Source organism: Pseudomonas sp. TH39(2020) (assembly GCF_016650715.1).
Classification (GTDB): domain Bacteria; phylum Pseudomonadota; class Gammaproteobacteria; order Pseudomonadales; family Pseudomonadaceae; genus Aquipseudomonas; species Aquipseudomonas mandelii_C.
This window is the reverse complement of the sequence record NZ_JAEKFF010000003.1, coordinates 1-55,983: the sequence shown is the minus strand read 5'-3', so window position 1 is coordinate 55,983 and position 55,983 is coordinate 1. Positions and strand designations below refer to the sequence as shown.

The window sequence follows — 55,983 nt, the reverse complement described above, 5'->3', positions numbered from 1 at the left end:
ACCAAGGCTCAAGCGGTGAAGATTACGGCTGAGGATGAGGCGTTTATTGATTCGCTGGTTGTGCCTGGGCATGCGTCGACGCCGGGGTTTAATGATGTGAGCCATTTTGTGTCGGGACGCAAACCGCGTCTGGCTTGAGATCTCCCCCTCACCCTAACCCTCTCCCGAAGGGAGAGGGGACTGAATGGGGGTGTTCGGCATATCCTTCGACCTGAAAGTTCCATAATCGAACAGGTCTTTCAGGTCGCAAAATTTCTTGAATCCACTTGGTCAGTCCCCTCTCCCTCCGGGAGAGGGCTAGGGTGAGGGGACGACGGATTGAAATTCTGCAGGGATGTTGGAAATATTGATCACTCGGCCAATATTCAGCACAGAAACCACGTATTCTGCGCGGCCCGTTTGACCTTCAACCCGCGAGGACAGTTTGTCTAAAGGTATCGCTCTATCGGTTTCAGCCTCGGTGCTGTTTGCCGTCATGTATTACTACACTTCGTTGCTCACGCCTTTGAGCGGCGTGGAAATCTTCGGCTGGCGCATGCTGCTGACCCTGCCGTGCATGACCGTGTTCATGGTGGTCTCCGGTGAATGGAAACTCGTGGTCGCCCTTTTTCGGCGGCTGGTGGGCCAACCAAAACTGCTCGCCGGCCTGATCGTTTCCGCGACGCTGCTTGGCCTGCAACTCTGGCTGTTCATGTGGGCACCGCTCAACGGCTATAGCCTCGACGTGTCCCTGGGCTACTTCCTGTTGCCACTGTCCATGGTCCTGACCGGGCGGTTCGCCTATGGCGAGCGACTGTCTTACCTGCAAAAGGTGGCCGTGTTTTTTGCTTCCCTCGGTGTGCTCAACGAGCTGTATCAGATCGGCGGCTTTTCCTGGGCGACGTTGCTGGTCGTCATCGGTTATCCGCTCTACTTCATCCTGCGCAAACGACTGGCGACCGACAACCTCGGCGGTTTGTGGATGGACATGGCCTTGATGTTGCCCGTGGCGTTCTGGTTTGTTCAAGGCGGTGATCAGGGTTTCGCCGTGTTCGATCAATATCCGTGGCTGTCGCTGCTGATCCCGTTGCTCGGTGTCATCAGCGCTTCGGCGCTGGTGGTCTACATCATCGCCAGCCGGCTGTTGCCGTTCAGCCTGTTCGGGTTGTTGAGTTACGTCGAGCCGGTGCTGTTGCTCGGCGTCGCGTTGCTGCTGGGGGAAAGCATCAAGGCCGGTGAGTGGCTGACCTACATTCCGATCTGGCTGGCGGTGGTTGTGCTGGTGTTTGAAGGGTTCAAACACCTGGTCCGGCACCGACGGAAATCGATGTAGGACCGGCACGAAAAAGCCCGGCCAGCATTGCTGCTGACCGGGCTTTTTTACAACCGAAACGGCTTAGTCGGTGGAGAGCACACCACGACGAACCTGGTCGCGTTCGATGGATTCGAACAGCGCCTTGAAGTTGCCTTCGCCGAAACCATCGTCGCCTTTACGCTGGATGAATTCGAAGAACACCGGCCCCATCAGGGTTTCCGAGAAGATCTGCAGCAGCAGACGCTTGTCGCCTGACTCGGACGAACCGTCCAGCAGAATGCCGCGCGATTGCAGTTGGTCAACCGGCTCACCGTGGTTCGGCAAACGACCTTCGAGCATTTCGTAGTAGGTTTCCGGCGGCGCGGTCATGAAGCGCATGCCGATGCTTTTCAGGTGATCCCAGGTCTTGATCAGGTCATCGGACAGGAAGGCAACGTGCTGGATGCCCTCGCCGTTGAACTGCATCAGGAACTCTTCGATCTGCCCGGCGCCCTTGGACGATTCTTCGTTCAACGGGATGCGGATCATGCCGTCCGGCGCGGTCATGGCCTTGGAGGTCAGGCCGGTGTATTCGCCCTTGATGTCGAAGTAACGGATCTCGCGGAAGTTGAACAGCTTCTCGTAGAAGTTGGCCCAGTAGGCCATGCGACCGCGGTACACGTTGTGGGTCAGGTGATCGATGATCTTCAGGCCGGCCCCGACCGGGTTGCGGTCAACGCCTTCGATGAACACGAAGTCGATGTCGTAGATCGAACTGCCTTCGCCGAAACGGTCGATCAGGTACAGCGGCGCGCCGCCGATGCCCTTGATCGCGGGCAGGTTCAGCTCCATCGGGCCGGTTTCGATGTGAATCGGCTGGGCGCCCAGTTCCTGAGCCCGGGCAAACGCCTGCTGGGCATTTTTGACGCGGAACGCCATACCGCACACCGACGGACCGTGCTCGGCCGCGAAGTACGAAGCAACGCTGTGAGGTTCGTTATTGAGGATCAGGTTGATCTGGCCCTGACGATACAGGTGCACGTCTTTGGAACGGTGGGTCGCGACCTTGGTGAAGCCCATGATCTCGAAGATCGGCTCCAGGGTGTTCGGGGTTGGCGATGCGAATTCGATGAATTCAAAGCCCATCAGGCCCATTGGGTTTTCGTATAAATCTGCCATGGTTGGCGCCTCATCATTTTCTTGTCAATTAACGGTTCGTTAGTTGCTAGCAATGCTGAGACCGGCGGGTGGCGCGCAGGAGATGCCCCGCACGCTGCGGGCGAGGAAGTCACCGTAGATCAATTGAAACCCAAAACTCTTCATTGTCGACCCAAGGCTCTTGCGGGCGAGGCTTCTGCTGCCAGAAGACGATTATTCTTATATGCGTAAACCGATTCTACACAGCGTAACCAGGTTTGTCCGCCTTATGTATCAAATCCCCTTTTTCCCTGCTCGCGCAAGGGGTTTGTTGCACAGGAAAATCCCCGCGAGGATCAGCCCTCCTCCCAGGCACATCGCCAGGGTCAACTGCTCGCCTAACAACAGCGCACCGAGGATCACCGCAGTCAGCGGGTTCAGGGCAATGAACACGCCTGAACGCGTCGCGCCGATTTTGCGAATGCCGTCGTAATAGCCGATATAGGCCAGCGCCGAACCCAATACGCCCAGGTACATCAGGCTCATCCATTGCGTTGCTCCGAGGCTGGCAAGTGCAGCAACACTCAACTCACCGCGAACAGCACTGGCCACCCACAGCATCAGCGTGCCCAACAGAATCGAGTACGTCACCGTTTGCACTGGGCCCAGGGTTTGATTCAGGTCTTTGGAGAACAGCGAATAAACGCCCCAGCCAAGCACACAGCCAAAGATCAACAGATCGCCAATCCAGGCATCGGGATTGCCGGCCAACAATTGTGGGTTACGGCTGACGATCACCAGGCTCGCCCCGGCAATGCAGATCACGATTCCGAATACTTTTGCTCGACTCAAGTGCTCCTTGAACAACAGCCATGACGCCAGCCCGATCACGGCAGGGTTCAACGCCACGATCAATGACGCCCGTGAGGCATTGATGTAGTGCAGCCCATAAAAGAAGCACAGGTTGTAGAAAAAGATCCCGAAAAAACCCAGCAGCGCCAATTGCAGCCATTGCCGGGGGCTGGGCCTTGCGAGAGGCACGCGGGCCAGTAGTAGAAACACCAGCAACGCCACGCTGGCCAGCAAGAATCGCAGGCTGGCGGCAAACAAGGGGCTGAGGCTGTCGGCCAGAAACCGCCCGGCGACAAAGGTGCCGCCCCAGATCATGGTGACGGCAGCCAGTTTCAGATAGACCGGGACATCCGAAGGGTTGGACAGGCTTTGCTCACAGGTCGTCATAGGTTTCCAGAACGAGAAATCGGGGGGAGATGACGTATCATTCGACTAATGCCTTCTCATCGTAAAATGAGTAAACACTCATGACCCTTACCCAACTGGAGATATTTTCTCTGGTCGCCGAGCTTCAAGGTTTTACCGCGGCAGCCAATCGCTTGGTGATTTCCCAATCCGCGGTCTCTCATGCCCTCAAGTCGCTGGAACAGGAATTGGGCGTCGAGCTGCTGCGCCGACATCAGTCCCGGGTCGAACTCAGCGACATCGGCCAACAGCTTTTGCTGCGCGCCCGAGCGATGCTGGGTCTGGCCAACACCTTGCGCCAGGAAGCAGCGGATGCGCGCGGGATGAAGCGCGGCACGTTGCGCATCGGCTCGTTTGGCCCCACCTCGTCGATCAAACTGCTGCCGCGGATCCTGCAGCACTACCGCGCGGCTCACCCGGGCATCGAGGTCCACATTGACGAAGGCCCGGACCGGCAGGTGATCCAGTGGCTGGAGGAGCGGCGTATCGACATAGGCTTCGTAGTGTTGCCCGAGGAGCGGTTCGACACCTTTGCGCTGATCGAAGACCAGATGGTCGCGCTGCTGCCCGTCGATCATCCGCTGGCCCGTCGCGACAGCCTGAGCTTGAGCGATTTGTGTCACGACCCCTTTGTCTTGACCGAGGCCGGTTCGTCAGAACTGGTATCGCGGCTATTCAGTGCCGCACGGCTGACACCGAACATCCGTTATCGCTGCTCACAACTACTGAGCACGCTGGATACCGTTGGCCGAGGCGACGCGCTGACGGTCGTCGCCGAAAGCTCATTGCCCGACGACCGCGACAGTCGCTACGTGAAAAAACCGCTGTCGCCACCGGTCGCCCGTCAGGTCGGTCTGGCAGTGCTCGACCAGCGCCAGTCATCCCCTGCGGCGCTGGCTTTTATCAAATTGGCCGAGGGTCTGAACTACCGCTGAGCGGCACACTTACTGAGGGCCAACTATCATGGCCTCTACCTCAACTCTTTTTGGAAGGCGTCCGGTCCTGCCAGCATTTGAGAGCCCAACTTCATCGTGACAGGTTTCGCAAATGCCACTGAACGTCAAAACCCGCCGCAAACGCGGCATCAGGATGGCGCTGACGCTACTAAGCGGATTACTTCCGGTGTTGCTGGGGTTCGCCATTCTTTATATGCAAGCTGAGCGTGCGCTCAGGCAAAGCACTGAACAGACGGCCGAAGAAGCCATTCGCCAATTCGAATTGATGCTCGACAACACCGCCCAGGCCGCCCGCGAATTGCTGCCGCTGGCCGGTCAAAACTGCAACGACGTCAAACTGGCCTTACGCGAACAGGTCACCCGCCGGCCGTTCGTGCGCTCGACCAATCTGGTGTGGGACAACACCATTTACTGCAGCTCTTTGTTCGGTGACGTTCAGGAAGCGAGCGTTTCCGGCGACTACAGCAAAGGCGCGTTGTTGCTGATGAAAGGCAACCCGGTTACGCCCGACACCGCATTGCTTGTGTATCGGCTCAGCAAAGAAAAACAGGGCGCGATGAGCACCCTGGACGGGTATCACCTGAGCAACGTACTGCGGCTGATCGGTCGCAAGACAGTGCTGCTACTGCAAGTCGGCCCCCATTGGTTGTCCGCCGATGGCAAATTTCATGACGGTGCCCTGCCCGCCTTTGCGGTGGCGCAAACCAGACTGGCGTCCACGCGTTACGCCTTTTCTGTGGCGGCCGGATTTTCTGAAGGTGAAACATGGCGCTACATGAGCAGTGAGTATCCGCCGCTGTTCAGCTTGCTGATCTTCTTCGGCGTGATGTCTGGCTTGATCGGGCACTTTGTGCAAAAACGCTCGTCATCGCCAAGTAATGAAATGCGGCGCGCCCTGGAAGCAGCAGAGTTCATTCCGTACTTTCAGCCTGTGGTGCATGGCGACAACAAGAAGTGGTCCGGCGCCGAGGTGCTGATGCGCTGGAATCATCCAAAGGATGGTCTGGTGCGCCCGGAGCTGTTCATTCCGTTTGCCGAACACTCCGGGCTGATCGTGCCGATGACCCGCTCATTGATGCAGCAGACTGCCGAATTGTTGGCGCCTGTTTCATCTTCCTTCGAGGGCGCTTTTCACATCGGCATCAACATTACCGCCAGCCACTGCAAGGACCTGGAACTGGTCGAGGATTGCCGTCAATTCCTCGCGGCCTTCGAACCGGGTGCCGTCAGCCTGGTACTGGAACTCACCGAGCGCGAACTCATCGAACCCACGGCCATCACCCACCAACTGTTCGAGCAGCTTCACGCGTTGGGCGTGATGATCGCGATCGATGACTTCGGCACCGGTCACTCAAGCCTCGGTTACCTGCGTCAGTTCAATGTGGACTTCCTGAAAATCGACCAGAGTTTTGTCGCCATGATCGGCGTTGACGCCCTCTCACGGCATATCCTGGACACCATCATCGAACTCTCGGCCAAGCTCGACCTGGGTATCGTCGCCGAAGGCGTGGAAACCACGGAGCAAAGTGATTATCTGACCGCCCACGGCGTGAACTTCTTGCAAGGTTATCTGTTCGGCCGCCCAATGCCCGGCGCGGACTTCATTAACGCATTAAGTCACCATTAACTAGCGGCGGTTAGCGACGAGACAAGGAAATCGCGCACCAATTTGAATCAAAAGACTACTGTTGTTACATGAAGAAAAAGACAGGATTTACTCTTGGCCAATTAACTACTACAATTTTTCATGCCTGCGCTAGATTGGCAGGTGAGCCATTATCACCGAGTCGCTTCAAGGCTCTTGGCTTATAGCTTTGTTTGCGGTTGGTATCAGCCAAACACACTATTGGAGTAAAGATATTGTCCAGACTCGCTGAATTTCGTGCAGCTGAAAAGGCCCTTCAAGAGCAGCTCAAGCAGCTGGAAAACCTGAAGAATGATGCCGGGCTCAAGAAAGAAATCGAATTCGAAGAAAAGCTCCAGGGGCTGATGAAAACCTACGGCAAGAGCCTGCGCGACATCATCGCCATTCTCGATCCGAACCCGGCAAAATCCGGTCTGCAACAGGCAACGCCTAAAACCCGCCGCGCTCGCGTGGTCAAGGTTTATCAGAATCCGCACACCGGTGAACTGATTGAAACCAAGGGTGGTAACCACCGCGGCCTGAAAGCCTGGAAGGAACAATACGGTGCAGCTACCGTTGATTCCTGGCTGCGTGGCTAAGCACTCGCGGTGACAAAAAAGCCCTGCCAATGCAGGGCTTTTTCATGGACGCCTTCTAAATGCAACGATTGGCGTCGATCAACTCGCTACTTGTTGAATAACTTTGTGCTTAATCCCTTTGGTATCTAAAAATTTCCGAATGGGCTGAAACCGGCAGCCATTGAAATCTTTAACTAAAGTTTCAAGCTGTTACGGGCGGCCTCTATTTCATCCTGACTTGCCTTATAAACCTCTGCCTGCCCCGCGTAGGAAAGAACATAGGCCTTATCGCCATCCACGGCGGCAACCAATGTTTGAGAGAGCACATGCCTTCCGTTCTGCGTGATCGTGCAGGTAGTTTCCAGCGCAGATAAGCGGCTCAAGGTCGTCGGGTGAATCTTGTTGCAGACACTTTGATAACCGCCTTGAAAGAAGTCCTTCTGCACCGACTTGCGCATTTCCAGCAACACGCCTTGCAGATTCACCTGATGACCGCTTTCCACCTGAGTCATGGTCAACTCCATCACCATCACCGGCGTGCCACCCTGATCGTTTTTCACCGCGCGCTGGCGGGACACCTGGGTATTGGCATCATCTTGCGGGACGGCTTCGACCTCCCAGCCGCTGGGCCAGGTCATGATTGGCTCATCTGCGTGAGCGCTGTTAACACCTGAAAGCACGCAGATCAGGACGAACATCGATTTACAGAAACGAATCATTGCAATGAACACTCACGGATTGAACCGTAAAGTCTGAGCCTCGCCCGTCTGTCAGGCAATAGCCGACTGTTTGGGTTTGGTGATGTCAGAGCCCTTGCGTATCATTGTCGCCATTCGTTAGCCCCACTTATTTTCCGGAGGGCCCATGAGCCTGCACGAATTGAACACCTTCCCAGGCGTGACAGCCCAACCTGACACCGCCACCCAGAAGTTCGTCTTCAACCACACCATGCTGCGGGTCAAGGACATCACCAAGTCCCTGGATTTCTACACGCGCATTTTGGGTTTCTCGCTGGTGGAAAAACGCGACTTCCCGGAAGCCGAGTTCAGCCTGTACTTCCTGGCACTGGTTGATAAAAACCAGATCCCGGCCGACGCTGCTGGCCGCACTGAATGGATGAAGTCGATCCCCGGCATTCTCGAGCTGACCCACAACCACGGCACCGAGAACGACGCGGATTTCGCTTACCACAACGGCAACACCGACCCGCGCGGCTTCGGTCACATCTGCATCTCGGTGCCGGATATCGTCGCTGCGTGCGAGCGCTTCGAAGCGCTGGGCTGCGATTTCCAGAAACGACTGAATGACGGCCGCATGAAGAGCCTGGCGTTCATCAAGGATCCGGATGCCTACTGGGTCGAAATCATTCAGCCAGCACCGCTGTAAAAAGATCGCAGCCTACGGCAGCTCCTACAGAATCGAGCCTGACCTGGCTTTTGTAGGAGCTGGCGAAGCCTGCGATCTTTTGATCCACCTACAAAAAACCCCATGATCACTCATGGGGTTTTTGTGTTTTCAGCGTCAGTTTTTATGCCGGAGCCGAGCTGCGGATCAAGTGATCGAATGCGCTCAAGGAAGCCTTGGCGCCCTCGCCCACCGCAATCACGATCTGCTTGTACGGCACGGTGGTCACGTCACCGGCAGCGAACACGCCCGGCATCGACGTTTCACCACGGGCATCGACGATGATCTCACCGCGAGGCGACAACTCGATGGTGCCTTTGAGCCAGTCGGTGTTGGGTAGCAAACCGATCTGCACGAAGATCCCTTCCAGCTCGACGGTACGCAACTCGTCCGACTGACGATCCTTGTAACGCAGGCCGTTGACCTTCTGGCCGTCGCCCAACACTTCAGTGGTTTGCGCACTGGTGATCACGGTGACGTTCGGCAAGCTGTGCAATTTGCGCTGCAAGACCGCATCGGCGCGCAGCTGTACGTCGAACTCCAGCAGCGTTACGTGGGACACGATACCCGCCAGGTCGATGGCTGCTTCGACGCCGGAGTTACCGCCGCCTATCACCGCCACGCGCTTGCCTTTGAACAGCGGACCGTCGCAATGCGGGCAGTACGCCACGCCTTTGTTGCGGTATTGCTGCTCACCCGGGACGTTCATTTCACGCCACCGCGCACCGGTCGCCAGGATCACCGTCTTGGCTTTCAGGGTCGCGCCGCTGGCGAAGTGGACTTCGTGCAGCTCACCGCTTTTGCCCGGCACCAGTTTGTCGGCGCGCTGCAGGTTCATGATGTCGACGTCGTACTGCTTGACGTGCTCTTCCAGCGCCACAGCCAGTTTCGGCCCTTCGGTTTCCTGCACGGAGATGAAGTTCTCGATGGCCATGGTGTCCAGCACCTGCCCACCAAAACGTTCAGCCGCCACACCGGTACGAATGCCTTTACGGGCGGCGTAGATCGCGGCCGAAGCACCGGCCGGGCCACCGCCGACGACCAGCACGTCAAAGGCTTCTTTGGCACTGATTTTCTCGGCCTGACGCTCGATGCCGCTGGTGTCGATCTTGGCGAGGATTTCTTCCAGGCCCATACGGCCCTGGCCGAAGTTCACACCGTTCAGGTAAACGCTTGGCACTGCCATGATCTGACGGTCATCGACTTCGGCCTGGAACAGCGCGCCGTCAATGGCGACGTGGCGGATGTTCGGGTTAAGCACGGCCATCAGGTTCAATGCCTGGACCACGTCCGGGCAGTTCTGGCAGGACAGCGAGAAGTAAGTCTCGAAGTTGAACTCGCCTTTGAGCGAACGAATCTGTTCGATCACTTCAACGCTGGCCTTCGAAGGGTGGCCGCCGACTTGCAGCAAGGCCAGCACCAGGGATGTGAATTCGTGGCCCATCGGGATGCCGGCGAAACGCAGGCTGATATCGGCACCCGGGCGGTTGATCGAGAACGATGGTTTACGGGCATCGTCACCGTTGTCGAGCAAGGTAATTTGGGTAGAAAGACTGGCAACGTCTTTCAGAAGTGCGAGCATTTCCTGGGATTTCGCACCGTCGTCGAGGGAAGCAATGATCTCGATCGGCTGGGTGACCCGTTCCAGGTATGACTTCAACTGGGCTTTAAGATTGGCGTCCAACATACGGGCGATTTCCTTTATTCGTTTCGAAAAAAAACGCCCGAGCGAATCTCGCCCGGGCGTTTTTATTGGGCGGTTGCAGCTTACTTAGGTGCGGAAACCCGCCCTGATGATGCGATCCACAGACTTAGATCTTGCCGACCAGGTCCAGGGACGGAGCTAGAGTGGCCTCGCCTTCTTTCCACTTGGCTGGGCAAACCTGGCCTGGGTGAGCAGCGACGTACTGAGCAGCCTTGATTTTGCGCAGCAGCTCGGAAGCGTCACGGCCAACGCCGCCATCGTTCAATTCAACGATTTTGATCTGGCCTTCAGGGTTGATCACAAAGGTGCCACGGTCAGCCAGGCCAGCGTCTTCGATCAGCACGTCGAAGTTGCGGGAGATGGCGTGGGTCGGGTCGCCGATCATGGTGTACTGGATCTTGCCGATGGCTGGCGAAGTGTTGTGCCAGGCAGCGTGAGCAAAGTGGGTATCGGTGGAAACGCTGTAGATCTCGACGCCCAGCTTCTGGAACGCGTCGTAGTTGTCAGCCAGGTCTTCCAGTTCGGTCGGGCAAACGAAGGTGAAGTCGGCTGGGTAGAAGAACACGACAGACCATTTACCTTTCAGGTCAGCGTCCGACACTTTTACGAAGTCGCCATTTTTGAAGGCGTCAGCTTTGAACGGTTTAACTTGGCTGTTGATGATAGGCATCGATGACTCTCCGTCAGGGTTGAAAAGTTTGGTTGAGAAGTTGATGGAGTGAATCCTACCGACTCGATTGCCGGATGGCTCATTGGCAAAGCTCATGCTGCTCATTGGTTTTCGCTATTAGCCGAACGTATTAATAGAAGAAAACTTACTTAGCAGCGCCAATGGTTTTTTCCGCGAGCGGTGTCATCCCGAGAAACGGGCTGGCTTCAACATAGCGCATGGCGGACTTCATATCCTTCCAGCCCACGTAACTCATCAACGACTTCAGGTCCCACCCGCTCTGGTGGGCCCAAGTCGCAAAGCCGCGCCGCAAGGAGTGACTGGTGTAGTGCTCGGCCGGGATGCCGGCGCGCTCCAGCGCTTGGCGCAGTAACGGGATCACGCTGTTGGCGTGCAGGCCCTCCTCGCTCAGGTGGCCCCAGCGGTCGATGCCCCGGAATACCGGCCCACGGACCAGCGCGGCTTCGGTGATCCAGTCGATGTACGCCTGCACAGGGCACAGGCGCTGCAACGCTGGCGTCTGGTAAGTCTTGCCGAGGTTTTCGCGGTCACTCTTGGTTCGCGGCAAATAGAGCGTGATGCCTGAGCCGGCAGCCGCTTGCACGTGCTCGATCTGTAACCGGCACAACTCATCGCTACGAAACCCGCGCCAGAAGCCCAACAGGATCAGCGCCCTGTCGCGCCTGGCCCGCAACAGAGCCGGTTGATCGCGTTCAGATTTTGCGGTTTGAGCTTCTTGCTCCAACCAGGCAACCACTTGCTCCAGATGTTGAAGCTGTAAAGGCTCGGCCTGTTTTTCTTGAGCCGGGTGTAGCGCGCGAATGCCCTTGAAGACCTTGCGCACCACCGGCGCCTTGGTGGGGTCGGGAAAACCCTGACTGTTGTGCCATTGCGCCAGTGCAGACAAACGCAACTTCAAAGTATTGATCGACAGCACACCCGCATGAGCGACGAGGTAGCGCGCCACGCTGTCGCTGGTCGCCGGCAGGAAGCCGCCCCAACTGACTTCGAAATGCTCGATAGCCGCCCGGTAGCTGCGACGGGTGTTGTCGCGGGTGGCGGCTTGCAGGTAACGATCCAGCTCAGTCATGCGCTCAACTCTCTAAAACGTACCGCTTTGGCGGGTGAAAACGCGCCACAGGGCTCATCACACGGGGTAATACCAGTATATCCCGCATGAATACCTAACGTATTTTAAGTTTTACGTTAGCGTGGTACATTGTGTAATTAAGTGGCATGTACCACAGTACGAAATCGTAGGAGAACTCATGGCTCGTGGCGGTGTAAATAAAGCAGTGGTCCAGGCAGCACGCTTGGCAATTCTGGCGCGCGGTGAAAACCCAAGCATCGATGCGGTACGGATCGAAATGGGCAACACGGGCTCGAAAACCACGATTCATCGCTATCTGAAGGAGCTGGATGACGGCACCGAGCGCGCCGAAGTGCCGCCAGAACCCATTGATGATGAGCTGGCAGGTTTGGTCTCACGCCTGGCACAACGCCTCAAGGAACAGGCGCAAGAACCCATCGACCAGGCACGCACGCAGTTCGATCAGCAGCGAAAAGAGTTGGAAATACAGCTGAAGGAAGCTCAACAAGCCAATGGCGAATTGCATCAGCAGTACGAGATACAAAGCCTGGCACTGACTCAAGAGTCCGAGAGCCTGCAAGAAACCGGCGCCATGCTGCAGACCGAACAAACCCGCAACGCCGGACTGAACCAGGCGCTGGCCGATTTCGAATTACGCTTGCAAGACAAGGATGAGCAGATTCGCTCACTGGAAGAAAAGCACCTGCACGCTCGCGATGCCCTGGAACATTATCGCAACGCTGTCAAAGAACAACGCGAGCAGGAACAACGCCGCCACGAAAGCCAGGTGCAGCAGATTCAGATGGAATTGCGCCAGGCCCAGCAAAGCGCATTGGTACGCCAGGATGAGATCACGCAACTGCACCGCGACAACGAGCGCTTGTTGACAGAGAACCGTGGCACCCTGAGAGAGCTGAGCCTGCTGCAGGATCAACTCAAGCAAACCAACGCTCGACAGGATCAACTGCTGGAACAGGTCAACCGTATCGACAGCGAACGCACCCTCCTCCAGGAACGTTTGCGCGCAGCCCTGCTAGAAAGTCAGTCGTTGAAACAGAGTGTCGACGAGCAGACGCAGATAAACAAAGCGCTGGAAATTGAGTTGCTCAAGACTCAGGCGAGCCTCGATGAGAGCGTGCGCCTGGCGGCCGTCATTGCGACAGCGCCAGACGCATCAGAGCCCCAAAAGGACGATTAACCTGCGACCGGCGTGCGCATGGTGACGAACTCTTCGGCGGCAGTCGGGTGCACGCCGATGGTTTCATCGAAATCGCGCTTGGTAGCACCCGCCTTCAAGGCGATCGCCAGGCCCTGCACAATTTCCCCAGCCTCCGGACCGACCATGTGACAGCCCAGAACCTTGTCGGTCTTGGCGTCCACCACCAGTTTCATCAGGGTGCGCTCCTGGCATTCGGTCAGGGTCAGTTTCATTGGACGGAAGCGGCTTTCGAAGATCACCACATCGTGACCGGCCTCCCGGGCTTCTTCCTCGGTGAAACCGACCGTACCGATGTTCGGCAAGCTGAAGACCGCGGTCGGGATCATCTTGTAATCGACCGGGCGATACTGCTCAGGCTTGAACAAGCGCCGCGCCACGGCCATGCCTTCCGCCAACGCCACCGGCGTCAGCTGAACCCGACCGATCACATCGCCCAGCGCCAGGATCGACGGTTCAGCAGTCTGATACTGCTCGTCGACCTCGACGAAACCTTTCTTGTCGAGTTTGACCCCGGTGTTTTCCAGCCCAAGATTATCGAGCATCGGACGTCGACCGGTGGCGTAGAACACACAATCCGCTTCCAGCTCACGGCCGTCCTTGAGGGTCACCTTCAGGCTGCCATCGGACTGCTTGTCGATACGCTCGATGTCGGCGTTGAATTGCAGGTCCATGCCGCGCTTCGTCAGCTCTTCCTGCAGGTGTTTGCGCACTGCACCGTCGAAGCCGCGCAGGAACAGCTCACCGCGATAAAGCAACGTGGTGTCGGCACCCAGACCGTGGAAGATCCCGGCGAATTCAACGGCGATGTAACCACCGCCTACGACCAGAACGCGCTTGGGCAGCTCTTTGAGGAAGAACGCCTGGTTAGAACTGATTGCATGCTCATGCCCCGGAATCTCCGGAATCTGTGGCCATCCGCCGGTAGCAATCAGGATGTTTTTGGCGGTGTAACGCTTGCCATTGATCTCGACCTGGTGCGGATCAACGATTTTGGCGTGGCCTTCATGCAAGGTCACACCACTGTTAACCAGCAGATTGCGATAGATACCGTTCAGGCGATTGATCTCGCGATCCTTGTTGGCGATCAGCGTCGCCCAATCGAACTTCGCTTCGCCCGGCGTCCAGCCAAAACCTTGCGACTGCTCGAAGTCTTCGGCGAAGTGTGCGCCGTAGACCAGCAGCTTCTTCGGCACACAGCCGACATTCACACAAGTGCCACCCAGGTAGCGGCTCTCGGCCACAGCCACTTTCGCGCCAAAACCGGCAGCAAAACGCGCAGCCCGCACACCGCCGGAACCGGCGCCAATCACATAAAGGTCAAAATCGTAGGCCATTTTCAATCTCCTCGGCAGTCCACAAGCATACCCGCAGACATCCGTTGGGCAAGCGCTGCAATCGATATGGGGACGGAAAATGAAAAAGCCACCCGAAGGTGGCTTTTCAATACAAGTGGGTCAGGCGCTATCAGTAGGCCTTGCCAGTCTTGTAGAAGTTCTCGAAGCAGAAGTTGGTGGCCTCGATGTAGCCTTCAGCGCCACCGCAGTCAAAACGCTGGCCCTTGAACTTGTAGGCAATCACGCAACCGTTTTTCGCCTGCTTCATCAGGGCGTCGGTGATTTGAATCTCGCCGCCTTTGCCTGGCTCGGTTTGTTTGATCAGCTCGAAAATATCCGGCGTCAGGATGTAACGACCGATGATCGCCAGGTTCGACGGTGCGTCTTCCGGGGCTGGTTTTTCGACCATGTTGCGAACGCGGTACAAATCATCAGCGATCAGCTCGCCGGCGATCACGCCGTACTTGTTGGTTTCCATCGGATCCACTTCCTGGATCGCAACGATGGTGCAGCGATACTGCTCGTACAGCTTGACCATCTGGGTCAGGACGCCGTCGCCTTCAAGGTTGACGCACAAGTCGTCCGCCAGCACTACCGCGAACGGTTCGTCACCGATCAGTGGGCGGCCAGTCAGGATCGCGTGGCCCAAGCCTTTCATTTCGGTCTGACGAGTGTAGGAGAACGAGCACTCGTCCAACAGTTTGCGGATACCGACCAGGTATTTTTCCTTGTCGGTGCCCTTGATCTGGTTTTCCAGCTCGTAGCTGATGTCGAAGTGGTCTTCCAGAGCGCGTTTGCCGCGACCGGTCACGATGGAGATTTCGGTCAACCCAGCGTCCAGTGCTTCTTCGACGCCGTACTGGATCAGTGGCTTGTTTACCACCGGCAGCATTTCTTTGGGCATGGCTTTAGTCGCTGGCAGGAAGCGAGTACCGTAACCGGCTGCTGGGAACAAGCATTTCTTGATCATATAAGTCCTTGATAGGGCTGTGTGTACGAGTTTCGGCGCAGTCTAATCAGGCGGTGTGCACCTTACAATGCCCCGCGCTGGCTAACCGATGCCATCATAGAGAAATATTTTCGCGGATAGTTCCCGAGATAGCTCCGCAGCCTTTATAGATAGCACAGACCATCAGATCTGCACGACCACGAATCCTACACCATCAGCACCCGTTGGGTGCATTTGGCGCTATCATTGCGCGATTGAACCAGCCAACGAGGCAGATAGATGTCGGAAGCAAAAAGTGTCAACGGGTTCCTGATCAATCAGGCGAAAGACGGCCAGTGGTGGGTAGACAGTGCAGGTGGCGAAAATATCGCTGGGCCTTTCCCTACCGAAGCGTCGGCGATTGAAGTGGCATCTGTTTTGGAGCTCGAACACCCAGCCCCGAAGCGTCGCGGCAAGGACAAGTCCTGAGAAGCACCGGACTCGACCCAAGCCCTGCCTCGCGCAGGGCTTTTTTGTGATTTCCTGCCACGAAGTGGCCATTCGCTATAACCTTTTGATGCCAGCGCTGTCACAGGCTCAGCCCCTTCATCCTGACGACGACATCGACATGAATAAATTTTTGCCACTGATCGCGGCACTGGCCCTGAGCGGCTGCGCCACTTCCGAAACGACCTACCTGAACAACGGCGAGCAAGGCCTGGCCATAGACTGCTCCGGGGAAGCTAATTCCTGGGCCACCTGCTACGAAAAAGCCGATGCCTCTTGCGCCGGCACCGGCTATCGGATCGTCGGTACCGACGGTACACCTTCGACCAAGGAAAGCGACAAGACCCTGGGTGTCGACGTCGGCAACTACAAGAACCGCAATGTCGTGGTGGTCTGCAAGTAAGGCGCCCTGCCCTACATGTGAATTTCGGCGAACTTGATCCCGAGGCCGCGCACCGTCTCGATCAAATCATCGAGGCTACTGAAAGATTCGACTTCATCGTTTTCATCCACCAGAAAATAACTGCGCCCAGCGCTTTTCTTGAAAAACACGATCCATTCTCCCGAATTCGCCGGATTCTGAATCACGTGGGTGGCAGAGATGTGACCCTCTGCATGGCGCTCCCGTACCTGCTCTCGCTTCATGCTCGACTCCAGAAATGACAATGCCGCCAAAGCGCTGCTTTGGCGGCATCGGTGCTGACGGGCGACAGTCTATCAGCCGGAAATGCACGCCGTAGCGGCATTGCGTACATCCATGGGGCGCAACGGCACATTGGAGATACGCTCATGCAACTTGATGCTGCTGCCAGTGGAGCGGTCTTCGATATCAAATACCGCGGCCGGCCCCGAGGAGAACTTCTGCGGCACGATGACTCGCATACCGTCCTTGTGCGGCTCGACTTGCAGGGCTCCCCGGCTGCTGGCCAGCTTCTCGGTGAGGCATTGCGCGTACTCCTGAGGCTTCTTGCCTGAAATCACGCTCATGGTCGGTAGCGTCTCATTGATCTCCGAGACACTCGCACAACCACTCATCGCTATCGCCATAGGCAGGAACAGCACACCCCACTTCATACAACACCTCCGATAAAGAGACTCCGACAGTACAAATGCTGTTTTTCTCCGAGGCTCGCTGCGTTTATCGCTCATAAAATTCCGTATAACAGTTTTTAATTGTCAAAGCAGACCTCGACGACCGGATAATAACCCGTTCGGGCTGATAAACTGCGCCAATCGCACATGCTATCGTTTTGATTTTGTAGAAAAAGCCCTTCTGGAGGCGCCTCATGAAATTTATCCACCAGCGCGAGCACCTCAACGAAGACGACATCGTCGTCATTCAATGCTCCCAAACATGCAATATCCGCTTGATGAACGACGCCAATTTCCGCAGCTTCAAGAATGGCGGCCGCCACACTTACCATGGCGGAGCATTTGACACTTTCCCTGCCCGGATTACTGCACCGAGCACCGGTTTCTGGAACATCACCATCGACACGGTCAACCGCCGGCCGATCAGCGTAACTCGCAAACCGACCCTGACTCACACCATCAAGATCATCCGCCGCTCCAGCACGAAACTGAGCTGAGTGACACCCAAACACGAAGACAAGCAGGTATGACCGTGGCCCAAACGACCAAGTACGTCATCAAATACAAACTCAATGGTGAGCGTCGCTTCGAATTTGCCCAGCTTGAAAAAGGCACCGAAGAAGAAGCCAAGGCCGCGCTGGATGCGCTTCATGGTTCGAGCGAAGACGTCATCAGCGACATAAGCGTCAGCAAAGCGCTGTAACGGGATCCGGAGCGACAACATGGACGTCTGCTCCTGCCCTCTGGAATTCAACCGCAAGCGCCGGAGTGTTAACCAAGTCGCCCCTCCCTAGACTGGCCACCTCAACCTTTGGTTAAGGAGTCAGAACATGCCTACTTCCTCGATTCGCTTCATCAGTAGCCCTTCCAGTCTTGGCGTCTTGCTGCTGGCGTTCAGCGCCGAGGGTTTGTGTGCGCTGCTGATCGGTGATGATCTGGCAACGCTGGAGCGAGATCTTTCGCGACGCTTCCCCGGCCAACAAGCACCGCAGCGCGATGAAGGCTTTATGCCTGCGCTGGAGCAAACCCTGCGCCACCTCGAAGACCCGCGCAGCACCCTGGATTTACCGCTGGATCTGACGGGCAGCGTGTTTCAACGGCGAGTCTGGAATGCCCTGCGGCAAATACCGCTGGGTGAAACCGCCAGCTATCTGGACATCGCTCGACAACTGGGGCAACCCACGGCTTTTCGGGCGGTGGCCAATGCCTGCGGAGCGAACCCGCTGGCGGTGATCGTGCCGTGCCATCGAGTGCTGCGTCAGGATGGCAGCCTCGGCGGCTACCGTTGGGGGCTGGAGCGCAAACGGCAACTGCTGGATCGTGAGGCACAGCGATGAGTGAGCAATCCCTCGCTGGACTGGACTGGGTCATGCTCGAGCAGCAGCTCGATCAGGATGGCTGCGCAATTATCAGGTCGCTTTTAAGCCACGCCACGTGCGATGAAGTCAGCGCTCTGTATGCCAGTGCCGAACCGTTTCGCTCGCAAGTAATCATGGCCCGTCACGGCTTTGGCCGTGGCGAGTACAAGTACTTCAAATACCCGTTGCCAGATGTCGTCGCCCGTTTGCGCAGTGCGCTCTATCCTCGATTGGTGCCCATTGCCAATCGCTGGTACGAGCATATGGACCTGCCGACCCGTTTCCCGGAAACCCATGAAGCGTTCCTCGACCGCTGCCATGCCGCCGGTCAGGAACGCCCGACGCCGCTGTTGCTGCAATATGGACCGCAGGACTACAACTGCTTGCATCAGGACCTGTACGGCGAACACGTCTTCCCGCTGCAAGTGGCGATTCTTCTGTCAGAGCCGGGCGAAGACTTCACCGGCGGCGAGTTCGTGCTGACGGAGCAGCGCCCACGGATGCAGTCGCGCCCTCAGGTCATCGGCCTGAAGAAAGGTGACGCACTGATCTTTGCCGTCAACCAACGACCGGTCAAAGGCGTTCGTGGCTATTACCGGGTCACCCTGCGCCACGGCGTGAGTCGCCTGCACAGCGGAAAACGGCATACCCTTGGAATCATCTTTCACGACGCGTTATGACCCCATGAACCCGATCACCTTCGACTTGTTTGCCGACGCGGAACCCGAGCAGCAACCCAGGCTAGATCGTATCGGCGAACAGTCCTGCGTCCTCAGAGGCTTTGCCCTTCCCTGGCTGGATCAGTTGCTGCCCGCACTGGACGCAGTTCTGGCGGCGGCACCGTTTCGTCAGATGATCACGCCCGGGGGCTTTACCATGTCGGTCGCCTTGAGCAGTTGCGGCGCGCTGGGCTGGACCACCGACCGCAGCGGTTATCGTTATACCCGCGATGATCCGCTGACCGGAAAACCCTGGCCGAAAATGCCCGAGGTGTTTTTCGAACTGGCACAAGCGGCGGCGCGGGAAGCGGGGTTTGCGGATTTCGTGCCTGATTCCTGCTTGATTAACCGTTACGTTCCCGGGGCCAAGATGTCGTTGCACCAGGACAAAGACGAAGTTTCCTACGCAGCGCCCATTGTTTCAGTGTCCCTGGGATTGCCGGCGATGTTCCTGTTCGGCGGCTTCGAACGCAGCGATAAAAGCCAACGAGTGCCGCTGTTCCATGGCGACATCGTGGTGTGGGGTGGCGTGGATCGTTTGCGTTATCACGGGGTCTTGCCGATCAAGGACGGCCAACACCCGCGACTGGGCGAACAACGGATCAACTTCACCTTTCGTACCGCGGGATGAAGCCTTCGAATTCGACCGCAAGACCCGGGGTGCAGCGACCCCGTCGGCTGGTTAATCTGCATGAAACAGGTCAGGACATGAAGCCATGACAAGCCATTCGACAAAGATTGCCACCGAGAACGATCCGCGCTGGGCCGCCGTCGTCGCGCGTGATCCCCGGGCAGACGGACAGTTTGTGTATGCGGTGAAAACCACCGGCATTTACTGCCGCCCCAGCAGCCTGGCGCGTTTGCCGAAACCGCAGAACGTCGAGTTCTTCGACACGGCCGAGCAGGCCCAGGCGGCGGGTTATCGCCCAAGCAAACGCGCCGCGAAGGATCAAAGCGACATCGCCGCGCAACATGCTGCGACTGTGGCGGCCGCTTGCCGCCAGATCGAAACCGCGGAGAATCTGCCTGTCCTGAGCGAACTGGCTGTTGCTGCGGGCCTCAGTAGCTTTCACTTCCATCGTGTGTTCAAAGCGGTTACCGGTCTGACGCCCAAGGGTTACGCCGCGGCCCATCGTTCACGCAGGGTCCGTGAGCGCCTCGCGGACGGAGACTCGGTGACCGACGCGCTGTATGACGCAGGCTTCAACTCCAACAGCCGTTTCTATGAATCCGCCGATCAACTATTGGGCATGAAACCCGGTGATTACCGCGCCGCCGGTCAGAACAACGACATTCGTTTTGCCGTCGGCCAGTGTTCTCTGGGAGCGATTCTGGTGGCGCAGAGTGAACGGGGTGTTTGCGCGATCCTGCTGGGCGATGACCCGCACCAATTGGTCTGCGATCTGCAGGACAAGTTTCGACGTGCGAATCTGATTGGCGCCGACCAAGGGTTCGAGCAACTGATCGCCAAGGTGGTTGGTTTTATCGAAGCGCCGGCCCTGGGCCTGGACTTGCCACTGGATGTGCGTGGCACCGCTTTTCAAGAACGGGTCTGGCAAGCCCTGCGGGAGATTCCCGCTGGCTGCACTGCCAGCTACGCCGATATCGCTCAACGAATCGGCGCGCCAAAAGCGATGCGCGCCGTGGCTCAAGCCTGCGGCGCGAACAACCTGGCGGTGGCGATTCCGTGCCACCGCGTGGTGCGCAGCGACGGCAACCTGTCGGGCTACCGCTGGGGTGTGGAGCGCAAGCGTCAGTTGCTTGAGCGCGAAAACCCGTCTGAGTCCTGAATGCCGATATAGACCGACACTGAATCCGGGCTGGTATAGACCTCGAAGTCTGTGGCGAACGAGCGGCAAATCTGCGGGTTGTCCTTGAAATAGGCCCAGATCAGGCCCCAAGCCTGAATGACGCTGTCCGGCATCGCCCCTTTGGCGCTGAACACCAGATAATCGCCTCCTTCCACCTGAACCTGCGCAAAGTCCTCGGAGGGCGCGGTGACCGCCACCCCCGCGGTCACATCGAAGTGGCCCGAAGCGTCGGACTCGTAGTTGGAATAGACGCCGTACATGAAGGAATCCGGCTGTTTGTGGGGGATCTTGTCGAAGATGTCCTCAACGAAAAATTGTTCCCACATCGGGCCGATGCGCGCAGTGTCTGGTTGCTGCTCTGCGGCATTGCAGGTGCGCACTTGCAGGCCCGAGACGCTAAAGGGCCGCACTTCACGCTGCTTTACATCCATGGTCGATAGTCCTTGTCTCTGTAATTTGTCTGTTTGATTGAGGGTGAAACAGTCAACGATTGACGTCGACCACCACCCGCCCACGCAATTGACCGGCGAGCAGGCGCGGCGCGGCCTCGATCACTTCGCTCAAGCCGATTTCATGGCTGATCAGCGGCAGCAGAGCGAAATCCAGATCCTTCGCCAGACGATTCCAGGCCAGTATCCGCCTGGCTTTGGGCTGAGTCACGCTGTTGATCCCGGCCAGGGTCACGCCGCGCAAAATGAACGGTGCGACTGAAGCCGGGAAGTCCATACCTTGCGCCAGGCCACACGCGGCGACAGTGCCATTGGCCTTGGTGCTGGCACAGGCATTGGCCAACGTGTGGCTGCCGACCGAGTCGATGACCGCCGCCCAGCGCTCCTTGGCCAAGGGTTTGCCCGGCTCGGACAGCGTGGCGCGGTCGATGATTTCGCTTGCGCCCAGTTGCTTGAGGTAATCGTGCTCGGAGGTTCGACCGGTGGACGCGACCACCCGATAGCCGAGCTTGTTCAGCAGGGCGATGGCGAAACTGCCTACACCGCCATTGGCGCCGGTGACCAATACCTCGCCCTGATCGGGCGTCACGCCATTATGTTCCAGCGCCAGGATACTCAGCATCGCCGTGTAACCCGCCGTGCCGATGGCCATCGCTTGTGCCGCAGTGAACTCCTTGGGTAGCGGAATCAACCAGTCGCCATTCAAGCGAGCCTTCTGCGCCAGTCCGCCCCAATGTCCTTCGCCTACACCCCAACCATTGAGTACGACTTGATCGCCGACCTTGTAGTCCGGATGCCCACTGACTTCGACAGTGCCTGCCAGATCAATACCCGGCACCATCGGGAATTTTCGCACCACCGGGCTGCTGCCGGTGATCGCGAGGCCATCCTTGAAGTTCAGCGTGCTGTACGCCACACGCACAGTCACATCGCCCTCGGGCAGTTGATCGTCATTGATCTCTTGCAGTGTGGCCCGGTAACCGCTGTCGTCTTTGTCGATCAAAATGCCTTGAAACATCGCTGTCTCCTATTGGAATCACTCAGTTGTGGTGCAATTGAAATAACACATCGCAACCTTTCACCGTACTCGACTTTAAGCCAAGAATGGCACACGACAGGAAAACTCGACTGGCCTTGTATCAGTTATTGCTGATACAAAAACGGTCCTACCGTCCCTGCCCTGTTATGACGTCGGAGAACCTTTCAAATGAGCAAATGGCCAGACACCCGCATTCTTGACCTGCTGGGCATTGAGCTGCCGATTATCCAGGCTCCCATGGCCGGCGCGACCGGTTCAACCATGGTTATCGCAGCCAGTAACGCCGGCGGCCTGGGCTCCATGCCTGCCGCCATGTTGAGCATCGATCAGTTGCGCGAGGAGCTGAAAACGATTCGTCAGAACACTCAGCGCCCGATCAACGTCAACTACTTCTGCCATCAGACTCCCGCCGCGGATGAGCAACGCGCTCGAGACTGGAAGAATCTGCTGGAACCCTACTACCGAGAACTTGGCGTGGACTTCGACGCGCCGACGCCGGTGTCCAATCGAGCACCGTTCGATAACGCGGCCTGCGAAGTGATCGAAGAGTTTCGCCCCGAAGTCGTGAGTTTCCACTTCGGTCTACCGGAAAAGTCCCTGCTGGACCGCGTGAAAGCCACTGGCGCCAAAGTGCTCTCCTCGGCCACCACGGTCGATGAGGCCATTTGGCTCGAGCAGCACGGTTGTGACGCAATCATTGCCATGGGGTATGAAGCCGGCGGCCATCGGGGCATGTTTCTCAGTGATGATCTGAGCAGCCAGGTGGGGATCTTTGCGCTGGTGCCCCAGATCGTCGATGCGGTGAAGGTGCCGGTGATTGCTGCCGGCGGGATTGCCGATGCACGAGGCGTCGCGGCAGCGTTCCTGTTGGGGGCTTCGGCGGTGCAAGTGGGCACGGCGTACTTGTTCACGCCAGAGGCCAAGGTCAGTGCATCTCATCACAAGGCGTTGCGCACGGCCAAGGAAAGTGAGACAGCCGTCACTAACATTTTCACCGGACGTCCGGCGCGCGGCATTCTCAATCGGGTGATGCGCGAACTCGGGCCCATGAGCGCCAAAGCACCAGCCTTCCCGCTGGCAGGTGGTGCGCTGATGCCGTTGCGGGCCAAGGGAGAAGCTGATTTCAGCAACCTCTGGGCGGGTCAGGCATTCACGCTGGGCGTTGAAATGACCACGGCGGAGTTGACCCGGAAGCTGGCTGAGGAAGGATTGGCGAAGTTGGTGAGTCGCTAAGACACTCACCTGTAGCAGCAGCCTTCGGCAGCTGCTACAGGGTCATGCGTGGTCGCAATAACGTGCATTCAGCACATTCCGTTTGCAGGCATTTCGCTATATATTCCGCTATATAGCGTTTACCCCCCTCTCTGCACTTGCCTGCCACGGAGCCGTTTCATGACCATTCGTGCCTCACGTTTTGCCCCCACCTGCCTGGCAACCCTGCTCGCAGTGTTCGCTTTCGGGTCCGCCCAGGCGGACGAAGTCCAGGTTGCTGTCGCCGCCAACTTCACTGCACCCATTCAGGCGATCGCCGCTGATTTCGAAAAAGACACCGGGCATAAACTGGTCACTTCCTTTGGTGCAACCGGCCAGTTCTACACCCAGATCAAAAATGGCGCGCCGTTCGAAGTGTTCCTCTCGGCGGACGACACCACCCCGCAAAAACTCGAAACCGAAGGCGACACGGTCAAGGGCTCGCGCTTCACCTACGCCATCGGCACCCTGGCGCTGTGGTCGGCCAAGGAAGGTTATGTCGATGCCAAAGGCAAAGTGCTGAGCGACAACCAGTATCAGCATTTGTCCATCGCCAACCCGAAAGCCGCACCTTACGGTCTGGCCGCTACTCAGGTGCTGGCCAAGCTGGACCTGACCGACAAGGTCAAAGCCAAGATCGTTGAAGGCCAGAACATCACCCAGGCCTATCAATTCGTCTCCACCGGCAACGCCGAACTCGGTTTTGTGGCCTTGTCGCAGATCTACAAAGACGGCAAAGTCACCAGCGGTTCGGCCTGGATCGTTCCGGCCAGCATGCACGAGCCGATCAAACAAGACGCGGTGATCCTCAACAAAGGCAAGGACAACCCGGCTGCCAAGGCGCTGGTTGACTACCTCAAAGGTCCAAAAGCCGCCGCTGTCATCAAATCCTACGGTTACCAACTCTAAATGACGCTATCAAATGCCGACTTTTCCGCCATCTGGCTGACCCTGAAACTGGCGTCCCTGACGACAGTTATCCTGCTGGTCATCGGCACTCCGATTGCGTTATGGCTATCGCGCACTCGCTCGTGGTTGCGCGGCCCGGTCGGGGCGATCGTCGCCCTGCCCCTGGTGCTGCCGCCGACGGTGATTGGCTTTTATCTGTTGCTGGCGCTCGGTCCTAACGGGTTTATCGGCCACTTCACCCAATCACTGGGGCTCGGCACCCTCACCTTCAGTTTTGCAGGGCTAGTGATCGGCTCGGTGCTCTACTCGATGCCATTCGTGGTCCAGCCACTGCAAAATGCTTTTTCCGCCATTGGCACTCGCCCCCTGGAAGTGGCCGCGACCTTACGTGCCAATCCCTGGGATACGTTTTTCAGCGTGATCCTGCCGCTGGCCCGCCCCGGTTTCATCACCGCGGCCATTCTCGGTTTTGCCCACACCGTCGGTGAGTTCGGCGTGGTGCTGATGATCGGCGGCAACATTCCCGATAAAACCCGCGTGGTCTCGGTGCAGATCTACGATCACGTCGAAGCCATGGAATACGCCCAGGCCCATTGGCTGGCCGGAGCGATGCTGGTGTTCTCCTTTATTGTGTTGCTGGCGCTCTACTCCAGCCGTAAAACCAAAGCGGGCTGGAGCTGATCGATGATTCATACGCGTCTGAAACTGAAGTATTCAGGGTTCGCCCTGGAGGTGGATCTGCAATTGCCCGGCCGCGGCGTCACTGCACTTTACGGTCATTCCGGTTCGGGCAAGACCACCTGCCTGCGCTGCATTGCTGGCCTGGAGAAGGCCGAGCAGGGCTTCATCCAGGTCAACGATGAAGTCTGGCAGGACAGCGACAAGAAGATTTTCGTGCCACCACACAAACGTGCGCTGGGTTACGTCTTCCAGGAAGCCAGCCTGTTTCCGCATCTGTCGGTGCTGGCCAATCTGGAGTTCGGCCTCAAGCGCATCCCTCGCCAACAGCGACGGGTCGACATGGCTCACGCGACTGAACTGCTCGGGATCGGCCATCTGCTGGATCGCCATCCGCAGCACCTTTCCGGCGGAGAACGGCAGCGCGTCGGCATCGCCCGCGCCCTGCTCACCAGCCCGAAACTGTTGCTGATGGATGAGCCGCTGGCAGCATTGGATAGCCAGCGCAAAAACGAAATCCTGCCGTACCTGCAGAGACTGCACGATGAACTGGACATCCCGGTGCTGTACGTCAGCCACTCGCAGGATGAAGTCGCGCGGCTGGCCGACCACCTCGTCTTGCTCAGTAACGGCAAGGCGCTGGCCAGCGGCGCTATTGGCGAAACGCTGGCCCGTCTCGACCTGCCCCTGGCGCTGGGCGACGACGCCGGCGTGGTCATCGAGGGGCACGTCAGTGCCTATGACCCCGACTATCAGTTGCTGACCCTGCAACTGCCGAACACGACCCTGAACATTCGCGTGGCTCACTCGCCGATGACACTGGGTCAGGCGCTGCGCTGCAAGGTTCAGGCGCGGGATGTCAGCCTGAGCCTGCAAAGTGTCGAGCAAAGCAGCATCCTCAATCGCCTGCCGGTCACCGTGATCAGTGAAATGGGCGCCGACAACGTCGCCCACGTGCTGGTCCGTCTGGACGCTGGCGGCACGCCGCTGCTGGCGCGGATCACCCGCTATTCACGGGACCAATTGGGCGTGCATCCCGGCCAGCAACTCTGGGCACAGATCAAGGCGGTGGCGGTGCTGGCGTAAATCCGCTGGCACGACTGCAACGGCGTGCGGTCAATGGCTGTAACGGCCCCTGATCCATTGCCAAGGACTACCGCCATGCCCGATATCGCGCTGTCCGATGTGCTGCCATCCGACCTGCATTACGTCGATGACACCCAGCCCGGCATCACCCGCAAGAAACTGCGCGGCAAGTTCTGCTATTACGACCCTGCGGGTCAGCGCATCACCGATCAAGATGAGATCAAACGCATCAACGCCCTCGCCGTGCCCCCGGCCTACACCGATGTGTGGATCTGCGCAGACCCGCGCGGCCATCTGCAAGCTACCGGTCGTGATGCCCGAGGTCGCAAGCAATACCGTTATCACCCACGCTGGCGAGAAGTGCGCGATGCCGACAAGTACTCACGCCTGCGGGACTTCGGCCTGGCCCTGCCGAAACTTCGCAAACAGCTTGAAGCACTGTTGGCGGCTCCCGGTTTCAGCCGCGACAAGGTCATGGCCACGGTCATCACCTTGCTCGATGCGACGCTGATCCGGGTCGGCAACACCCAGTACGCTCGGGACAACCGGTCCTACGGCTTGACCACCCTGCGCAACCGTCACGTCGAGGTCAACGGCAATGCGATCCTGTTCCAGTTCCGCGGCAAGAGCGGTATCGAGCACCAGATCACCGTGAAAGACCGACGCCTGGCGCGGATCATCAAACGCTGCCTGGAAATTCCCGGGCAAAACCTGTTTCAGTACCTGGATGAAAACGGTGAGCGGCACACCATCAGTTCCTCCGACGTCAACGCCTACCTGCAAACCCTCACAGGTGCCGACTTCACTGCCAAGGATTACCGAACCTGGGCCGGCAGCGCCTTGGCGTTGGCGGTTTTGCGTGAACTGCAGTGGGAGCCTGAGTCGGATGCCAAGCGGCATGTGGTGGAGATGGTCAAGAACGTTGCCAAACAACTGGGCAACACCCCGGCTGTCTGCCGCAAGTGCTACATCCACCCGGCGGTGCTCGATGGTTTTCTTTTGGGTGCTTTGGCTAAGCTGCCCAGGCCACGCGCGCGCAAAGGGCTCCGGGCAGAGGAAGTCGGCCTGTCGATGTTTTTGGAGCTGAGGGTCGCAATGGCTGAGGCGACGAACTGACCTGTCTATTTTTTGCACGATTGCAAATGGCTTCTATAGTTGTTGTGAACCTGAATTAGCTGCGGTGACGCCATGGAAGACATTTTCGTTGTGAAACGATGCAACAAGATCATCATCCATGGTCGCCGGGCCGGAGAAACCGATCATCCACCACCCGACGCCGCCGTCTGGTATCGCATCGCCGATACACGGACCCGCGGCTTCATCGGTGACGGTTTCGATCGTGAAGAAGACGCCCGGCGTGAATGCTGGCAGCTCAATGCCAGGTCGCAAGTGACAGCCCGACAAGGCTAAGGTCACCTGCCTTTTAGGGGGCTATACTGAAAAAGCTGAAGGAACAGCGACCCCATCGGCAGACAGCTCGCTCCCCGCGGGCTTTTTGCTGCCAACTACAGGTTTCTTGAACGGAGGTGTTTGCCATGTCCGAAAAAGAGTCCATCACCACGCTGCTCACCCTGCTCGACTCCCGTCAGGCTCGCCTGGCAGCGGCATGCAAGGAAATCGCCGACTGGGTCGATCATCAAGGCGGGCACCCGACGGCCCTCAGAATCCGTGATCGGCTGAACGACATCGAGAAGGACGCGCCACTGATTCGCAATACGCTGTCGTCGCTCAAACCTGTCGACCCGCCCCTGCCTCGGTTCAGATGATTCGATCCGGACATCCTCAAGGACACGGCCTGATTCAGGACGCATGAACGGCGACCTTATCGTCACCGGGTGCGTCCTTGCCTGAGCGCTTCCCGCTACATCCCCAACCCAGCCTGGCGCTGGGCTTTTTTATGGCTAAGCAATCCATTTCACACGGCATTCACATCTCAGGCTCTAGATTGACCGGACTCCTTTGAAGAATCCCCCTGGCCCGCCCGCATGCGGGCCTTTTTTTGTCCATCAATAGTCAACGAACAATCAGTCAACGAACGTCGCCGTACGCTAGAGGTCAAACCATTACACGCAACGAAGGAGACGTCTGATGGTTACTCACTTCAAAGTCGGCGGGCATCTGGCCTGCGGTCACAAAGGCAGCAAGCTCGTTTCAACCAGCGAACTGACCCGGGTGAAATGCAGAAGCTGCCGAAACACCGACGCGTTCAAGGATGCGCGCAAAGATCAGCGCAACGCTGCACGCCGCGCCGCACGCAAAGCCAAAGTTACGCATACAGCCAATGACTGGCGTGCGGCCTGGGTCGAACGGCTCACCGCCATGAAAGGACTGCAACGATTGCCTCGTGGTTTCACCGGTCAGCCTTTCGTTTAGCTGACAGCATCGGCGGCTGAATCGAGTTCACTCGATCCGGCCGCTGGCGCCATGATTTCCAGCAACGACATGCGTTTGGGTGCTGTATCTCTTCACCACCGTGCTTGATGGCCGCCTCCTATTAAGATAACGGGCGTGCGTTAGTTCGATGATACTTAATTAATGCACACTGAATTTATTGTTAGTTTTCTTTGTATTTTGGTCTACAAGCCAAATTGAAGCGCCATCACTGTGCACGGTATTGCATTCCTTTCCATATTCTTTATAGGTGACGCAAATCACGTCACCCGCCACAGTCCAATTACCTTTAACCTCTGGATAATTAGCGATTTTAATTAACGCTGCTCCGCCAGGACTCAATGTTTCCGAGAACGGCTCGCCTTTGGCGGTTTTGCTTTTGAGCTCACGACCAATCAACACCTGGTGAATTTCATCCCCGCTTAACTGCTTCGCCCCAGCAGGTGCGGGGGTATGGGCATCGTTTGGAGTCTGAGGTGCAGAAGAACATCCAGAGAGTAAGAACGCTACAGCAATGGCAGTCAATAACTTACTCATCACTTCCACCCCTTACAATTTTTTATATTCAGAAAACGTAACATCTAAAACTGGATAACCCCAAACCGATCTATATATCTTTTGACGATAAGATCAATAGCGGCGTCAGCGAGATGTGCACCATTGCCATGCATTTTTTTGGCAGTAAACAGATTCTTCAACTAGGGTTCTATCGAACCAAATTGCGCCGACGGTGTTGGCGGGCACTCATCAAGGAGGGGACAGATGACATCAATTCGTAAAACCGAGCAAACCTATCGCACCTGGTCCAGCCCAATCTTGCTTGAACTCAAGGAGAGAGAGCACCAGCTGGACGCTGAAGCCCGCCAGGCCCTTCAAAATATCTTGGTCGAGAGAAGGCTTGTCGATACTGGCAACCCGTCTGGCGAAGATCGACGCGGCGCTAATCCAGGGGCTAGCGGCCGGGGTCAATAACTGCCTTGGGGTAAAAAAAGCAAGCCAGAAACAAACAAGGGTTTGCATCAGCTTTCGCCCGCAAACCCTTGATTTTAGATGGTGCCCGAAGCCGGAATCGAACCTTCCTCTTTGTCGCTGAAAATAAAGGAAAATTTTAAGTTCGAAAATTTCTCTATCTCTATGTGTACCCTCATTGGGCTTTTCCAATGGTACGACAGACCGTCGCTGTCCTACCCAAAGCTGACGGTGGCGGCGGGCAGAGATCGGCCAAAAGCAACTATTCGCTGACCCCGAACAAGGGACCATACATCTTAAAGATGCAGAACCGGTCTGCCCCCTGTGCTGTGCCCTGGCGCTTCTACCTTGACCCGCAGCCCGATCAACAGCGCTGCGAGCAGCATCAGGATGCCCGCGGAGACAAATACGCCGGCGATGCCACTGAAACTGAACATAGCGCCTCCCGCAGCGGCACCCGCAGCGATCGCGGACTGCACCGAGGCCACCACCATTCCTCCTGCACTTTCCGCTTGATCGGGCACCGCACGGGCTACCCAGTTCGACCACGCCACTGGCACGCCGCCGAAAGCCATGCCCCAGAGTGCCAACAACAACGCCTGACACGGCACAGATGCGGGCAGCAACACCAGGGCTAATGCTGCAATGCCGACCAGCGCTGGCATCAGTATCATTGTCCCGCGCGGGCTACGTTCAAGTAGCCAGCCGGCCAGCAGCGTGCCGACGAAGTTAGCCGCGCCGAACCCCAGCAGCATCAGCGCCAATCCTTCGGGCCCCACGCCGGTTGTGCTTTCCAGAAACGGCCGAATGTAGGTGAACAGCGCGAAGTGCCCTGTGTGCACCAACACGCAGCCCAGCATGCCCACGGCAATACCCGGACGCAGCATCACTTCAAGCACGGTTCTCAACCGCGCCGTCCTGTGCGGCGCCAGAGGCGGCAGCGTGAACAGCTGGAAAACCAGCGTCACCGCCCCGACGGCGGCGGCCGCAACAAAAGCACTGCGCCAGCCGTACAGCCCGCCCAAGTAACTGCCGAGTGGCACCGCCACCACAGTGCCCACTGCAATACCGCTGAAAATAATCGACAGGGCCCGCGGCAGCAGCGCCGCCGGCACCAGGCGCATCGCCACTGCCGCCGCCATGCTCCAGAAGCCGCCCAGTGCTATGCCGAGCAGAATCCGCATGATCAGCAGCACCATCAGGCTGGAAGAGAAAGCCACCAGCAGGTTGGAGGCAATCATCAGCGTGGAAAAGCACAGCAATACCACTCGCCGGTCGATCCCTCGCGTCAAGCCTGGCACCAGTAACCCGGAAAACAGCGCCACCACCGCCGTCACGGTCACCGCCTGCCCTGCCAAGGCTTCCGACACCCCCAGTTCTAAGGCCATCGGCGTCAGCAAGCTGGCCGGAAGGTACTCCGCCGTCAACAATCCAAACACGCCCATCGCCAGCGAAAATACCGCCATCCAGGCCGGCGTCGTCGGTTCTGCATCAGCCTCGTTGCCAAAGCGCGCATCGGCTACAACGTCACACACCGCATTATTCATCATTAAATACCTCTGGAAATGATCTCAACCAGAAGTCTATGGACGCAGCCCCGGATGTTCTATGATGCAAAGTCTTTAATTTTTGACCGAAACCCCGAAATGACATCTCTAGATCAGTTCGCCTTATCGTCCGACCTCATCAACGAACTGTTGCGCGGCATGCGCCTGCGGGGCGTCGAGTACCGCCGCATCCAGGCCGGCCCCTTTTTCGGGCTGGGCTTCGCAGCCAACCCAGGGCACGCCTATTTCCACTTCCTCGCCTTCGGCACCGCCGTCCTGCGTGCGGAAGACGGCACTTTGTACGAGTTGTCTGCCGGCAACGCCGTGTTCATCGCCCAGGGTGAAGCCCATCAGCTTCTCTCTAGCCTGGACGTACCCGCCCAGGACATCGGCAGCTTTGACGCGGCCCCTCTCGGCGACGCGGTCTGCGCCGTGGATGCCTCACCCAGTGCCGATGTCAGCCCCAGCACTATTATTTTCAGCGGCTGCATGGAATTTGAACTTGGAAGCATGCAGGGTCTCGGCGGCTTGATGCCAGATCTGATGCTGATTGATGCCAGAGGGCAGCGTTACCCTGGACTTATGCCGATTCTCGCCTCCATGGAGCGCGAAGTTCGCTCCGCACGCGTCGGCTTCGCAGGCATCCTCGCTCGCCTCGCCGACGTAGTGGCGGCCATGATCGTGCGCGGCTGGGTTGAATGCGCCTGCGGCAACGCCTCTGGCCTGGTAGCCGCATTACGCGACCCCAGGCTGGCCCACGCACTCCTGGCCTTGCACCGAGAGCCGGCGCGTGACTGGACCGTGGCGGAACTGGCGGCGCAATGTCATACCTCCCGTTCGGTCTTCGCGGAACGCTTCCAGGCCACTATCGGCATCCCCCCGCTGCGCTATGCCACGGAGCTGCGGATGCGCCTCGCCAGTCAATGGCTGAGCCTCGAGCGACTGCCTATTGAGGCCGTGGCGCTACGCCTGGGCTACACCTCGCAGGCGGCGTTCAGCCGCGCCTTCAAGCGCATCACCGGCCAGCCACCCGGCGCCAGCCGGCAAATGGCTCGTTCTATTGTGTCTTGAAGTGACAACCATTGAGTCCTGCACCTGGTTCAAAACGGCCAGCATCCGATCTGTCCAGGCACGCAGCCCGAAGTAGCGTCGGCTAACGCCCAAGCGCCGCGTGGCGCATCGGCCTGGTCGTCGGTCGCAACCTGAAAGGAGAAAGCCTCGCTGTGCTTGAACCCTGACCCCGCGCTCAGCCCGAGACAAGGGATGCCCATCACCGTGAACTCGACCGTCAGGACATCACCCTGCTTGCCCGCCGGGTAGTCGCCTGGCGCGTAATGGACAGCGTCCACCGCCTGTCCGGGAACGTCTCGGCGTAGAACGTTGCGGCGTCCAGCGCGCCGCCGTCAAAACAGAGACAAATGATGTTTTTACTGGCCATTTTTAGTGCTCCAAAATGGGGACTGACACTCAGCTCTAGACCGCAGTTCACCAATCTGGTTTTTCCTACCCAGCGTCTTCGAACGCTCCTGTGCGTACCTCGCCGCTGCGCACGTAGCGGGTGATCAGCACACCACCAGGCGTGCTGGTCGAGTGCGCCAACGTGAAGGCCGACGCTTGGGCGTTCTCGCCGAACAGGCGCTTGCCGCGCCCAAGTAAGAGGGGAAAAATCATAAGCCGAAGCTCGTCTACCAACCCGGCTGCAAGCAGTTGGCGCACCAAGTCGCCACTGCCCTGCGTCAGTAGGTGGGCACCGTCCTGGAGCTTGAGCCCGCGTATCGCGTCGGCAAGCGTTCCCTCCAGCGCATGACTGTTCTGCCAATCAAGCGTATCAGGTCGATGTGTGGCGACATGCTTAGGCACACTGTTGAACAGGTCGGCGATGTCGTAGTTGCGTGAGTTGGCCCGCATGCGCGGCCAATACGCCGCGAATATGTCATAGGTGCGACGCCCCAGCAGCAACTCGAACGGCTGCGAGAACAGATCCTGTATGGCCTGGCCGGAGGCTTCGTCCGCGTAAGGCACGATCCAGCCACCGAGGCGGAATTTATCGCTGGTATCTTCTTCAGGCCCGCCGGGCGCCTGCATAACGCCATCCAGACTAATGAAAGCGGCAACGATGAGCTTGCGCATACTCTTCACCTCATTCGTCCACGTGAAAGTTGTCGTGCAGGGAACGCCTTCGACCACGGCGGCCCATCAGACTCATTCTCTGCCGGATAGTCGAACGAGGCACTGCGAAATCGACAGTGCGATACCTGGCTGATGCCTTACTTTTATCAAACGACATGGCATTTCGCGTTTCATTAGATCGCAGACCTTCGCGACAGGCAGGAATCGGCCCAGAGTGTGTAAAAACGCTTTCGCAAACCCTTGCTATGATTTCTGAGGATTTCATCGCAGGGATCGCCCATGAAGCGCTTTATCCAAGGTGAACATCGAGGCCAAGGAACCTTCCTTCCGGAGAGCCTCGACGATTACGTCACGGATACCAACCCGGTGCGCGTAGTCGACGTCTTTGTCGACGAACTCGACCTGGTCAAATTGGGTTTCGAAGGCGCCATACCGGCTGATACTGGCCGGCCGGCTTACCATCCCGCGATCCTGCTGAAGATCTACATCTACGGCTATCTGAACCGCATTCCATCGAGCCGGCGTCTTGAATTGAAAGAGAAGCCCAACGCAACGTCGAGCTGATGTGGCTGACCGGACGTTTGATGCCCGATTTCAAGACCATCGCCAACTTACGAAAAGACAACAGCAAGGCCATCCGAGGCGTCTGCCGCCAGTTCGTTGTCCTGTGTCAGCAGTTGGGACTGTTCGGAGAAAATCTGGTCGCCATCGACGGCAGCAAGTTCAAGGCGGTCAACAACCGCGACCGCAATTTCACCAGCGCCAAGCTGAAGCGGCGTATGGAGGAAATTGAATCGAGTATCAATCGATATCTGACTGCGCTCGACGAAGCCGATCAGCAAGAACCCTCAATCGCTCAGCCCAAGGCTACTCGCCTGCAAGAGAAAATCGCCAAGCTGAAAATGCAAATGAAGGAGCTTCAGGCGATCGAAATCCAGCTCAACGAATCTCCGGATAAACAGGTCTCACTGACCGATCCAGACGCCCGTTCCATGATGACTCGCGGCACTGGAATCGTCTGTTACAACGTGCAGACAGCGGTCGATACCCAGCATCATTTGATCGTTGCGCATGAGGTGACCAATGTCGGTTCCGACCGCGATCAACTCAGCTCGATGGCCAAGCAGGCCCGCGAGGCGATGGTGTCAGAAACGTTGTCGGTAGTGGCTGATCGAGGTTACTTCAAAAGCGAAGAAATCCTGGCTTGTCACGATGCAGGCATCACTGCCTACGTGCCCAAGCCGATGACCTCTGGAGCCAAAGCGGACGGGCGTTTCAATAACGATGCCTTCATCTATGACGCGGCAAAAAACGAATACATTTGCCCGGCTGGAGACGCACTGATCTGGCGCTATACCAACGTTGAAAAAGGCCTGACGCTACACCGTTACTGGAGTTCGAAATGCAGGGGCTGCTCAATGAAACCGCAGTGCACACCGAGCACGGAACGGCGGGTTCGACGCTGGGAGCATGAAGCCATACTGGAGGAAATGCAGAACAGACTGAGCAACGCGCCGGACATGATGCGAGTCCGCAAGCGTACGGTCGAGCATCCCTTCGGGACACTCAAACAATGGATGGGCGCCACGCATTTCCTGACCCGAAAGCTGAACGGAGTAAGTGCAGATATGAGCTTGAGCGTCCTCGCCTACAACCTGAAGCGGGTCATGAAAATTCTCGGTACCAGCGGTTTAATGAAGGCGCTGTCGGCCTGAAGAGGTCTGTATTTTGGCCACCCAGCAAGGTAGAAGCGGCGCTGGGGACTCCCGGGGCCTAGTGATGATCCGCAGGACTTGTTGCGAGCAATTACTCAGCTAACAACCGTCGGCGCTGCGCGCCGACAGTGCATCAGCGCGTTTTTACACACTCTGGGCCAAGAGCGGTCATACCACATGTAGCAGCTGTCAGGACTGCATAGTCGAACATCCAATTTTGGTCTATGGCAATCACAAGCGAGGCCAAGTGCATACTCTTCCTCGCCTCATCCTGCGCTCACGCAAGCGCACGGCGAGTGCCCCATGCTCTCTTCCTCGCACTCTGACTACAGGGTAACTGGCGCACTCAAAGCATACAGCCAAGCAAGGCAGCGTTCTGCTGGAGCACCGGCAGGCATTGATCGCGTAATTCCCGAAGGGTCAAACGTGCGGTAAATGTGCTGACACTCATGGCGGCGACCACTTTACCTTGGGCATTTCTCACCGGCACCGCCATTGAACGCATCCCCAGCTCGAGCTCTTCATCGGTAAAAGCAAACCCTTCGATCCGTGCCTGCTCGATCCTGTCCATGATCACTTTCGGGTCGACGATCATGTGAGCCGTGGTCGGTGACGGAGGATTAGTCAGGTAGCGGCGGACTTCTTCGTCGCTCAACCCCGCCAACAAGACCTGCCCCGTTGCCGAGCCATAGGCCGGTAGACGTGCGCCAAGGCGTACGCCGGTAGTCACGACTTTTGCCGTCTCGGCACGGGCAACGAATACCGACCAGCCATCTTCGAATACTGCCAAGGAAATCGATTCCCCGAGCGCTTCACGGGCCGATGCCAAATATGGCTGCGCCAGTTGCGGTAGCGGCGCTGCATCCAGATACGCCGCACCGAGTCGCAAGAACCGAGGCGTAGGTCTGAAGTGCTTTCCATCATGGGTCAGATAGCCCAGATCAACCAGCGTGAGCAAGCATCGGCGGGCAGCGGCACGGGTGGTGTCGGTCAGTGCCGCCGCGTCCGATACCGTCAATTGCGAGTGCTCCAAACCGAACACTTCGATGATTGCCAGGCCCTTTGCCAGGCCCGACATACCTTCCGGCGCGCGCACAGCTACGCCATCAGCGGACGTATTTTTCTTGACAACCATAATTGTCCAACGCTCTAATTGTTCGAGAAATGAAACAATGTTCGCTATTCGAACAAAAATAAAACCTCATGTCAACCATGTGCATGTCGGAAAGAACATTTTTCTGCAGCCATGAGGACCTGATCCGGGAGAAAAAATGAACATCATTACTGATCGAGTACCTGAAAACCCGCTGTGGCCTGATGGATTGACCCGTGTGCCCTACTGGGCTTTTCAGAGCGCTGCTGTGTACAAGGATGAACAGACGCGGCTGTTCCAGGGGCCTCACTGGAATTATCTGTGCCTCGAGGCTGAGATTCCCGAGCCCGGCGACTTTAAGACCAGTTTCATTGGCGAGACCTCGATTGTCGTGACCCGCGACAGCGACGGCGAACTTTACGCCTTCGAGAATCGCTGCGCGCATCGTGGCGCCCTCCTTGCCCTGGAGGACAGTGGTAAAGCCAAAGACTTCACCTGCGTGTATCACGCCTGGAGTTACAACCTGCAAGGCGATCTGACCGGCATCGCTTTCAAGGATGGCATCAAGGGCAATGGCGGCATGGCGCCTTCGTTCTGCATGGAGCAACACGGCCCGCGCAAGCTGCGCGTAGCGACTGTCCACGGCCTGGTGTTCGGCAGCTTCAGCGATGACGTGCCCGATATCGAAGAGTACCTGGGGGAGGAAATCCTCAGCCGTATTGAGCGCGTTCTGGGCGGACGCAAGCCAGTGGTTCTGGGCCGCTTCACCCAGATGCTGCCCAACAACTGGAAGTTGTACATCGAGAACGTCAAAGACTCGTACCACGCCAGTATCCTGCATCTGTTTTTCACCACCTTCGAGATCAACCGCCTGTCTCAACGCGGCGCGATCATCGTTGATGAGAGCGGCGGACATCACGTCAGCTACTCGGCCATCGACCGGGAAGCCGAACGTCAGGCCGAGCGCGATGCCTCCTATGCAGAACAAAGCATCCGCTCCGACAGCGCCTATCAGTTGCAGGATCCCTCTTTGCTCGAAGGCTTCAGTGAAGTCGGTGATGACGTCACGCTGCAAATCCTGTCGATCTTCCCCTGCTTCGTACTGCAACAGATCCAGAATTCGGTCGCAGTCCGCCAAGTGCTGCCACGGGGCGTGGAAACGACTCAGCTCAACTGGACCTACCTGGGCTTTGAAGACGACACGCCCGAACAACGACTGACGCGTCTGAAGCAGGCCAACCTTGTCGGTCCCGCTGGCTATATCTCCATGGAAGATGGTTGCGTAGGCGGCTTTGTCCAGCGTGGCATCGCTGGCGCCTCCAATCACAGCGCGGTGCTGGAAATGGGCGGGACTGACGCCGAATCGAGTGATAGCCGGATTACGGAAGCGTCTATCCGCGGCTTCTGGAAGGCCTATCGCGCAGCCATGGATCTATGAAGAGGGAATCATTCGTGACACATAATATTTTTGCACTGATCAGCCAGACTCAAGCCCTATATGCCCGCTGCATCGATGAAGGCCCGCTTGAAGCATGGCCGGAGTTTTTTCTAGAGAAGTGCCTGTATACCGTTACCACTGCCGATAACTACCGACAAGGATTGCCCGCCGGCATGATTTGGGCCGACAACCGCGGAATGTTGATTGACCGGGTATCCGCCTTGCGCGACGCCAATATCTACGAGCGGCACAGCTACCGCCATATGCTCAATCAGCCGGTGATCCTGGAATGCAACGGCAACCTGGTGCGCAGCGAGACTGCATTCCTGGTGCTGCGCATCATGCGCGACGGCACGACCGAGAACTTCGTCTCCGGCCGCTATATCGATTGCTACCGGGTCGATGGCGAGACAGCCATGTTGGCTGAACGAACCGTGGTGTGCGACAGCTCACGCATCGACACGCTGCTGGCGCTGCCGCTATGAGCCTGCCGGCATCGCGAATCCTCTTGAGCATCGGCGACCCCAACGGCATCGGCCCGGAAGTCGCTGTCAAGGCCGTCGCGGCTCTGCAGAATGAACCCGAGTTGAATCCGGTCATTGTCGGCGATCGGTTTGTCGTCGAAGCCTATGCGCAGGACGCTGGCCTGCGAGTCAAAGAGACTGACGGCACCGCACCGGCAGAAGCGGGAGTGATCCACCTGCTGCCCGTACATAGCCTGGCATCCGAGGCTTTCATGCCTGGGCAAGTGAATGCCTCGGCAGGTGCTGCCACGGTGGATTATTTGTCTGCCGCAGTGGTGGGTCTGAGCCTGGGCCGGGCACGCGGCATTGTCGCGTGCCCGCATTCCGAGACGGCGATCAATGCCGCCGGCATCGATTTTTCCGGTTACCCAAACCTGCTGGCCAAACTGGTAGGCGTCGAGTCCGACCGTGTGTTTCTGATGCTGATCGGTGCGGGGATGCGGATCGTCCACGTCACCTTGCACGAGCGCCTGGCCGATTCACTGGCCAGGCTGACACCCGAGTTGGTGGTGGCCGCAGGTCATGCAGCAGTTTCTGCACTCCACGCGCTGGGCATCAATGCTCCGCGCATTGGCGTCTTCGGCATTAATCCTCATGCGGGTGAAAACGGCCTGTTCGGTCAGGACGATCAGCAGATAACTGTCCCGGCCGTCGAGCGCCTGCGGCAGGCGGGTATCGATGCCCATGGGCCGGTCGGCGCCGATCTGATGCTCGGGCAAAATGGCTATGACGCCTTTATTGCCATGTATCACGACCAGGGTCACATCCCGATCAAACTGCTGGCCGGGCGTACCGCTTCGGCGCTGTCCATCGGTGCCGGCCTGATCTTTTCCAGCGTGGGCCACGGCTCGGCATTCGATATCGCCGGTAAAAACCTCGCCGATCCCGAAGCGGTGATCCGCGCGTTGCGCCTGGTAGGTGGTGCGGCTCTTTCCAGCCAGGAGGTTTTGGCATGACGTTCGACGTAACAGTCTCTGGATCGGACATTGCCTTTCCCTGCGAGCCCGGCGAGACAGTTCTGGATGCTGCCGAGCGGGCGGGGTTTTCGATCCCCTACTCCTGCCGCAAGGGCGTGTGCTCGACCTGCGAAGGCGGCTTGATCGCCGGGGAATTGCAAGTGCGAGGACAAGGGATCGCACGCGGGCCTGCCACGGGGGTGCTGCTGTGTCAGGCGCGCCCGTGCTCGCCGGTGGAAATCGCCCCCAAACGCATCGTTCAACGCGCGGCGCCGGTGCGCAAGGTCATTACCACCAAGGTCCATCGCCTCACCCGCCCCAACGCCGATGTCGTGGTTCTGCACCTACGTTTCCCTTCGGGTGTGCGCGCCAAATTCCAGGCCGGTCAATACCTGAAAGTGTTGATGGAGGATGGTGACAGCCGTAACTACTCCATGGCCAATGCGCCCCATGAGAGCGATGGCGTGCAACTGCATATTCGCCATGTTCCCGGAGGGCGCTTTTCCGAGGGCGTGCTGGCGGGATTGGAAAAAGGCGACACGCTCAACGTCGAACTGCCCTATGGCGAATTTTCACTGGACGAAGAGGTCGACCATCCGGTCATCCTGCTGGGCACCGGTACGGGCATGGCGCCGCTCAAGTCCATCATCGAAGACCAGATCAAACGCGGTGGTTCAAGACCCATGCACCTGTTCTGGGGGGCACGCAACAGCGACGACCTGTACCTCGGCGACCTGCCGGCACAATGGTCCAGGCGCCTGCCGGGGTTCAGCTTCACCCCGGTGCTGTCCGAGCCCGAGCCAGACTGGTCCGGCCGTACTGGTTGGGTGCACCGCGCAGTTCTCGAGGATTACCCCGACCTGGGTGCCTATCAAGTGTATGCGTGCGGTAATCCGGTCATGACAACCGCGGCGCTCAATGACCTGACTGCCGAAGGCCAGTTGTCGCCTGACGCATTCTTCTGCGATGCCTTCGTACCCTCTGGAGAGATCCAGCCGCCTGCATAGGCGGCTTTTTCTCCGCCTGCGTGTGCACGCAACAAAAACAACAAGGCCAAAATGGCCATGAGGAAAAACCATGTTGCCCGAATCAAAGCCCTTGCAGCTTCCGCAGTTCGTGGATGAACGACCCGTGAGTCCGTTTCAGTACGTGGTCATCATTCTGTGCGGTCTTGTCATGTTCCTCGATGGGTTCGATACCCAGGCCATTAGTTACATGGCGCCTTATATAGCCAGTGAATGGAATCTGCCCAGGCAGATGCTGGGACCGATATTTTCTTCGTCGCTCGCTGGTTTGATGATCGGCTATCTGGTGCTTACCCCACTGTCCGAACGCTTTGGACATAAGAAAGCAATCATCGTCAGCACCATTGTCTTCAGCCTTTGCACCTTGGCATCGGTATGGGCCGACAACGTGACCGAGCTGATGATCCTGCGCTTTATCACCGGGGTCGGCTTGGGCGCCGCAGCCCCAAGTGCGATCGCCATGACCGGCGAATACAGCCCCAAACGCTTTCGTGCAACCTTTGTTCTGGCTATTTACTGCGGTTTCTCCCTCGGATTTATCGCGGCGGGCCTGGCGGCGAACTGGTTCATCCCCCACTACGGCTGGCGCTCGATGTTCTGGATCGGAGCCCTGGCGCCGCTGATGCTGGTACCCGTACTGATTCGTTTCCTGCCGGAATCCATGGTGTTCATGATCCATCGCAAGGTGGCAGCCGAACGAATCCTGAAAATTTTCCAAAAAATAGACCCAACCATTGCACGACAGGAGAAGCCGACATTCATCGTCGATGCCCTCGAGCAAGGGCAAGGGCAACGTGGAGCACTCGCCAGTCTGTTCACCCGTGATCGGGTATTGGGCACCGTACTGTTATGGCTGGTGTTCGCGATTAACCTGGGTGAGTTCTACGCCTTGCAAAGCTGGTTGCCATCAATCATGACGGGGCTCAACTACCCAATGAGCACCGTGGTGATGGCTACCACACTGACCACCGTGGGCGGTATCGCGGCTGCGTTCATTACCGGCCCCTCTATGGACCGGTTGGGCGCCTACAAAACCCTGGGCATACTTTATCTCGTCGGATTCGTGTGCGTGGCATTGACCGGCCTGGCGTTCAAAAGCCCGCTGTGGATGCTGTTGACCGCCAACTTCCTCGCAGGCTGCTGCATCAGCGGCGGGCAAAAAAGCCTTATCGCCCTGGCGGCGGTTTTCTACCCGGCGCCGATACGTTCGACCGGAGTCGGTTGGGCGTTGGGCATCGGGCGGATCGGCGGGATTACTGGCCCCATCGTGGTCGGCGCAGCCTTGGGTATGGGCTGGTCACCCTCGGCAGTTTTCTATGCCATGGCCGTGCCGATGTTGATCGCCGGGTTACTCGTCCTGTTTCTCGGTCGACGATACGGCAGCAGCACGCTTTAAAACACGGACGGTACTACTCGACAACTTCAATGAAAGCTCACCAAGGGATGAATAAGGATTTACGTCCCTTGAAATCAACCCACTCTTTATTCAACTCAAACGCAGAGCGCTTCTTTCCAAAGCAGCGAAACGTTTAAACCGGAACAACATCGACGCGAATTCAACTTCATGTTGAGGCATCCCCGCGCGTGTCTACCTGCCCTACGAACAATAAAAACAGGAGTCATCTGATGTCCAGCACAACACTGAAGCGTTACTCGTTCCACTTGCCGATCATTATGGCCATCGGCCAAACGGTCCTCTCGACCGCTCAGGCCCAAGAGATTCAGTTCACGCCTCCCTCGCCCCTTGAGGTATCCCGCCCTTTGCGTCCGGGACCTGCGCGCTGGGTGGAGGATTATCGCTTTCTCGATAACCCGGCAAAACGCACAGACCCGTTCGATGCATTGCGTTTTCAGCGCCTGTCGGACTCTGCCTGGCTGCAGACCGGAGCGGAACTGCGTTATCGCGCCGATGCGGCGGACCAACCGGTGTTCGGCCTGCGCGGAGTAAAGGATGACTCTTATTTAATGCAACGTGCGCAAGTACATGTCGACCTGCACTTACTCGACGACAGCCTGCGCACCTTTATCCAACTACAAAATACTCGGACATGGGGTAAGGACCTGCCCAGCCCTTCCGATCAGAGCCGTAATGAAATACAACAGGCCTTTATCGACGGAAATCTTCACTACCAGAGCGGCACATTGACAACGCGGGTCGGTCGGCAGGAGATGGCTTACGGTAATCAGGTGCTGGTGACCTATCGCGAAATCCCTAACATACGGCAGTCGTTTGATGGTGTGCGCCTGAGCTGGATTGCAAAGGATGGTTACAAGCTGGACGCGTTCGCCACCAGACCCGTGGTTAGCAGAGACAATGGCTCGTTCAACGACACAAGCAATCATCAGCAAAAGTTCTACGGCCTCTATGGCACCCTGCCCCTGTCCAGTGTGTTGAAAGCCGATCTGTACACCTTTGGCCTGAAAACAGAGCAGCGCAAGCTCGACGGTTTTACCGGAGAGGACAATCGCTACACCTTCGGCACGCGGTTGTTCGGCACATGGAATAAATTCGACTGGAGCTGGGATCTGATGAAGCAGGTGGGCCATATGGCCAGCGCCGACATCGACGCCTGGGCGGTGTCCAGCGACAGCGGTTATACCTTCGCGGGTCCCTGGAAAGCGCGTCTGGGTTTGCGTGTCGATGCCGCGAGCGGTGATAAGGATGGAGATCACAAGGCCGGTACTTTCGACCCGTTGTTTCCCAAGAACGCCTTCTACGGTCAGGCCAGCCTGACAACGTTGTCGAACATCATTCTGGTAGGCCCGACACTCAGGTTCTCTCCCTTCAACAGGTTCCGTTTCGAACCGGGCATATTCGCTGCCTGGCGAGAAAGCAACGATGACGGCGTCTATTTGCCAGGCATGACCACAGCCCCCGGAACAACCACCAGCAGTGGAAAACGCTTGGGCACCCTGTATCAGGCCAACGCCAATTGGACGCCGACCGCTAACGTTTCCGTTGATCTCGACTATGTGTTCTACGACATCGGTTCGGCGATCAAAAGCGCCGGCGGCAACAACTCGCAAATACTGGTGCTGCGCTCGACGTTTCGCTTTTAGGCGTCAAGAACATTCGGCAGGAACACTGCTCGGCAATTCATTAAATTTGACGTCGATAAAGACATTGACTGCGCGCACCAGATTGATATAGGTGAATCGTCGAGGCTTTCCGACAGTAAGGTGCTTTGGCCTCGATATTCATCTTGAATACAAGTGTTTTAATGCATCACTCTAAAACCCATCTGATACGGTTTTTTTTCGATCACCTGAGCCTTTTTCGTCAACCAACAGTCTATAAAGTGCATGCCCGATGTTCTTTCAAACAACAAAAAGCAGCCAACTAGTTTTGGCGCTTGGGCACACTGACGCGCTCAAGAATCTAGACCATCCCAGGATCAACAATAGAACCCTGCTTATCAGAAAAAATGGGACAAATAACTATTCAAATGATATGGAGATGGCCGCTGTGCGAAAGCTTGGCTTGGGCTTCCTGGTAACTGGCATTTTGGGGCAACTATCAGCACTACTATGGACCTACATGTCCACAGGACCCATTTGTCAAAATAACGTCGACAATTCATACATCCAGCAAAAAGTGACAAAGTTCGAACAACTCATCGATGACACCGCTAATAAAGTTGTGACAGAGCTCAGTACAACACATTCCGACGGGCTCACGCCCCTTGCGAAAAACGGATCCCACATACCCGATTCAACGGAGGCTGACGCCGTACAGTTTTTGCTCGAAAAGCCAGACGAAACTCCAGCACTTACGCTGCCTTCATTGCCCGCACAGGCACACAAATGGACGATTATTCTCAGCGGTCTGATCACTGTTACCGGCCTGCTCTTGGCCGTATTCGCCCGCAAAAAAACCATTGATCCGCAATGGCACGTCTTTCGCACCGTGCCAGGCTCGCTAATCACGCTGGAACGCCCGTGTTTGACGTGCGGCGGCTTCATTTCCCACACTGCAAAACCCGCTTCAGCCACGCCTTCATCCGGCTTGTGGGTGATCGAAATAGCGTTGAACACACCCAACCGTCATCGCGCCACAAAAGCCATTAAGCAGCTGGAGTTGCCGGTAGCGCGTAAAGAAAACAACTTTGTCGTCATCGGCCCCTATAAACAGAAGCAGGACGCGGCTCGAGTCGTGAAAGAGTTGAGTGAAAGTCATGGCGTTAGAGGATGGATGATGGCGGGAAATTGACATAGCCCGATTTAGCGCTGCACCGACCTCAAACAAACGGCTACTTATTTTATGACACAAGAGAGCATTCATGATTGCAAAAGAACTTAGAGCCGAACTCGCCCTGAAAAAGTTCCTGGCCGCCAACTTATGGATCCAACTTAAGCTCAGCGAGCTGAACTACAGCCTTGCCGAAAACTGCGGGCTGTCGCCGGAAGAATATCGCCTGAAATTTCTGCAAGAAGCATTTGAAGCAGAAGCAGACGCTCACGACTGCGATTGCTGGGACTTCATTCTGCAGTGGGTGGCCGACACTAAGGAAGAGCTTGAGTTGATGCGTGAAGAACGCATGAAAGAGATTTATGACTTTCTGGACGATTAGTAGACCCTACAACTTTCGCAGCCTATACAAGCCGCCAGTTTCAAGATGAAAGACTAACTTCATAGGCGGGAGGGTTGCCCAATCCCCCCGCCCTCCTCTCGGCTCAAACCGTCGCATAACAATCCACTACACGCCGATATTGGCTGGGAGAAGCTCCGATATGTTGACGGAAAAACCGTGTGAAATGACCTTGCTCGGAGAACCCGAGGTTCTCCGACAACAGGCCCAACGTCCCACTGCGCTCTCGCTCCAGCCAGGCAAAAGCCCGGCGCATGCGCGCGTCGTTAAGCAACAGGGTCGGCGTCATGCCGGTATCTTTCTTGAACAGCGCAAAGAAGTGCGCCCGAGACAGACCACAAGCCCGCGCGGCATTGTCGATCGGGTTCGGATCATCGAGGTGCTCAAGCAACCAGGCGGTGCCACGGCGCACGCGCGCATCCCGAAACTCACCGGAGCTCGGCGCACCCAGTAGCGACAAATGCCGCCAGCTGGAAAAGTCCTCGATCAGTTCGATCAGGAAGTCGAACAGCATGAATTCCATGCGCTCTTTCGGCACGATCCCGCAGCCATGCGCTTCGGCGACCAGGATGTCGGCCAAGGTGCGATTACGGCTCGACAGTTCGATGCACGACTGGGCAAAAAGTCCGGCCGACTGCTGAGCGCCAGCGACTGCTGGGCAGTGGCCAGCCAGGCGGGCTCGATGTAGAGCGCCAGGATTACGGTGGCACCGGCACCCGGCTGCGGATCGTAGAAATGCGGCTCCCAGGCGTTGACCAGCACCGCCGTGCGATCGCTGAGCGGAACCCGCCGACCGTTGACGTTGAAGTAAGTGTCTTCGCCAGACACTTTGACCAGCACATGGCATTCGGAATGGGTGTGGGTGACCAGCGAACGATCCATATTCAGCAAGGCGACCCGGCCAAACCTGCCGTGGAAAACCCGTTGGGCAATCGACATCAGATTCCTCCGCTCGCTAGAAGTAATATTGTTTTCGGCCACAATGCAGGATTATCGCGGCGTCTATGTGTTTCTGGACCCCGGCGGTCACTCAATGGTTCAGCAACACGTGGCTGGCTACTATCGCGCGCGAAGGATTGAGGGTCTACCTCGACTTTCGCAGCCCCCACGCTCATCGGATAAACCGCCTTACAAGGCATGGCGTTCTTTCCCGTGATAAACGCGCAGGATATCGGCCACCACCGCCAGAGCGATTTCCGCCGGGGCCTTGCTGCCCAGATCGAGGCCGATGGGCATGTGCAAACGGGCAATCTGTTCATCCGTCAGACCACCGATGCGTTTGAGCCGCTCGGCGCGTTTAGCCGAGGTTGCCTGAGACCCCATGGCGCCGATGTAAAACGCCGGAGTGTGCACCGCTTCCATCAGCGCCAGATCATCGATTCGTGGATCGTGAGTCAGCGCCACCACCGCGGTCGCCGCATGGCAACCACCGGCGGCGATGAACATCGAGGGCAGCACGCGTTGCATCTCCACGCCTTCGAGCTGGATATGCAGCATCTCTTCCCGGGGGTCGCAGGCGATGACTTCGCAGCCGATGGCGCGGGCGAAACTGGCGCAGACTTCCGCGACCGGCGACAGCCCGGCCAGAATCAGTCGTAACGCCGGGCCAACACTGATGCGCACCGTCTCGTCGACGACTTGCACCCGCTCGCTGCCGTGTCCGGTGTCTGCGTCCAGGCGCAAGGCACCGCTGCTCAGGTCAACGTGACGCAGCAGACGGCGCTGGCCGAGTAACGCCGCTTGCAGACTCTCCAGGTGCGCGATCCATTCGAGACTGGCAGCGCGGTGCTCGACCAGCACGATCAGCACTCCGCCACAGGGCAATCGTAGACGGTGGCGTTGCTCGACGCTGTCGCCATAACTGACGATCTGCGCCGGTTCGCGTAATTCACCGCGCGCCAGGCTGTCGAGAAACTCCTCTTCGACGCAGCCACCCGACAGCGAGCCGACGTGTTCGCCCGTGCCATTGGTCACCAGCATCGCACCCGGCGCACGCGGCGCCGAGCCATAGGTGAAGAGCACCGTGCACAGCCACTGGGCCTGCCCGGCGCGAGCCCATTGCAGTGCCTGGTCGATCACCTGAACATCGAGATGACGCATGTTTTCTACACCTCAAGCAAAGGGTGGTGCTGCATGCGGGGTTACGTTTACGGTAACCTGCGAGCAACCTTGTTCAATCGTTGATTCAACATGCCGCCACAACAATTTTTGCAACTTGGGCCGCTGCGCCTGGAATATCGCCATCTGCCTCCGGCTGACCCGTCGCGACCGACGCTGGTGCTGTTGCACGAAGGCCTCGGCAGCGCCGACCAATGGAAAGACTTCCCCCAGCGCCTGGCCCAGGCCAGCGGTTGCGGTGTGGTCACTTACAGCCGTCAGGGTTACGGGCAATCGAGCCCGGTAACCCTGCCGCGTCCGCTGAACTACCTGAGCAGCGACGGCCCTCGTGAACTGCGGCAATTGCTCGATGCCTTGCAACTGCCGCAAGTGGTCTTGCTCGGTCACAGTGACGGTGCATCCATCGTCCTCGCCTATGCCGCCGCCAACGATCCACGCGTGTTGGGCAGCATTGCACTGGCGCCTCACGTGATTGTCGAGACTGAGAGCCTCGATGGCATTCGCCATACCACCGAGGTTTGGCATCAGGGCGAATTGCGCGAACGCCTGGCACGCCACCATGGGACGAATGTCGACGGCGCTTTTCACGGCTGGAGCGACAGCTGGTTGCACCCGGACTTTTCCCTGGACGATCTCGAAGCGCAGTTGGCTTATATCGAAAAGCCGCTGCTGGTCATTCAGGGTCGCGAAGACCACTACGCCACGCCCGAGCAACTGGTGGTCATCAAGCGGCAGGTGCCTGGGCCGTGCCGCTGTGTGTTGCTGGATAACTGTCGGCACTTTCCCCAAACGGAAGCGACCGGGCGGACCTTGCAGCTGATCTGCGAATTCCTGGAGCGCCTGCCCGCCTTTATTTGAAATTGCCTTGGGTTTCTGGAATCACCACGCTGCCAATCAGGTAGATCACCGACAGCCCGGCAGCGAAAATCGCCAGCACCATGGGGATCTGCGCCGGGCTGCTGCTGACCAGGGACACAAAGGTCGGCATGGTTCCGCCGAGGGCGAAACCGATGTTCCAGGACAACCCGGTGCCGCTGGCTCGCAGCTCGGTGGTAAAGCGTTCGTTGAGGAAGATCAGAATCGGCGCGATGATCGCCCCGCCCATAAAGCCGATGCCCACGCAGTACAGCGCGGTGCGAATCAGCGAACCCGGTTCGGCGACGCCAAGGAACATCATGGGCAGGCTCACCAGGTTGATCACACCCAGCAGCATGAAGGTCTTCTTGCGACCGATCAGGTCACTCAGGTAACCGAAAGCCAGTGCTCCGACAATGGTTGCCGCCGACCCGTACATGAGCATCTGCGAAGTCTGCGTATGGGGCACTTTGGCGACCACGTTGAGCAATGTCGGCAAATAACCGCAGGCCAGGTAATACGTGGCACCGCCTCCAAACGTAATCAGCAGATTGACCAGCATCACGCCGCGATACTCGCGACCAAACAGACGCTTGAGTGGCGACACGACCACTATTGCCGGCCCCTTGGTTTTGCGGGCTTGTTGCAGTTGCTGCCAGACCGGGGTTTCTTCCAGGTAACGAAACATCACCAGACCGAAAAACGTGCTGAGCAGGCCGCAGAAGAACATGAAGCGCCAGCCCCAGACGTCAAATTCTTCCCCGGTAAAAATCTCCGACAACACCAGATAAGTGACTGACGCCAACAGCGCGCCCATGCCGGCGCCGGCGCCACCGATCAACCCGGACATCAATCCGCGATAGCGCGGCGAGATGGATTCGGTGCCAATGGTGTGAGTGGAGGCGACGATGCCGCCAACGAAAACGCCCTGAATCACCCGCAATACCAAAAACAGTATCGGGGCCAATACCCCGACCTGGTGAATGGTCGGCAACGCGCCAAACAGTGCAGTGGAAATACCGACGCCGACCATCGACACCATCAACGCACGCTTGCGGCCGTGTTTGTCGGCATACGCGCCGAAGATCGCCGAGCCCAGCGGACGCACCAGCAAGGCCACGGCGAACGAGGCATATACCGCAGCCAGCGACAATGTCGGGGTGTCCGAGGGGAAGAACAGGCGGCCGATGATCGGCGCCACATAGAGCAGAATGAACAGGTCAAACAAATCCAGCGCCCAGCCGAATGTCGAGGCAAATGCCGCAAGCAAGGCCTTGCCCGGTGGAATCTGCGGTGTATCGATAGCGGCGCTGGTGGGTGATGCAGTTATTGTTGTTGTCGTGGTCATGGTTGCCTCACACAAACGGTGAATCGAAACGTTCTGCATCCCGGTGCGCGGGTTGCGGGTAATCAGCAGGTCAGCGGTGATACCTTGATGTGCCCTTTCAGTTGCATTGAAGGGGCGGCAGGCCCTGCTCCGTAGGGGCGCACGCCGTTGCCGACGTGCTCCCGGGCCTGCTCGCCGGTACGCATTTACTCGCCGGTGAACACGGCCGTACGCTTGCTGTGAAACGCTTCGACGCCTTCCTTGAAGTCCTTGGAACTACGCAGACGGCTGTAGCAGTGACCTTCCATTTCGATCGCGACGGTCAGCGGCGCATCTTCGTTGTCGTTGATCAGTTTTTTCGCCGTGCGCTGAGCCAGCGGCGAGAAGCGGCGCAGTTCATCGACCAACGCATCGACGGTGCTTTCCAGTTCGGTATCCGGCACGACCTCGGTTGCGATACCCCAGGCATAGGCCTGGTCGCCCGTGATGCGTTTGGCGCGCATCACCATGTGTTTGGTGCGGGTGATGCCGATGATTTTCTGCAGGCGTGCGGAGCCACCCGAGCCCGGGATCTGACCCAGGTTCTGCTCAGGCAAGGCGTAGCGAGTGGTTTGCGAAGCAATGCGGAAATCGCAGGCCAGGGACAGTTCGAAACCGACGCCGAAGGTGTAACCACGGTTGGCAACGATCACCGGTTTTTCGCAACGTGCCGGTGCCGCGACGTTCCAGGCCAGCTTCGAAACGTGCTCCGGCGACGCTTCGAGGAAGCCCTTGATGTCGCCGCCGCTGGAGAAGTGTTCACCTACCGAGCGCAGCACGATGACGCGAACGTCTTTGTGTGCGTCGAGGGCTTCGAAGACCAGGCGCAGTTGATCGCGCTGCCCCATGGAAATGACGTTCAACGGCGCCCGGTTGAGGATGATGTCAGCGCGCTCGCGGGACACATCGACTTCAACCTGGAAGCCATCGAACTGAGTGTCGAGAAATTGCTGGATCGCTTGTTGTTGCATGGGAGTGTCCTCTGAATGATTAGCTGATGGCCTTCAAGGCCTGTTCCTGAAATTGGGCCAGCAGCACGCGCCGCAGGACCTTGCCAACTGGAGATTTGGGAATCTGATCGATGAACTGGTAACGCCGTGGCCGCTTGAATTTGGCCAGGCCCGAAGCGATGCAATGGGCATCGAGGTCGCATTCCGAGACCTCGGCGCGCAGCTTGATAAACGCAGCAATGATCTTGCCCCACTGCTCGTCCGGCAGACCGACCACCACCACTTCTTCCACTGCCGGGTGCAGAGAGAGCATGTTTTCGATTTCCGCCGGGCTGACGTTTTCGCCACCGGTGATGATCAAGTCATCGACGCGTCCCGTGACGAACAGATCGCCCTCCAGATCGAAGTAGCCGATGTCACCGGTGAAATACCATCCGTCACGCAACGCCTTGGCGGTCGCTTCGGGGCGGTTCAGGTAGCCTTCGAACGCCTCGTCACTCGCCAGGTCGGCGATGATCTGGCCCTCCTCCAATGGGTTGACCTGCACGTCCACCGTTTCAGCATCGATCGGCACCACCCGCACTCGCTGGTTCATTGCGCTGCGCCCTGACGAACCGGGTTTGCGGCTGGCTTGCTGGTCGATGGTGAAGGTGTAAATCTCCGAGCTGCCGTAATGATTGACGAACAATTGCGGCTGGAACGCTTGCTCGACGCGACGCATCAAGCCGTCGCTCATCGGTGCACCGGCAAAGCCGATTTTCTCCACACTGGCGACTCGCTCGCGGGCAAAGGCCGGGTGTTCGATGAGCATGTGGTAGAGCGTCGGCACCAGGTATAGGTTGGTGACCTTTTCCCGTTCGATGGCCTGCAGCGTGGCTTCCACGTCGAACTTCGGCACACAGACAAAATGCCCGTCGATCAGCGCCATGGACAGCAACGAGCGCACGCCCATGGTGTGGTAAAGCGGCATGACACCCAGCGTGCATTCACTCTGGCGGTAGAGGTTTTGCGCTACGTGGGCAACCGCCGCGGCGCGTTCGGAACGGTGCCGACGGGGCACGCCCTTGGGCTTGCTGGTGGTGCCGGAGGTGTACAGCAGCAGTGAAAAGTCTTCGGCGTCGGCCTGCAAAATGATTCCGGACGGGGTCTGCGAACACAGTTCCTCGAAACTCAGGTCGGTGTCGGCGGCACGCAGACCGGCGGCAATCCGTGGCAGCCTTGTGGCGGCGCTGCAACCGGCCACCGCGGCCACCGTCGAGTCGTCGTAAGCCAGTGCACGGATTTGTGCATCTTCGATGCAGTAGCCCAGTTCATCGGCAGTCGAGCGCCAGTTCAACGGGGTCATGACGATGCCCGCAAACTGACAGGCCCAATGCAGAGTCGCCATCTGCCAGCGGTTCTGCATCGCTACCAGCAGTCGGTCACCCCGCTGCAGCCCGAGGCGTTGCAAGCCCCGAGCTGCGTTCTGGATATCGACGAACCAGTCTTCATAGGTTTTCTTCAACGCACCGTCACTGACCCCCACGGCGTGTGGTCGGCGTTCAACGGCAGCTAGGAAGCTGCGTCCGAGATCGAACATTATTGTTATTCCCCTTTGTTCGTTTGGCGCTGGGCAGCTACTTCGAGCACGGACTGGACGATGCCGGTGTAGCCCGTGCAGCGACATAAATGCCCCGAAAGCATGTCGCGTACCTGGGTCTCGTCCGGGTTGGGTACCCGTTCGAGGAAATCCACGCAGGACATGAGAATGCCCCCAGTGCAAAAGCCGCACTGCAAGGCGTGATGACGGCGAAAGGCTTGTTGCAGGTCGCTCAGTGTGTCGTCGTCGGCCAGGGACTCGACGGTCTCGATACGCCGCTCGTGCCCCTGTACCGCGAGCATCAGGCAGGAACGCATGGCGACCCCGTCCACCAGCACCGTGCAGGCACCGCAGACTCCGTGTTCGCATCCGACATGGACACCGGTGGCACCGAGGTCGTGGCGCAGGAAATCGCAGAGTTGGGTCCGCGGTTCGGCCAGCGCTTCGCGGGTGCGGCCATTGAGCTCCAGGCGAATCGGAAAGGTTTGGTCGGCAGTTACACGCATGTTCAGACTCCTTCGATCAGCTGATGACCCAGCTCGCGAATCAGTTGGCGGCGATAGGCAGCGCTGGCCTGCACGTCGTCTTGTGCATCGAGCGACCAGGCGGTTTGATTGAGCGCATCTGGCAGCGCCGCACCACGTGGAAGGCTGCGACGTTGCGGACGGTCGGCGACCCCGCCGATGCCGAGTTCGACCTGGTCCAGGCCGATGGCCGCGGCCAGGGAAACAATTGCAAAGTCGCCATGGCGCATGGCGATTTCGCGAAAGCGATAGGTGATGCCTTCGCGCTTGAGCGGAAAACGCACCTCGACGACCAGTTCATCCGCGCGCTTGTCGGTGGTGAGAATGCCCTGGAAGAAGTCGGCAGCCTCGACGATGCGCTTGCCTTTTTTCGACTCGAGAACGATCTCGCCGCCCAGCGTCACCAGGCACAGCGGCAACTCGGCGCTCGGGTCGGCATGAGCCACCGAACCACAGACTGTGCCGCGATTACGCGTCTGGAAGTGACCGATCCAGGGCATCGCCAGGGCCAATAAAGGCACCTCGTCCATCAGGGTCGAACGCGCCAGCAACTGCGCCTGCCGTACCCCGGCGCCTACCGCCAGGCAATCCTTGCGCAGTTCGATATAGGCCAGGTCAGCCACATGATTGATATCGATCAGCAACTTGGGTTGGGCCAGGCGCATGTTCAGCACCGCCATCAGCGATTGGCCTCCGGCGATGATGCGAGCCTCTTGGCCGTACTCGGCGAGCAGCTCAAGTACCTGACGACGGGTGTCAGCCCGAACGTAGTCGAAAGCAGCCGGTTTCATTGCGCACCTCCCTTGCCAAACAGCGCGCCAAGCGAAGCACGCAGGCGCGCCCACCAGCCGGTGGAGATGGCTTGGCCACTGACCCGTTGCGACAGGCGAGTAAAGATTTGTCCGATGATCACTTTCGAGGCCCCTTGCAACATACGGCCGCCGACCGCGGCAACTTTGCCGCTGACCGCCACCTGGTATTGGTATTCCAGGCGTGTATGGCCATTTTCCAGTTCGACGAAACGCACCTTGGCCTGGCCCTGGGCCGAGCCCATCGAACTGCTGCCGGATCCGGACAGACGCAACGAATGCGGCGGGTCCAGATCACTCAAGGCAACCTTGGCCTCGAAGCGCGCACGGATCATGCCGACGCCGACGGTGACGTCTGCGCGGTAACGGTTTTCGCCTTCAAGCACGAGGTCGTGGCAACCGGGAATGATCGCCGCCAGCGTCTGCGGGTCGAGCAAGGTATCGAAGACCTGTTGCGGCGACGCAGGGATCACCACCGAGTCGTTGGCCCGCAGTGCCGGTCCACCGGCAGCTGCCGCGTCCAGGCTTTCATCGGGCTCCATGCCGGCGGGCCGTGGCGGCTCGTCGATGCCGATCAGCGTGCGTACTTTCGAGGGTGTCAGTGGCAGACGGATGTCCGAGCGACCGAGGGCGTCGGCCACCGCGTTGGCGATGCACACCGGCGTGCTCATGTTGTTGCCCTCGCCTACACCCTTGGCGCCCAGTGGGGTGAATGGCGATGGCGTTTCCATGTGCAGGATCACCGGTTCGATCACTTCCGGTGCGGTCGGCACCAGATAATCGGCGAAGGTCCCGGAGAGGAAGCTGCCGTCCTCGCCGTAGGCGAATTCTTCCATCAGCGCCGCGCCGAGGCCTTGGGTGAAGCCACCACGAATCTGGCCATCGACCAACGCCGGGTTGAGCAGGCGGCCAGCGTCATGGCAGGTGACGTAGCGATCGATGTGGATCTCGCCGGTCATGCGGTCGATTTCCAGACCACAGATGTCGAAGACAAAGCCGTAGCACAGCGAGCTATTGACCTGATCCTGGTCGTCCGGTGCCACCAATTGCGGCGGGCTCCAGAAGGCGGTTTCGCGCAGACCGCCGCTTTCACCTTCCGGCAGCAGGCCCGGCGACCAGTGGGTCGCACCGGCAATCCGATGGAATGGCGCCACCGCCCCGCCATTGACCACAAAAATCTTGCCGCCCGCGAAACGAATATCCTCGGGACAGGCCTGCAATTGCTCGGCGGCAATCGCGGCGAGGCGATCACGGATCTTCAGCGCTGCCTTGTAGACGGCACCAGCCACAGCACCGGCAAAACGGCTGGAATAGTTGCCCGAGGCAATCGACCAAGCGTCCTTCTGGGTATCCAGTTCGACGTTGACCACGATGGACTCCAGCGCAACCCCGAGCACTTCGGCGACGACCTGAGCGACCGTGGTTTGATGGCCCTGCCCTTGCGGTGCCGAGGACACGTGCACACTGACGTCACCCAACGGGCCGACGTTGATGGTTGCGGTTGCGACAGCGCCGTTTTTCGGACCGGCCTTGCGTCGCTCTTCGGGTGTCATCGCGGTGGTGATGTAACCCATGTTGGAAATCGAGGGTTCGATGACGGCGGCATAACCGATGCCATAGATTCGGCCTTCGGCACGCGCCTGATCACGACGCTTGAGCAACTCGTCGAGACCGCCATCAGCCGCCGCCAAGGCAATGCCTGCCTGGTAATTGCCGGAGTCGAGCAACGCACCGGCGGCCGCGCGATAAGGGAAGGCATCGGCCGGCACCAGGTTGCGGCGGATCACGTCCAACGGATCAAGCTTCAACTGCACGGCGATGTGTTGCAGCAGCCGCTCCAGGGCAAAATACACCTGCGGGCCACCAAAACCACGGTTCAGGCCTGAAGGGGTTTTGTTGGTCAGCACCACCCGGTTGCGCACTTGCAAATTGCGGATTGCATAGGCCCCCGTCAGGTTGCCGTGCATGCGGTAGAACGTCGCCGGTTCGGGTGCTCTCAGGTAGGCACCACAATCGTCGATCTGGTCATAACGCAAAGCGGTAATGCGGCCATCTGCTTCTACCGCCGCTTCAATTTCGGTCACCCGATTGGTCGCCGAAGAAGCCCCCTGAAGATGTTCCAGACGGTCCTCGACCCACTTCACCGGTGCGCCGACCTTGCGTGACGCCAGGCCCATCATCACCACGTAAGGGAAAACCCCTTGCTTGATGCCAAAGCTGCCGCCGGAATCTTTCGGTGTGCGCAAACGCAAGCGGTTGCCGGGCACATTCAGCGCCCGGGCCATGACCGTGTGCAACGCATAGGGGCCCTGGAAATTGGCCAGCACGTCATAAATGCCGGTGGCGCGCTCGTACTGAGCCAGCACCACATAGCATTCAATGGGTGTGCAGGAACTGCGCGGAAACTTCACTTTGAGCGAGACCTTGTGCGGCGCCTGTTCAAAGGCCTGCTCCGGTTCGCCATAACGAAAGCGCCGTTCGTTGACCACGTTGCTGCCGACAGCTTCGTGCAGGATCGGCGCCTGTTCGGCGGTGGCCAGTTCAGGATCGATGATCGGGGGCAGCGGCTCGTATTCAACGCGCACACCTTCGATGGCGTCCTCGGCCAGGTAGCGGCTCTCAGCGATCACCACGGCCACCGGCTCTCCGACATAACGCACCTTGTCGACGGCGACGCACCAGTGCTCCATCGGCTGACGCACACCCACCGGAAACGGCAGCGCCCAGCGTTTGACGTCTTCGCCGACCAGCACGCCGTGCACGCCTTTCATCAGCAGCGCTCTGGAAAAGTCCACCGAGGTAATCCGCGCATGAGCGTGGGGTGAACGGATGATCGCCGCATGTAGCGTGCCCGGAGGGATCGCAGCGTCATCGGCATAGCAGCCCAGGCCACGCAACAATGCGGCGTCCTCGACACGGGTCTGACGGGCGCCAATGTGGCCGGTCTGGCTTTCGGTAGCAGGTTCTAAACTAGTCATTTTTTCGCGGCTCTTGTTGTATTGCAGCGCGATAGCGTTAGAGCCGAGTGTGTGAGAAAGGCGCAGGGAGCGCCTTGCCTGGGGAGAGGGAGTTCTGCGCGGGAGTCTGAAAATTTGCCTTTGCGTCTGATTTTCAGGCCTGGGACCCGGCAGAACTGCCGGTCAGGGATGGGATGCGGGTTGGCTCAGGAACGCTTCGATTTCTGCATAGGGCATCGGTTTGGCAAAGTAATACCCCTGAAAAATATCGCAGCGACTGCCCTTCAGGAAATCCACCTGAGACGCCGTTTCCACGCCTTCGGCGACCACCGTCAGGCTGAGGTGATGGGCCATGGAAATAATGCCTGGTGATC

The 55,983-nt window shown here is 58.3% G+C and carries 58 protein-coding genes and 3 pseudogenes (1 of these 61 only partly in view); 35 read left to right on the top strand and 26 right to left on the bottom strand.

The features are described 5' to 3' along the window. Positions 1-138: the 3' end of an aldo/keto reductase gene (locus tag JFU47_RS02725; RefSeq protein WP_111450105.1), read on the top strand. 876 nt of this gene lie to the left of the window's left edge; only the last 138 of its 1,014 coding nucleotides appear in the window; its start codon lies beyond the left edge, outside the window; the stop codon is at positions 136-138. Between the two features lie 286 nt (positions 139-424). Then, positions 425-1,312 carry an EamA family transporter RarD gene (rarD, locus tag JFU47_RS02720; protein WP_201180627.1) on the top strand — a complete coding sequence of 296 codons (888 nt, stop codon included), beginning with the start codon at positions 425-427 and terminating at the stop codon, positions 1,310-1,312. Positions 1,313-1,375: 63 nt separating this feature from the next. On the opposite strand, the gene hppD is transcribed toward rarD, so the two are convergent. Both hppD and JFU47_RS02710 read right to left on the bottom strand, forming a co-directional pair. Next, positions 1,376-2,452 (bottom strand): 4-hydroxyphenylpyruvate dioxygenase, encoded by a 1,077-nt coding sequence (gene hppD / locus JFU47_RS02715; RefSeq protein ID WP_008155142.1) that lies wholly within the window; start codon positions 2,450-2,452, stop codon positions 1,376-1,378. Positions 2,453-2,704: 252 nt separating this feature from the next. Beyond that, positions 2,705-3,649: a DMT family transporter gene (locus JFU47_RS02710; RefSeq protein WP_201180618.1), complete on the bottom strand. Its 945-nt coding sequence runs from the start codon at positions 3,647-3,649 to the stop codon at positions 2,705-2,707. A gap of 80 nt (positions 3,650-3,729) precedes the next feature. Here JFU47_RS02710 and JFU47_RS02705 point away from each other — a divergent pair, with 80 nt between their 5' ends. The 3 genes from JFU47_RS02705 (at position 3,730) to JFU47_RS02695 (ending at position 6,846) form a co-directional block, all read left to right on the top strand. After that, a complete protein-coding gene (locus tag JFU47_RS02705) occupies positions 3,730-4,602 on the top strand; it encodes a LysR family transcriptional regulator (protein WP_201180616.1) in 873 nt (290 codons plus the stop codon). 112 nt (positions 4,603-4,714) lie between these two features. Further along, a complete protein-coding gene (locus tag JFU47_RS02700) occupies positions 4,715-6,250 on the top strand; it encodes an EAL domain-containing protein (RefSeq protein ID WP_201180614.1) in 1,536 nt (511 codons plus the stop codon). Between the two features lie 233 nt (positions 6,251-6,483). Next, complete coding sequence (locus JFU47_RS02695; protein WP_201180612.1) at positions 6,484-6,846, top strand: histone-like nucleoid-structuring protein, MvaT/MvaU family; 363 nt, start codon at positions 6,484-6,486, stop codon at positions 6,844-6,846. 173 nt (positions 6,847-7,019) lie between these two features. On the opposite strand, the gene JFU47_RS02690 is transcribed toward JFU47_RS02695, so the two are convergent. Further along, positions 7,020-7,544 carry a DUF4946 domain-containing protein gene (locus tag JFU47_RS02690; RefSeq protein ID WP_123364936.1) on the bottom strand — a complete coding sequence of 175 codons (525 nt, stop codon included), beginning with the start codon at positions 7,542-7,544 and terminating at the stop codon, positions 7,020-7,022. A gap of 145 nt (positions 7,545-7,689) precedes the next feature. Here JFU47_RS02690 and gloA point away from each other — a divergent pair, with 145 nt between their 5' ends. Continuing rightward, on the top strand, positions 7,690-8,211 hold the full coding sequence (gene gloA / locus JFU47_RS02685; protein WP_201180610.1) for a lactoylglutathione lyase: 522 nt from the start codon (positions 7,690-7,692) through the stop codon (positions 8,209-8,211). Between the two features lie 142 nt (positions 8,212-8,353). Here the strand turns inward: gloA and ahpF are convergent, their stop codons facing one another. The 3 genes from ahpF to JFU47_RS02670 all read right to left on the bottom strand — a co-directional run bounded on the left by ahpF (position 8,354) and on the right by JFU47_RS02670 (position 11,694). Next, positions 8,354-9,916, bottom strand: coding sequence for an alkyl hydroperoxide reductase subunit F (gene ahpF, locus JFU47_RS02680; RefSeq protein ID WP_201180608.1), 1,563 nt, complete (start codon positions 9,914-9,916; stop codon positions 8,354-8,356). Positions 9,917-10,040: 124 nt separating this feature from the next. After that, on the bottom strand, positions 10,041-10,604 hold the full coding sequence (gene ahpC, locus JFU47_RS02675) for an alkyl hydroperoxide reductase subunit C (protein WP_010460707.1): 564 nt from the start codon (positions 10,602-10,604) through the stop codon (positions 10,041-10,043). A gap of 145 nt (positions 10,605-10,749) precedes the next feature. Beyond that, positions 10,750-11,694: a site-specific integrase gene (locus JFU47_RS02670; protein WP_201180606.1), complete on the bottom strand. Its 945-nt coding sequence runs from the start codon at positions 11,692-11,694 to the stop codon at positions 10,750-10,752. 178 nt (positions 11,695-11,872) lie between these two features. Between JFU47_RS02670 and JFU47_RS02665 the strand changes: the two genes are divergently transcribed. Beyond that, positions 11,873-12,892, top strand: coding sequence for a DNA-binding protein (locus JFU47_RS02665; protein ID WP_201180604.1), 1,020 nt, complete (start codon positions 11,873-11,875; stop codon positions 12,890-12,892). Here the strand turns inward: JFU47_RS02665 and gorA are convergent. Then, positions 12,889-14,247 carry a glutathione-disulfide reductase gene (gene gorA / locus JFU47_RS02660; protein ID WP_201180596.1) on the bottom strand — a complete coding sequence of 453 codons (1,359 nt, stop codon included), beginning with the start codon at positions 14,245-14,247 and terminating at the stop codon, positions 12,889-12,891. The genes JFU47_RS02665 and gorA overlap by 4 nt on opposite strands. A gap of 130 nt (positions 14,248-14,377) precedes the next feature. After that, a complete protein-coding gene (gene galU / locus JFU47_RS02655) occupies positions 14,378-15,217 on the bottom strand; it encodes a UTP--glucose-1-phosphate uridylyltransferase GalU (protein WP_076030977.1) in 840 nt (279 codons plus the stop codon). A 258-nt stretch (positions 15,218-15,475) separates the two neighbouring features. Between galU and JFU47_RS02650 the strand changes: the two genes are divergently transcribed. Both JFU47_RS02650 and JFU47_RS02645 read left to right on the top strand, forming a co-directional pair. Continuing rightward, positions 15,476-15,664 carry a hypothetical protein gene (locus tag JFU47_RS02650; RefSeq protein WP_074876938.1) on the top strand — a complete coding sequence of 63 codons (189 nt, stop codon included), beginning with the start codon at positions 15,476-15,478 and terminating at the stop codon, positions 15,662-15,664. Between the two features lie 139 nt (positions 15,665-15,803). Next, positions 15,804-16,085, top strand: coding sequence for a hypothetical protein (locus JFU47_RS02645; protein ID WP_123365041.1), 282 nt, complete (start codon positions 15,804-15,806; stop codon positions 16,083-16,085). 11 nt (positions 16,086-16,096) lie between these two features. Here JFU47_RS02645 and JFU47_RS02640 read toward each other — a convergent pair whose 3' ends face one another. Both JFU47_RS02640 and JFU47_RS02635 read right to left on the bottom strand, forming a co-directional pair. Next, positions 16,097-16,327, bottom strand: coding sequence for a hypothetical protein (locus JFU47_RS02640; protein ID WP_134420142.1), 231 nt, complete (start codon positions 16,325-16,327; stop codon positions 16,097-16,099). A 72-nt stretch (positions 16,328-16,399) separates the two neighbouring features. Continuing rightward, positions 16,400-16,756 (bottom strand): hypothetical protein, encoded by a 357-nt coding sequence (locus tag JFU47_RS02635; RefSeq protein WP_140678368.1) that lies wholly within the window; start codon positions 16,754-16,756, stop codon positions 16,400-16,402. A gap of 212 nt (positions 16,757-16,968) precedes the next feature. On the opposite strand from JFU47_RS02635, the gene JFU47_RS02630 reads away from it, so the two are divergent. From JFU47_RS02630 to ada, 6 genes are all read left to right on the top strand, one after another. Beyond that, complete coding sequence (locus JFU47_RS02630; RefSeq protein ID WP_024164534.1) at positions 16,969-17,271, top strand: DUF1883 domain-containing protein; 303 nt, start codon at positions 16,969-16,971, stop codon at positions 17,269-17,271. A 29-nt stretch (positions 17,272-17,300) separates the two neighbouring features. Further along, positions 17,301-17,477 carry a hypothetical protein gene (locus JFU47_RS02625; protein WP_160171629.1) on the top strand — a complete coding sequence of 59 codons (177 nt, stop codon included), beginning with the start codon at positions 17,301-17,303 and terminating at the stop codon, positions 17,475-17,477. Between the two features lie 127 nt (positions 17,478-17,604). Beyond that, positions 17,605-18,111 carry a methylated-DNA--[protein]-cysteine S-methyltransferase gene (locus tag JFU47_RS02620; protein WP_201180594.1) on the top strand — a complete coding sequence of 169 codons (507 nt, stop codon included), beginning with the start codon at positions 17,605-17,607 and terminating at the stop codon, positions 18,109-18,111. Then, complete coding sequence (locus JFU47_RS02615) at positions 18,108-18,812, top strand: 2OG-Fe(II) oxygenase (protein ID WP_201180592.1); 705 nt, start codon at positions 18,108-18,110, stop codon at positions 18,810-18,812. Before JFU47_RS02620 ends, JFU47_RS02615 begins: the two co-directional genes overlap by 4 nt. Before the next feature lie 4 nt (positions 18,813-18,816). Next, positions 18,817-19,482, top strand: coding sequence for a DNA oxidative demethylase AlkB (gene alkB, locus JFU47_RS02610; protein ID WP_201180590.1), 666 nt, complete (start codon positions 18,817-18,819; stop codon positions 19,480-19,482). An 85-nt stretch (positions 19,483-19,567) separates the two neighbouring features. Then, positions 19,568-20,641 (top strand): bifunctional DNA-binding transcriptional regulator/O6-methylguanine-DNA methyltransferase Ada, encoded by a 1,074-nt coding sequence (gene ada, locus JFU47_RS02605; protein ID WP_201180588.1) that lies wholly within the window; start codon positions 19,568-19,570, stop codon positions 20,639-20,641. Here ada and JFU47_RS02600 read toward each other — a convergent pair. Beyond that, complete coding sequence (locus tag JFU47_RS02600; RefSeq protein WP_201180586.1) at positions 20,605-21,093, bottom strand: GyrI-like domain-containing protein; 489 nt, start codon at positions 21,091-21,093, stop codon at positions 20,605-20,607. The genes ada and JFU47_RS02600 overlap by 37 nt on opposite strands. Before the next feature lie 52 nt (positions 21,094-21,145). After that, positions 21,146-22,129: an acrylyl-CoA reductase (NADPH) gene (gene acuI / locus JFU47_RS02595; protein WP_201180584.1), complete on the bottom strand. Its 984-nt coding sequence runs from the start codon at positions 22,127-22,129 to the stop codon at positions 21,146-21,148. 189 nt (positions 22,130-22,318) lie between these two features. On the opposite strand from acuI, the gene JFU47_RS02590 reads away from it, so the two are divergent. The 8 genes from JFU47_RS02590 (at position 22,319) to JFU47_RS02555 (ending at position 28,447) form a co-directional block, all read left to right on the top strand. Beyond that, on the top strand, positions 22,319-23,383 hold the full coding sequence (locus JFU47_RS02590; protein ID WP_201180582.1) for an NAD(P)H-dependent flavin oxidoreductase: 1,065 nt from the start codon (positions 22,319-22,321) through the stop codon (positions 23,381-23,383). Between the two features lie 159 nt (positions 23,384-23,542). After that, positions 23,543-24,310 (top strand): molybdate ABC transporter substrate-binding protein, encoded by a 768-nt coding sequence (modA, locus tag JFU47_RS02585; protein ID WP_140678353.1) that lies wholly within the window; start codon positions 23,543-23,545, stop codon positions 24,308-24,310. Continuing rightward, positions 24,311-24,991 carry a molybdate ABC transporter permease subunit gene (gene modB, locus JFU47_RS02580; RefSeq protein ID WP_201180581.1) on the top strand — a complete coding sequence of 227 codons (681 nt, stop codon included), beginning with the start codon at positions 24,311-24,313 and terminating at the stop codon, positions 24,989-24,991. Positions 24,992-24,994: 3 nt separating this feature from the next. Continuing rightward, positions 24,995-26,074, top strand: a complete 1,080-nt coding sequence (gene modC / locus JFU47_RS02575; protein WP_201180577.1) for a molybdenum ABC transporter ATP-binding protein — start codon at positions 24,995-24,997, stop codon at positions 26,072-26,074. A 75-nt stretch (positions 26,075-26,149) separates the two neighbouring features. After that, positions 26,150-27,190 carry a DNA topoisomerase IB gene (locus JFU47_RS02570; RefSeq protein ID WP_201180575.1) on the top strand — a complete coding sequence of 347 codons (1,041 nt, stop codon included), beginning with the start codon at positions 26,150-26,152 and terminating at the stop codon, positions 27,188-27,190. A 72-nt stretch (positions 27,191-27,262) separates the two neighbouring features. Beyond that, a complete protein-coding gene (locus JFU47_RS02565) occupies positions 27,263-27,484 on the top strand; it encodes a hypothetical protein (RefSeq protein WP_123364917.1) in 222 nt (73 codons plus the stop codon). A gap of 125 nt (positions 27,485-27,609) precedes the next feature. Continuing rightward, the gene (locus JFU47_RS02560; protein ID WP_010460746.1) at positions 27,610-27,840 is read left to right on the top strand and encodes a hypothetical protein; all 231 of its coding nucleotides are present in this window, start codon (positions 27,610-27,612) and stop codon (positions 27,838-27,840) included. Positions 27,841-28,162: 322 nt separating this feature from the next. Further along, positions 28,163-28,447 (top strand): hypothetical protein, encoded by a 285-nt coding sequence (locus JFU47_RS02555; protein WP_123364916.1) that lies wholly within the window; start codon positions 28,163-28,165, stop codon positions 28,445-28,447. A gap of 159 nt (positions 28,448-28,606) precedes the next feature. Here JFU47_RS02555 and JFU47_RS02550 read toward each other — a convergent pair whose 3' ends face one another. Further along, complete coding sequence (locus tag JFU47_RS02550; protein WP_201180573.1) at positions 28,607-29,002, bottom strand: hypothetical protein; 396 nt, start codon at positions 29,000-29,002, stop codon at positions 28,607-28,609. Between the two features lie 225 nt (positions 29,003-29,227). Here JFU47_RS02550 and JFU47_RS32970 point away from each other — a divergent pair, with 225 nt between their 5' ends. After that, positions 29,228-29,437 carry a bacteriocin family protein gene (locus JFU47_RS32970; RefSeq protein WP_242485045.1) on the top strand — a complete coding sequence of 70 codons (210 nt, stop codon included), beginning with the start codon at positions 29,228-29,230 and terminating at the stop codon, positions 29,435-29,437. A gap of 293 nt (positions 29,438-29,730) precedes the next feature. On the opposite strand, the gene JFU47_RS02540 is transcribed toward JFU47_RS32970, so the two are convergent. After that, positions 29,731-30,981 (bottom strand): MFS transporter, encoded by a 1,251-nt coding sequence (locus tag JFU47_RS02540; RefSeq protein WP_201181514.1) that lies wholly within the window; start codon positions 30,979-30,981, stop codon positions 29,731-29,733. 99 nt (positions 30,982-31,080) lie between these two features. Here JFU47_RS02540 and JFU47_RS02535 point away from each other — a divergent pair, with 99 nt between their 5' ends. Then, positions 31,081-32,052: an AraC family transcriptional regulator gene (locus tag JFU47_RS02535; RefSeq protein WP_201180569.1), complete on the top strand. Its 972-nt coding sequence runs from the start codon at positions 31,081-31,083 to the stop codon at positions 32,050-32,052. Positions 32,053-32,150: 98 nt separating this feature from the next. Here the strand turns inward: JFU47_RS02535 and JFU47_RS02530 are convergent. Both JFU47_RS02530 and JFU47_RS02525 read right to left on the bottom strand, forming a co-directional pair. Then, positions 32,151-32,419: pseudogene (locus JFU47_RS02530) on the bottom strand (VOC family protein); the annotation flags it as partial. A 65-nt stretch (positions 32,420-32,484) separates the two neighbouring features. Beyond that, entirely contained in the window at positions 32,485-33,111 is a 627-nt protein-coding gene (locus JFU47_RS02525) for a dihydrofolate reductase family protein (protein ID WP_201180567.1), read from the bottom strand. 279 nt (positions 33,112-33,390) lie between these two features. On the opposite strand from JFU47_RS02525, the pseudogene JFU47_RS02520 reads away from it, so the two are divergent. Continuing rightward, positions 33,391-34,826: pseudogene (locus JFU47_RS02520) on the top strand (IS1182 family transposase). 346 nt (positions 34,827-35,172) lie between these two features. Here the strand turns inward: JFU47_RS02520 and JFU47_RS02515 are convergent. Beyond that, positions 35,173-35,961, bottom strand: coding sequence for an IclR family transcriptional regulator domain-containing protein (locus JFU47_RS02515; RefSeq protein WP_201180565.1), 789 nt, complete (start codon positions 35,959-35,961; stop codon positions 35,173-35,175). Between the two features lie 136 nt (positions 35,962-36,097). On the opposite strand from JFU47_RS02515, the gene JFU47_RS02510 reads away from it, so the two are divergent. The 8 genes from JFU47_RS02510 to JFU47_RS02475 all read left to right on the top strand — a co-directional run bounded on the left by JFU47_RS02510 (position 36,098) and on the right by JFU47_RS02475 (position 44,433). After that, positions 36,098-37,357 (top strand): aromatic ring-hydroxylating dioxygenase subunit alpha, encoded by a 1,260-nt coding sequence (locus tag JFU47_RS02510; RefSeq protein ID WP_201112877.1) that lies wholly within the window; start codon positions 36,098-36,100, stop codon positions 37,355-37,357. A 14-nt stretch (positions 37,358-37,371) separates the two neighbouring features. Further along, positions 37,372-37,842: an aromatic-ring-hydroxylating dioxygenase subunit beta gene (locus JFU47_RS02505; protein WP_103444837.1), complete on the top strand. Its 471-nt coding sequence runs from the start codon at positions 37,372-37,374 to the stop codon at positions 37,840-37,842. Continuing rightward, entirely contained in the window at positions 37,839-38,837 is a 999-nt protein-coding gene (locus tag JFU47_RS02500; protein WP_201180563.1) for a PdxA family dehydrogenase, read from the top strand. Before JFU47_RS02505 ends, JFU47_RS02500 begins: the two co-directional genes overlap by 4 nt. Then, positions 38,834-39,844, top strand: a complete 1,011-nt coding sequence (locus JFU47_RS02495) for a 2Fe-2S iron-sulfur cluster-binding protein (RefSeq protein WP_201180560.1) — start codon at positions 38,834-38,836, stop codon at positions 39,842-39,844. The genes JFU47_RS02500 and JFU47_RS02495 overlap by 4 nt, the downstream gene beginning before the upstream one ends. 70 nt (positions 39,845-39,914) lie before the next feature. Continuing rightward, positions 39,915-41,258, top strand: a complete 1,344-nt coding sequence (locus JFU47_RS02490) for an MFS transporter (protein WP_201180558.1) — start codon at positions 39,915-39,917, stop codon at positions 41,256-41,258. Positions 41,259-41,488: 230 nt separating this feature from the next. Continuing rightward, entirely contained in the window at positions 41,489-42,922 is a 1,434-nt protein-coding gene (locus tag JFU47_RS02485; RefSeq protein WP_201181513.1) for an alginate export family protein, read from the top strand. A 250-nt stretch (positions 42,923-43,172) separates the two neighbouring features. Further along, on the top strand, positions 43,173-44,072 hold the full coding sequence (locus JFU47_RS02480; RefSeq protein WP_242485044.1) for an SPOR domain-containing protein: 900 nt from the start codon (positions 43,173-43,175) through the stop codon (positions 44,070-44,072). A gap of 70 nt (positions 44,073-44,142) precedes the next feature. Beyond that, a complete protein-coding gene (locus JFU47_RS02475; RefSeq protein ID WP_201180125.1) occupies positions 44,143-44,433 on the top strand; it encodes a DUF6388 family protein in 291 nt (96 codons plus the stop codon). A 103-nt stretch (positions 44,434-44,536) separates the two neighbouring features. Here JFU47_RS02475 and JFU47_RS02470 read toward each other — a convergent pair. Continuing rightward, a pseudogene (locus JFU47_RS02470) lies at positions 44,537-45,390 on the bottom strand (AraC family transcriptional regulator). Positions 45,391-45,579: 189 nt separating this feature from the next. After that, positions 45,580-46,551 carry an XdhC family protein gene (locus tag JFU47_RS02465; RefSeq protein WP_201180501.1) on the bottom strand — a complete coding sequence of 324 codons (972 nt, stop codon included), beginning with the start codon at positions 46,549-46,551 and terminating at the stop codon, positions 45,580-45,582. Positions 46,552-46,641: 90 nt separating this feature from the next. Here JFU47_RS02465 and JFU47_RS02460 point away from each other — a divergent pair, with 90 nt between their 5' ends. After that, complete coding sequence (locus JFU47_RS02460) at positions 46,642-47,427, top strand: alpha/beta fold hydrolase (RefSeq protein ID WP_201180499.1); 786 nt, start codon at positions 46,642-46,644, stop codon at positions 47,425-47,427. Here the strand turns inward: JFU47_RS02460 and JFU47_RS02455 are convergent. The 7 genes from JFU47_RS02455 to JFU47_RS02425 all read right to left on the bottom strand — a co-directional run. After that, on the bottom strand, positions 47,420-48,772 hold the full coding sequence (locus tag JFU47_RS02455; protein ID WP_201180497.1) for an MFS transporter: 1,353 nt from the start codon (positions 48,770-48,772) through the stop codon (positions 47,420-47,422). The two genes, JFU47_RS02460 and JFU47_RS02455, sit on opposite strands and share 8 nt — an antisense overlap. Before the next feature lie 185 nt (positions 48,773-48,957). Continuing rightward, a complete protein-coding gene (locus JFU47_RS02450) occupies positions 48,958-49,761 on the bottom strand; it encodes an enoyl-CoA hydratase/isomerase family protein (protein WP_201180120.1) in 804 nt (267 codons plus the stop codon). Between the two features lie 19 nt (positions 49,762-49,780). Next, positions 49,781-51,319: an AMP-binding protein gene (locus JFU47_RS02445; RefSeq protein ID WP_201180119.1), complete on the bottom strand. Its 1,539-nt coding sequence runs from the start codon at positions 51,317-51,319 to the stop codon at positions 49,781-49,783. 5 nt (positions 51,320-51,324) lie between these two features. Then, positions 51,325-51,825, bottom strand: a complete 501-nt coding sequence (locus tag JFU47_RS02440) for a (2Fe-2S)-binding protein (protein ID WP_201180556.1) — start codon at positions 51,823-51,825, stop codon at positions 51,325-51,327. Between the two features lie 2 nt (positions 51,826-51,827). Then, a complete protein-coding gene (locus JFU47_RS02435; protein WP_201180490.1) occupies positions 51,828-52,634 on the bottom strand; it encodes an FAD binding domain-containing protein in 807 nt (268 codons plus the stop codon). Beyond that, positions 52,631-55,630, bottom strand: coding sequence for a xanthine dehydrogenase family protein molybdopterin-binding subunit (locus JFU47_RS02430; RefSeq protein WP_201180488.1), 3,000 nt, complete (start codon positions 55,628-55,630; stop codon positions 52,631-52,633). The genes JFU47_RS02435 and JFU47_RS02430 overlap by 4 nt, the downstream gene beginning before the upstream one ends. Positions 55,631-55,792: 162 nt before the next feature. Next, positions 55,793-55,983: EAL domain-containing protein (locus JFU47_RS02425; protein ID WP_201180116.1), on the bottom strand; the 191-nt coding region annotated here is incomplete at its 5' end.

Coding starts and splice junctions, on each gene's coding strand:
- hppD (WP_008155142.1), bottom strand. CDS start 2,452: ATGGCAGATTTATACGAAAACCCAATGGGCCTGATGGGCTTTGAATTC.
- JFU47_RS02710 (WP_201180618.1), bottom strand. CDS start 3,649: ATGACGACCTGTGAGCAAAGCCTGTCCAACCCTTCGGATGTCCCGGTC.
- JFU47_RS02705 (WP_201180616.1), top strand. CDS start 3,730: ATGACCCTTACCCAACTGGAGATATTTTCTCTGGTCGCCGAGCTTCAA.
- JFU47_RS02700 (WP_201180614.1), top strand. CDS start 4,715: ATGCCACTGAACGTCAAAACCCGCCGCAAACGCGGCATCAGGATGGCG.
- JFU47_RS02690 (WP_123364936.1), bottom strand. CDS start 7,544: ATGATTCGTTTCTGTAAATCGATGTTCGTCCTGATCTGCGTGCTTTCA.
- gloA (WP_201180610.1), top strand. CDS start 7,690: ATGAGCCTGCACGAATTGAACACCTTCCCAGGCGTGACAGCCCAACCT.
- ahpF (WP_201180608.1), bottom strand. CDS start 9,916: ATGTTGGACGCCAATCTTAAAGCCCAGTTGAAGTCATACCTGGAACGG.
- ahpC (WP_010460707.1), bottom strand. CDS start 10,604: ATGCCTATCATCAACAGCCAAGTTAAACCGTTCAAAGCTGACGCCTTC.
- JFU47_RS02670 (WP_201180606.1), bottom strand. CDS start 11,694: ATGACTGAGCTGGATCGTTACCTGCAAGCCGCCACCCGCGACAACACC.
- JFU47_RS02665 (WP_201180604.1), top strand. CDS start 11,873: ATGGCTCGTGGCGGTGTAAATAAAGCAGTGGTCCAGGCAGCACGCTTG.
- gorA (WP_201180596.1), bottom strand. CDS start 14,247: ATGGCCTACGATTTTGACCTTTATGTGATTGGCGCCGGTTCCGGCGGT.
- galU (WP_076030977.1), bottom strand. CDS start 15,217: ATGATCAAGAAATGCTTGTTCCCAGCAGCCGGTTACGGTACTCGCTTC.
- JFU47_RS02650 (WP_074876938.1), top strand. CDS start 15,476: ATGTCGGAAGCAAAAAGTGTCAACGGGTTCCTGATCAATCAGGCGAAA.
- JFU47_RS02645 (WP_123365041.1), top strand. CDS start 15,804: ATGAATAAATTTTTGCCACTGATCGCGGCACTGGCCCTGAGCGGCTGC.
- JFU47_RS02640 (WP_134420142.1), bottom strand. CDS start 16,327: ATGAAGCGAGAGCAGGTACGGGAGCGCCATGCAGAGGGTCACATCTCT.
- JFU47_RS02635 (WP_140678368.1), bottom strand. CDS start 16,756: ATGAAGTGGGGTGTGCTGTTCCTGCCTATGGCGATAGCGATGAGTGGT.
- JFU47_RS02630 (WP_024164534.1), top strand. CDS start 16,969: ATGAAATTTATCCACCAGCGCGAGCACCTCAACGAAGACGACATCGTC.
- JFU47_RS02625 (WP_160171629.1), top strand. CDS start 17,301: ATGACCGTGGCCCAAACGACCAAGTACGTCATCAAATACAAACTCAAT.
- JFU47_RS02620 (WP_201180594.1), top strand. CDS start 17,605: ATGCCTACTTCCTCGATTCGCTTCATCAGTAGCCCTTCCAGTCTTGGC.
- JFU47_RS02615 (WP_201180592.1), top strand. CDS start 18,108: ATGAGTGAGCAATCCCTCGCTGGACTGGACTGGGTCATGCTCGAGCAG.
- alkB (WP_201180590.1), top strand. CDS start 18,817: ATGAACCCGATCACCTTCGACTTGTTTGCCGACGCGGAACCCGAGCAG.
- ada (WP_201180588.1), top strand. CDS start 19,568: ATGACAAGCCATTCGACAAAGATTGCCACCGAGAACGATCCGCGCTGG.
- JFU47_RS02600 (WP_201180586.1), bottom strand. CDS start 21,093: ATGGATGTAAAGCAGCGTGAAGTGCGGCCCTTTAGCGTCTCGGGCCTG.
- acuI (WP_201180584.1), bottom strand. CDS start 22,129: ATGTTTCAAGGCATTTTGATCGACAAAGACGACAGCGGTTACCGGGCC.
- JFU47_RS02590 (WP_201180582.1), top strand. CDS start 22,319: ATGAGCAAATGGCCAGACACCCGCATTCTTGACCTGCTGGGCATTGAG.
- modA (WP_140678353.1), top strand. CDS start 23,543: ATGACCATTCGTGCCTCACGTTTTGCCCCCACCTGCCTGGCAACCCTG.
- modB (WP_201180581.1), top strand. CDS start 24,311: ATGACGCTATCAAATGCCGACTTTTCCGCCATCTGGCTGACCCTGAAA.
- modC (WP_201180577.1), top strand. CDS start 24,995: ATGATTCATACGCGTCTGAAACTGAAGTATTCAGGGTTCGCCCTGGAG.
- JFU47_RS02570 (WP_201180575.1), top strand. CDS start 26,150: ATGCCCGATATCGCGCTGTCCGATGTGCTGCCATCCGACCTGCATTAC.
- JFU47_RS02565 (WP_123364917.1), top strand. CDS start 27,263: ATGGAAGACATTTTCGTTGTGAAACGATGCAACAAGATCATCATCCAT.
- JFU47_RS02560 (WP_010460746.1), top strand. CDS start 27,610: ATGTCCGAAAAAGAGTCCATCACCACGCTGCTCACCCTGCTCGACTCC.
- JFU47_RS02555 (WP_123364916.1), top strand. CDS start 28,163: ATGGTTACTCACTTCAAAGTCGGCGGGCATCTGGCCTGCGGTCACAAA.
- JFU47_RS02550 (WP_201180573.1), bottom strand. CDS start 29,002: ATGAGTAAGTTATTGACTGCCATTGCTGTAGCGTTCTTACTCTCTGGA.
- JFU47_RS32970 (WP_242485045.1), top strand. CDS start 29,228: ATGACATCAATTCGTAAAACCGAGCAAACCTATCGCACCTGGTCCAGC.
- JFU47_RS02540 (WP_201181514.1), bottom strand. CDS start 30,981: ATGAATAATGCGGTGTGTGACGTTGTAGCCGATGCGCGCTTTGGCAAC.
- JFU47_RS02535 (WP_201180569.1), top strand. CDS start 31,081: ATGACATCTCTAGATCAGTTCGCCTTATCGTCCGACCTCATCAACGAA.
- JFU47_RS02525 (WP_201180567.1), bottom strand. CDS start 33,111: ATGCGCAAGCTCATCGTTGCCGCTTTCATTAGTCTGGATGGCGTTATG.
- JFU47_RS02515 (WP_201180565.1), bottom strand. CDS start 35,961: ATGGTTGTCAAGAAAAATACGTCCGCTGATGGCGTAGCTGTGCGCGCG.
- JFU47_RS02510 (WP_201112877.1), top strand. CDS start 36,098: ATGAACATCATTACTGATCGAGTACCTGAAAACCCGCTGTGGCCTGAT.
- JFU47_RS02500 (WP_201180563.1), top strand. CDS start 37,839: ATGAGCCTGCCGGCATCGCGAATCCTCTTGAGCATCGGCGACCCCAAC.
- JFU47_RS02495 (WP_201180560.1), top strand. CDS start 38,834: ATGACGTTCGACGTAACAGTCTCTGGATCGGACATTGCCTTTCCCTGC.
- JFU47_RS02490 (WP_201180558.1), top strand. CDS start 39,915: ATGTTGCCCGAATCAAAGCCCTTGCAGCTTCCGCAGTTCGTGGATGAA.
- JFU47_RS02485 (WP_201181513.1), top strand. CDS start 41,489: ATGTCCAGCACAACACTGAAGCGTTACTCGTTCCACTTGCCGATCATT.
- JFU47_RS02480 (WP_242485044.1), top strand. CDS start 43,173: ATGTTCTTTCAAACAACAAAAAGCAGCCAACTAGTTTTGGCGCTTGGG.
- JFU47_RS02475 (WP_201180125.1), top strand. CDS start 44,143: ATGATTGCAAAAGAACTTAGAGCCGAACTCGCCCTGAAAAAGTTCCTG.
- JFU47_RS02465 (WP_201180501.1), bottom strand. CDS start 46,551: ATGCGTCATCTCGATGTTCAGGTGATCGACCAGGCACTGCAATGGGCT.
- JFU47_RS02460 (WP_201180499.1), top strand. CDS start 46,642: ATGCCGCCACAACAATTTTTGCAACTTGGGCCGCTGCGCCTGGAATAT.
- JFU47_RS02455 (WP_201180497.1), bottom strand. CDS start 48,772: ATGACCACGACAACAACAATAACTGCATCACCCACCAGCGCCGCTATC.
- JFU47_RS02450 (WP_201180120.1), bottom strand. CDS start 49,761: ATGCAACAACAAGCGATCCAGCAATTTCTCGACACTCAGTTCGATGGC.
- JFU47_RS02445 (WP_201180119.1), bottom strand. CDS start 51,319: ATGTTCGATCTCGGACGCAGCTTCCTAGCTGCCGTTGAACGCCGACCA.
- JFU47_RS02440 (WP_201180556.1), bottom strand. CDS start 51,825: ATGCGTGTAACTGCCGACCAAACCTTTCCGATTCGCCTGGAGCTCAAT.
- JFU47_RS02435 (WP_201180490.1), bottom strand. CDS start 52,634: ATGAAACCGGCTGCTTTCGACTACGTTCGGGCTGACACCCGTCGTCAG.
- JFU47_RS02430 (WP_201180488.1), bottom strand. CDS start 55,630: ATGACTAGTTTAGAACCTGCTACCGAAAGCCAGACCGGCCACATTGGC.